60 protein-coding genes, 1 tRNA gene and 1 riboswitch (2 of these 62 only partly in view) are annotated in these 53,471 nt (G+C 68.5%); of the genes, 40 read left to right on the top strand and 21 right to left on the bottom strand.

The genetic code is table 11. The features are described 5' to 3' along the window. Window positions 1-243, bottom strand: the 5' end (the start) of a protein-coding gene (locus tag ABD693_RS08375) for an aspartyl protease family protein (protein ID WP_344696607.1). 747 nt of this gene lie to the left of the window's left edge; the window shows 243 of its 990 coding nt (coding positions 1-243); the start codon lies at window positions 241-243; the stop codon falls past the left edge of the window. Window positions 244-408: 165 nt separating this feature from the next. Between ABD693_RS08375 and ABD693_RS08370 the strand changes: the two genes are divergently transcribed. Beyond that, window positions 409-1,038 (top strand): PilZ domain-containing protein, encoded by a 630-nt coding sequence (locus tag ABD693_RS08370; RefSeq protein WP_344697601.1) that lies wholly within the window; start codon window positions 409-411, stop codon window positions 1,036-1,038. Window positions 1,039-1,077: 39 nt separating this feature from the next. Here ABD693_RS08370 and ABD693_RS08365 read toward each other — a convergent pair whose 3' ends face one another. Continuing rightward, complete coding sequence (locus ABD693_RS08365; protein WP_344696606.1) at window positions 1,078-1,527, bottom strand: PilZ domain-containing protein; 450 nt, start codon at window positions 1,525-1,527, stop codon at window positions 1,078-1,080. Between the two features lie 13 nt (window positions 1,528-1,540). On the opposite strand from ABD693_RS08365, the gene ABD693_RS08360 reads away from it, so the two are divergent. Then, window positions 1,541-2,143: a phosphatase PAP2 family protein gene (locus ABD693_RS08360; protein ID WP_344696605.1), complete on the top strand. Its 603-nt coding sequence runs from the start codon at window positions 1,541-1,543 to the stop codon at window positions 2,141-2,143. Here the strand turns inward: ABD693_RS08360 and ABD693_RS08355 are convergent. The 7 genes from ABD693_RS08355 to gcvT form a co-directional block, all read right to left on the bottom strand. Next, complete coding sequence (locus tag ABD693_RS08355; RefSeq protein ID WP_344696604.1) at window positions 2,115-2,711, bottom strand: DUF938 domain-containing protein; 597 nt, start codon at window positions 2,709-2,711, stop codon at window positions 2,115-2,117. The two genes, ABD693_RS08360 and ABD693_RS08355, sit on opposite strands and share 29 nt — an antisense overlap. Next, a complete protein-coding gene (locus ABD693_RS08350; RefSeq protein ID WP_344696603.1) occupies window positions 2,708-3,157 on the bottom strand; it encodes an ABA4-like family protein in 450 nt (149 codons plus the stop codon). The genes ABD693_RS08355 and ABD693_RS08350 overlap by 4 nt, the downstream gene beginning before the upstream one ends. A gap of 4 nt (window positions 3,158-3,161) precedes the next feature. Continuing rightward, window positions 3,162-4,778, bottom strand: a complete 1,617-nt coding sequence (gene gcvPB, locus ABD693_RS08345) for an aminomethyl-transferring glycine dehydrogenase subunit GcvPB (RefSeq protein ID WP_344696602.1) — start codon at window positions 4,776-4,778, stop codon at window positions 3,162-3,164. Then, on the bottom strand, window positions 4,775-6,133 hold the full coding sequence (gene gcvPA / locus ABD693_RS08340; protein ID WP_344696601.1) for an aminomethyl-transferring glycine dehydrogenase subunit GcvPA: 1,359 nt from the start codon (window positions 6,131-6,133) through the stop codon (window positions 4,775-4,777). Before gcvPA ends, gcvPB begins: the two co-directional genes overlap by 4 nt. Then, a complete protein-coding gene (locus tag ABD693_RS08335; RefSeq protein WP_344696600.1) occupies window positions 6,134-6,877 on the bottom strand; it encodes a class I SAM-dependent methyltransferase in 744 nt (247 codons plus the stop codon). It abuts the gene before it with no gap. 100 nt (window positions 6,878-6,977) lie between these two features. Continuing rightward, window positions 6,978-7,349, bottom strand: coding sequence for a glycine cleavage system protein GcvH (gcvH, locus tag ABD693_RS08330; RefSeq protein ID WP_344696599.1), 372 nt, complete (start codon window positions 7,347-7,349; stop codon window positions 6,978-6,980). Further along, window positions 7,346-8,458, bottom strand: coding sequence for a glycine cleavage system aminomethyltransferase GcvT (gene gcvT / locus ABD693_RS08325; RefSeq protein ID WP_344696598.1), 1,113 nt, complete (start codon window positions 8,456-8,458; stop codon window positions 7,346-7,348). The genes gcvH and gcvT overlap by 4 nt, the downstream gene beginning before the upstream one ends. A gap of 166 nt (window positions 8,459-8,624) precedes the next feature. Further along, window positions 8,625-8,716, bottom strand: a riboswitch (glycine riboswitch). Window positions 8,717-8,866: 150 nt separating this feature from the next. Between gcvT and ABD693_RS08320 the strand changes: the two genes are divergently transcribed. Beyond that, window positions 8,867-10,120, top strand: a complete 1,254-nt coding sequence (locus tag ABD693_RS08320) for a vanadium-dependent haloperoxidase (protein ID WP_344696597.1) — start codon at window positions 8,867-8,869, stop codon at window positions 10,118-10,120. Here ABD693_RS08320 and ABD693_RS08315 read toward each other — a convergent pair. Then, window positions 10,117-10,770: a hypothetical protein gene (locus tag ABD693_RS08315; RefSeq protein WP_344696596.1), complete on the bottom strand. Its 654-nt coding sequence runs from the start codon at window positions 10,768-10,770 to the stop codon at window positions 10,117-10,119. The two genes, ABD693_RS08320 and ABD693_RS08315, sit on opposite strands and share 4 nt — an antisense overlap. A 59-nt stretch (window positions 10,771-10,829) precedes the next feature. Here ABD693_RS08315 and ispH point away from each other — a divergent pair, with 59 nt between their 5' ends. Then, window positions 10,830-11,777: a 4-hydroxy-3-methylbut-2-enyl diphosphate reductase gene (gene ispH, locus ABD693_RS08310; RefSeq protein WP_344696595.1), complete on the top strand. Its 948-nt coding sequence runs from the start codon at window positions 10,830-10,832 to the stop codon at window positions 11,775-11,777. Between the two features lie 32 nt (window positions 11,778-11,809). Next, a complete protein-coding gene (gene rnhA / locus ABD693_RS08305) occupies window positions 11,810-12,232 on the top strand; it encodes a ribonuclease HI (protein ID WP_344697600.1) in 423 nt (140 codons plus the stop codon). Here rnhA and ABD693_RS08300 read toward each other — a convergent pair. Then, a complete protein-coding gene (locus ABD693_RS08300) occupies window positions 12,229-13,296 on the bottom strand; it encodes an NAD(P)/FAD-dependent oxidoreductase (RefSeq protein ID WP_344696594.1) in 1,068 nt (355 codons plus the stop codon). The two genes, rnhA and ABD693_RS08300, sit on opposite strands and share 4 nt — an antisense overlap. Before the next feature lie 171 nt (window positions 13,297-13,467). Between ABD693_RS08300 and cpaB the strand changes: the two genes are divergently transcribed. From cpaB to ABD693_RS08265, 7 genes are all read left to right on the top strand, one after another. Next, on the top strand, window positions 13,468-14,538 hold the full coding sequence (gene cpaB / locus ABD693_RS08295) for a Flp pilus assembly protein CpaB (RefSeq protein WP_344696593.1): 1,071 nt from the start codon (window positions 13,468-13,470) through the stop codon (window positions 14,536-14,538). Between the two features lies 1 nt (window position 14,539). Next, window positions 14,540-16,024: a type II and III secretion system protein family protein gene (locus ABD693_RS08290; RefSeq protein WP_344696592.1), complete on the top strand. Its 1,485-nt coding sequence runs from the start codon at window positions 14,540-14,542 to the stop codon at window positions 16,022-16,024. A 23-nt stretch (window positions 16,025-16,047) separates the two neighbouring features. Further along, window positions 16,048-16,689, top strand: a complete 642-nt coding sequence (locus ABD693_RS08285; protein ID WP_344696591.1) for a CpaD family pilus assembly protein — start codon at window positions 16,048-16,050, stop codon at window positions 16,687-16,689. Continuing rightward, a complete protein-coding gene (locus tag ABD693_RS08280) occupies window positions 16,689-17,969 on the top strand; it encodes a pilus assembly protein CpaE (protein ID WP_344696590.1) in 1,281 nt (426 codons plus the stop codon). Before ABD693_RS08285 ends, ABD693_RS08280 begins: the two co-directional genes overlap by 1 nt. Before the next feature lie 44 nt (window positions 17,970-18,013). After that, a complete protein-coding gene (locus ABD693_RS08275) occupies window positions 18,014-18,991 on the top strand; it encodes a type II secretion system F family protein (RefSeq protein ID WP_344696589.1) in 978 nt (325 codons plus the stop codon). 14 nt (window positions 18,992-19,005) lie between these two features. Further along, window positions 19,006-20,010 carry a type II secretion system F family protein gene (locus ABD693_RS08270; protein WP_344696587.1) on the top strand — a complete coding sequence of 335 codons (1,005 nt, stop codon included), beginning with the start codon at window positions 19,006-19,008 and terminating at the stop codon, window positions 20,008-20,010. A gap of 114 nt (window positions 20,011-20,124) precedes the next feature. Continuing rightward, complete coding sequence (locus ABD693_RS08265) at window positions 20,125-20,490, top strand: hypothetical protein (RefSeq protein ID WP_344696585.1); 366 nt, start codon at window positions 20,125-20,127, stop codon at window positions 20,488-20,490. A gap of 40 nt (window positions 20,491-20,530) precedes the next feature. Here ABD693_RS08265 and glyS read toward each other — a convergent pair whose 3' ends face one another. Beyond that, window positions 20,531-22,705 (bottom strand): glycine--tRNA ligase subunit beta, encoded by a 2,175-nt coding sequence (gene glyS, locus ABD693_RS08260; protein ID WP_344696583.1) that lies wholly within the window; start codon window positions 22,703-22,705, stop codon window positions 20,531-20,533. Further along, on the bottom strand, window positions 22,702-23,577 hold the full coding sequence (locus ABD693_RS08255; RefSeq protein WP_344696582.1) for a glycine--tRNA ligase subunit alpha: 876 nt from the start codon (window positions 23,575-23,577) through the stop codon (window positions 22,702-22,704). The genes glyS and ABD693_RS08255 overlap by 4 nt, the downstream gene beginning before the upstream one ends. Before the next feature lie 87 nt (window positions 23,578-23,664). Between ABD693_RS08255 and ABD693_RS08250 the strand changes: the two genes are divergently transcribed. From ABD693_RS08250 to rsmD, 6 genes are all read left to right on the top strand, one after another. Beyond that, window positions 23,665-24,552 carry a TraB/GumN family protein gene (locus ABD693_RS08250; protein WP_344696580.1) on the top strand — a complete coding sequence of 296 codons (888 nt, stop codon included), beginning with the start codon at window positions 23,665-23,667 and terminating at the stop codon, window positions 24,550-24,552. A 135-nt stretch (window positions 24,553-24,687) separates the two neighbouring features. Next, on the top strand, window positions 24,688-25,452 hold the full coding sequence (locus ABD693_RS08245) for a TraB/GumN family protein (RefSeq protein ID WP_344696578.1): 765 nt from the start codon (window positions 24,688-24,690) through the stop codon (window positions 25,450-25,452). Window positions 25,453-25,574: 122 nt separating this feature from the next. After that, entirely contained in the window at window positions 25,575-26,075 is a 501-nt protein-coding gene (locus tag ABD693_RS08240) for a hypothetical protein (protein WP_344696576.1), read from the top strand. After that, a complete protein-coding gene (locus tag ABD693_RS08235; RefSeq protein WP_344696574.1) occupies window positions 26,072-26,275 on the top strand; it encodes a helix-turn-helix transcriptional regulator in 204 nt (67 codons plus the stop codon). Before ABD693_RS08240 ends, ABD693_RS08235 begins: the two co-directional genes overlap by 4 nt. A 31-nt stretch (window positions 26,276-26,306) precedes the next feature. Beyond that, entirely contained in the window at window positions 26,307-27,221 is a 915-nt protein-coding gene (locus ABD693_RS08230; RefSeq protein ID WP_344696572.1) for a TraB/GumN family protein, read from the top strand. A gap of 37 nt (window positions 27,222-27,258) precedes the next feature. Beyond that, window positions 27,259-27,798, top strand: a complete 540-nt coding sequence (gene rsmD / locus ABD693_RS08225) for a 16S rRNA (guanine(966)-N(2))-methyltransferase RsmD (RefSeq protein ID WP_344696570.1) — start codon at window positions 27,259-27,261, stop codon at window positions 27,796-27,798. Here rsmD and ABD693_RS08220 read toward each other — a convergent pair. Together ABD693_RS08220 and ABD693_RS08215 are read right to left on the bottom strand one after the other, a co-directional pair. Further along, the gene (locus tag ABD693_RS08220; RefSeq protein ID WP_344696568.1) at window positions 27,788-28,156 is read right to left on the bottom strand and encodes a hypothetical protein; all 369 of its coding nucleotides are present in this window, start codon (window positions 28,154-28,156) and stop codon (window positions 27,788-27,790) included. The genes rsmD and ABD693_RS08220 overlap by 11 nt on opposite strands. A gap of 20 nt (window positions 28,157-28,176) precedes the next feature. Continuing rightward, window positions 28,177-28,767 (bottom strand): SOS response-associated peptidase, encoded by a 591-nt coding sequence (locus tag ABD693_RS08215; RefSeq protein ID WP_344696566.1) that lies wholly within the window; start codon window positions 28,765-28,767, stop codon window positions 28,177-28,179. Window positions 28,768-28,917: 150 nt separating this feature from the next. On the opposite strand from ABD693_RS08215, the gene ABD693_RS08210 reads away from it, so the two are divergent. Both ABD693_RS08210 and ABD693_RS08205 read left to right on the top strand, forming a co-directional pair. Continuing rightward, a complete protein-coding gene (locus tag ABD693_RS08210) occupies window positions 28,918-29,223 on the top strand; it encodes a glycine zipper 2TM domain-containing protein (RefSeq protein WP_344696564.1) in 306 nt (101 codons plus the stop codon). 84 nt (window positions 29,224-29,307) lie between these two features. Next, window positions 29,308-30,420: a hypothetical protein gene (locus ABD693_RS08205; RefSeq protein ID WP_344696562.1), complete on the top strand. Its 1,113-nt coding sequence runs from the start codon at window positions 29,308-29,310 to the stop codon at window positions 30,418-30,420. On the opposite strand, the gene ABD693_RS08200 is transcribed toward ABD693_RS08205, so the two are convergent. After that, window positions 30,401-30,745: a DUF2794 domain-containing protein gene (locus tag ABD693_RS08200; RefSeq protein WP_344696560.1), complete on the bottom strand. Its 345-nt coding sequence runs from the start codon at window positions 30,743-30,745 to the stop codon at window positions 30,401-30,403. The two genes, ABD693_RS08205 and ABD693_RS08200, sit on opposite strands and share 20 nt — an antisense overlap. Next, window positions 30,742-31,428 (bottom strand): serine O-acetyltransferase EpsC, encoded by a 687-nt coding sequence (gene epsC, locus ABD693_RS08195; protein WP_344696558.1) that lies wholly within the window; start codon window positions 31,426-31,428, stop codon window positions 30,742-30,744. Before epsC ends, ABD693_RS08200 begins: the two co-directional genes overlap by 4 nt. A 141-nt stretch (window positions 31,429-31,569) precedes the next feature. Between epsC and ABD693_RS08190 the strand changes: the two genes are divergently transcribed. From ABD693_RS08190 to ABD693_RS08180, 3 genes are read left to right on the top strand one after another with little or no spacing between them, the layout of a single operon-like run. Continuing rightward, window positions 31,570-32,334, top strand: coding sequence for a sulfite exporter TauE/SafE family protein (locus ABD693_RS08190; RefSeq protein WP_425567292.1), 765 nt, complete (start codon window positions 31,570-31,572; stop codon window positions 32,332-32,334). 45 nt (window positions 32,335-32,379) lie between these two features. Then, entirely contained in the window at window positions 32,380-33,429 is a 1,050-nt protein-coding gene (obgE, locus tag ABD693_RS08185; RefSeq protein ID WP_344696554.1) for a GTPase ObgE, read from the top strand. Beyond that, window positions 33,426-34,331 carry an NAD-dependent epimerase/dehydratase family protein gene (locus ABD693_RS08180; RefSeq protein ID WP_344696552.1) on the top strand — a complete coding sequence of 302 codons (906 nt, stop codon included), beginning with the start codon at window positions 33,426-33,428 and terminating at the stop codon, window positions 34,329-34,331. The genes obgE and ABD693_RS08180 overlap by 4 nt, the downstream gene beginning before the upstream one ends. 8 nt (window positions 34,332-34,339) lie before the next feature. Here ABD693_RS08180 and ABD693_RS08175 read toward each other — a convergent pair whose 3' ends face one another. Continuing rightward, window positions 34,340-34,489 carry a hypothetical protein gene (locus ABD693_RS08175; protein WP_344696550.1) on the bottom strand — a complete coding sequence of 50 codons (150 nt, stop codon included), beginning with the start codon at window positions 34,487-34,489 and terminating at the stop codon, window positions 34,340-34,342. A gap of 123 nt (window positions 34,490-34,612) precedes the next feature. Between ABD693_RS08175 and purS the strand changes: the two genes are divergently transcribed. The 3 genes from purS to ABD693_RS08160 all read left to right on the top strand — a co-directional run bounded on the left by purS (window position 34,613) and on the right by ABD693_RS08160 (window position 35,644). After that, window positions 34,613-34,846, top strand: coding sequence for a phosphoribosylformylglycinamidine synthase subunit PurS (purS, locus tag ABD693_RS08170; RefSeq protein WP_344696548.1), 234 nt, complete (start codon window positions 34,613-34,615; stop codon window positions 34,844-34,846). Beyond that, a complete protein-coding gene (purQ, locus tag ABD693_RS08165; protein WP_344696546.1) occupies window positions 34,846-35,517 on the top strand; it encodes a phosphoribosylformylglycinamidine synthase subunit PurQ in 672 nt (223 codons plus the stop codon). The genes purS and purQ overlap by 1 nt, the downstream gene beginning before the upstream one ends. 50 nt (window positions 35,518-35,567) lie before the next feature. Continuing rightward, window positions 35,568-35,644: transfer RNA gene (locus ABD693_RS08160), tRNA-Arg, on the top strand. Between the two features lie 10 nt (window positions 35,645-35,654). Here the strand turns inward: ABD693_RS08160 and ABD693_RS08155 are convergent. After that, complete coding sequence (locus ABD693_RS08155; protein ID WP_344696544.1) at window positions 35,655-37,715, bottom strand: S46 family peptidase; 2,061 nt, start codon at window positions 37,713-37,715, stop codon at window positions 35,655-35,657. Window positions 37,716-37,838: 123 nt separating this feature from the next. Here ABD693_RS08155 and bchI point away from each other — a divergent pair, with 123 nt between their 5' ends. The 4 genes from bchI to ABD693_RS08135 are packed head-to-tail and all read left to right on the top strand — an operon-like array spanning window position 37,839 to window position 41,376. Further along, window positions 37,839-38,834 carry a magnesium chelatase ATPase subunit I gene (bchI, locus tag ABD693_RS08150; RefSeq protein WP_344696543.1) on the top strand — a complete coding sequence of 332 codons (996 nt, stop codon included), beginning with the start codon at window positions 37,839-37,841 and terminating at the stop codon, window positions 38,832-38,834. After that, a complete protein-coding gene (locus ABD693_RS08145; RefSeq protein ID WP_344696541.1) occupies window positions 38,825-40,399 on the top strand; it encodes a VWA domain-containing protein in 1,575 nt (524 codons plus the stop codon). Before bchI ends, ABD693_RS08145 begins: the two co-directional genes overlap by 10 nt. A gap of 3 nt (window positions 40,400-40,402) precedes the next feature. Continuing rightward, window positions 40,403-41,257 (top strand): alpha/beta fold hydrolase BchO, encoded by an 855-nt coding sequence (gene bchO / locus ABD693_RS08140; protein WP_344696538.1) that lies wholly within the window; start codon window positions 40,403-40,405, stop codon window positions 41,255-41,257. Beyond that, window positions 41,254-41,376 carry a hypothetical protein gene (locus ABD693_RS08135; RefSeq protein WP_344696536.1) on the top strand — a complete coding sequence of 41 codons (123 nt, stop codon included), beginning with the start codon at window positions 41,254-41,256 and terminating at the stop codon, window positions 41,374-41,376. Before bchO ends, ABD693_RS08135 begins: the two co-directional genes overlap by 4 nt. On the opposite strand, the gene ABD693_RS08130 is transcribed toward ABD693_RS08135, so the two are convergent. Further along, window positions 41,373-42,293, bottom strand: a complete 921-nt coding sequence (locus ABD693_RS08130) for a hydratase (protein ID WP_344696534.1) — start codon at window positions 42,291-42,293, stop codon at window positions 41,373-41,375. The two genes, ABD693_RS08135 and ABD693_RS08130, sit on opposite strands and share 4 nt — an antisense overlap. Then, window positions 42,212-43,753, bottom strand: a complete 1,542-nt coding sequence (gene crtD, locus ABD693_RS08125; RefSeq protein WP_344696532.1) for a 1-hydroxycarotenoid 3,4-desaturase CrtD — start codon at window positions 43,751-43,753, stop codon at window positions 42,212-42,214. Before crtD ends, ABD693_RS08130 begins: the two co-directional genes overlap by 82 nt. A 140-nt stretch (window positions 43,754-43,893) precedes the next feature. Between crtD and ABD693_RS08120 the strand changes: the two genes are divergently transcribed. The 10 genes from ABD693_RS08120 to pufC form a co-directional block, all read left to right on the top strand. Further along, window positions 43,894-44,931, top strand: coding sequence for a methyltransferase (locus ABD693_RS08120; protein WP_344696530.1), 1,038 nt, complete (start codon window positions 43,894-43,896; stop codon window positions 44,929-44,931). A 109-nt stretch (window positions 44,932-45,040) separates the two neighbouring features. Then, the gene (bchC, locus tag ABD693_RS08115) at window positions 45,041-45,976 is read left to right on the top strand and encodes a chlorophyll synthesis pathway protein BchC (protein WP_344696528.1); all 936 of its coding nucleotides are present in this window, start codon (window positions 45,041-45,043) and stop codon (window positions 45,974-45,976) included. Beyond that, window positions 45,976-46,956: a chlorophyllide a reductase iron protein subunit X gene (locus ABD693_RS08110; protein ID WP_344696526.1), complete on the top strand. Its 981-nt coding sequence runs from the start codon at window positions 45,976-45,978 to the stop codon at window positions 46,954-46,956. Before bchC ends, ABD693_RS08110 begins: the two co-directional genes overlap by 1 nt. A gap of 12 nt (window positions 46,957-46,968) precedes the next feature. Continuing rightward, window positions 46,969-48,489: a chlorophyllide a reductase subunit Y gene (gene bchY / locus ABD693_RS08105; RefSeq protein ID WP_425567270.1), complete on the top strand. Its 1,521-nt coding sequence runs from the start codon at window positions 46,969-46,971 to the stop codon at window positions 48,487-48,489. Continuing rightward, the gene (bchZ, locus tag ABD693_RS08100; protein WP_344696524.1) at window positions 48,486-49,928 is read left to right on the top strand and encodes a chlorophyllide a reductase subunit Z; all 1,443 of its coding nucleotides are present in this window, start codon (window positions 48,486-48,488) and stop codon (window positions 49,926-49,928) included. Before bchY ends, bchZ begins: the two co-directional genes overlap by 4 nt. 127 nt (window positions 49,929-50,055) lie before the next feature. Then, window positions 50,056-50,301 (top strand): light-harvesting antenna LH1, beta subunit, encoded by a 246-nt coding sequence (gene pufB / locus ABD693_RS08095; RefSeq protein WP_344696522.1) that lies wholly within the window; start codon window positions 50,056-50,058, stop codon window positions 50,299-50,301. A gap of 12 nt (window positions 50,302-50,313) precedes the next feature. Then, a complete protein-coding gene (gene pufA, locus ABD693_RS08090; RefSeq protein WP_344696520.1) occupies window positions 50,314-50,529 on the top strand; it encodes a light-harvesting antenna LH1, alpha subunit in 216 nt (71 codons plus the stop codon). A gap of 121 nt (window positions 50,530-50,650) precedes the next feature. Further along, window positions 50,651-51,472 (top strand): photosynthetic reaction center subunit L, encoded by an 822-nt coding sequence (gene pufL / locus ABD693_RS08085; protein WP_344696519.1) that lies wholly within the window; start codon window positions 50,651-50,653, stop codon window positions 51,470-51,472. 15 nt (window positions 51,473-51,487) lie between these two features. Beyond that, window positions 51,488-52,582 carry a photosynthetic reaction center subunit M gene (gene pufM / locus ABD693_RS08080; RefSeq protein ID WP_344696518.1) on the top strand — a complete coding sequence of 365 codons (1,095 nt, stop codon included), beginning with the start codon at window positions 51,488-51,490 and terminating at the stop codon, window positions 52,580-52,582. 12 nt (window positions 52,583-52,594) lie between these two features. Continuing rightward, a protein-coding gene (gene pufC, locus ABD693_RS08075; protein ID WP_344696517.1) for a photosynthetic reaction center cytochrome PufC crosses the window boundary here: on the top strand, window positions 52,595-53,471 show its 5' portion. It continues 263 nt past the right edge of the window; only the first 877 of its 1,140 coding nucleotides appear in the window; it begins with the start codon at window positions 52,595-52,597; its stop codon lies beyond the right edge, outside the window.

Below are 53,471 nucleotides of genomic sequence, written 5' to 3'. Positions count from 1 at the left end.
GCGCGAGACCGCGCTACCGTCGGCGCCGGTGTCAACGAGGAAGCGGAAGGGCCCGGCGCTGCCGATGGTGACGGGGAGCGTCATTCGGTCGTCGGCGAGCGTGGTCAGCTTGAGCTGATCGGCGTTGCCGGGCGCGGCGGGCGCTTGGCCGGTGGCCGTCTCGAGCGTGGTGACCTTGGCGGCCGGCGGCGCTGGCGACGCGGCCTGGGTGGCGGTCAGAGCGGCGAACAACAGCAGGATCATCGCATCGACTCCCTCTTCATCGAGGAGAGCGTATCCTACGCTTATTCCCGAGATGGCGCCATCGGGTGCAACCCTTTGGTAAACCTTGCGCGGCTAGACAGGCGATGTGGGGAAATGACGGTCGGCTGCAGCTTGCTGCGGTCCGGGAGCTATATTGTGGATGAGATGCCCGTCGAGACGACCCTGTATTCGCTCAGCGATCAGGCCCCCCAGCCTGAGGATCGCCGCGATGGCGACCGCCACCTCACCCTGTTCCGCGTCGGCACCATGCTGCTCGAGGGCCGCCGCGAGCTCTGCCTGATCAAGAACATCTCGGCCGGCGGGGCGATGCTCCGGCTTTATACCGGCGGGCTCAAGATCGGGCAGGCGCTGACGGTCGAGCTCAAATGCGGACAGCCGTTCTCGGGCAAGGTCGCCTGGGTGCGCGAGCCCAATGTCGGGCTCGAGTTCGAGCGGCCGATCGACGTCATCGCCATGCTCAGCCAGAGCGAGGATGGCCCCCGCCCGCGCATGCCGCGGATCGAGACCAGCAGCGGTGTCACCATCCGCGAGGGCGCGAGCATTCATCGCGGGCGCGCCTGCGACATCAGCCAGGGCGGGCTCAAGGTCGCGACCACGGTCGCCTTCCCGCGCAATGCCGAGGTGGTGGTGACCCTGCCGGGCCTCGCGCCGCAGCCGGCGGTGGTGCGCTGGACCGATGGCGGGTTCGCGGGGATCACCTTCAATCGCCTGCTGCCGCTCCCGACGCTGATCGAATGGCTGCAGCACCGGCGCGGAGAAAGCCGCGCCGCCTGAGGGCGACGCGGTCCTTCACTACCGAAAATCGGAACTCGCTTATTCGCCCGGCGAGTCGGGGGCGATCGGGGTCACCCAGCGCGAGGCTGCGACGCGCTCGCTGAGCGTCAGAGGCTTGGACGCAAGGCCCGGGCGGCGGAAGTCGGCGGTGACGCGCGGGCGCGGGGTCGGCACGTGACGGAGCAGGAGCTCGGGCGTCAGCGGGGTATGGAAGTTGATCCCCGCACGGGTGCCGCGAACCCAGATCACCTTGCCGGCGACGATCAGGTCACCGCGGCGAAAGCGGATCTCGGCGCCCTCGACCGGAAGCGAATCGGCCTCGACGAGCGCGCCGTCGGCCGACAGATTGCGCAGCTTCACGGCGAGCGACTGCCCGGAGAGCTCCACAAAGGCGGTCAGAAGGACGTTGGAACGCCGCTCGCGCCTGTTCTGAACCTGGGTGCTTTCATCCATGCCGGACAGAAGTAAGGCGATGAGGTAAAACTTCATTTAACGGGGGGGCATGCGAACGATTCTCCCAGCGGCATTCGGCATCGTCCTGTTTGCCTTTCTCGCGCTTACCGGCGGCGCCCTGTCGCCGGTCGATCGCGACATCGTCCTGTGGTGGGCGGCGTGGCGCGCGGGCGCGCCGCACGGGACCGAGGCGCTGGTGGTCTTCACGCAATTGGGGAGCGCGCCGTTCCTGCTGACGGTCACGCTCCTCGGCGCGCTCTGGGTGGCGCGGCGCGACGGGTGGCGCGAGGGTCTGCTGCTCGCCGGCACCGTGGTGGCGGGGCGGCTGGTAGAGGAAGGGCTGAAGCTCATTTTCGCGCGGCCCCGCCCGGGGTTCGACGCGCATCCGGTGATGGTTCACTCGAACAGTTTCCCGAGCGCGCACGCGGCGAACAGCATGGTGACCTTGCTGGCGCTTGCGCTGTGGCTCGTGCCCGAGCGGTGGCGGCGCCAGTCCGTGGTGGCGGCGGTGACCCTGAGCGTGATGATCGGCTCGACCCGGCCGATGCTCGGAGTGCACTGGCCGAGCGACGTGCTCGCGGGCTGGCTGTTCGGGATCGGCTGGGTGGCGGCGGCCTGGGCGCTCAGGACGCGCGGACGAAGCGCAGCATGAGGTTGTTGGCGGGCATGGCGCGGCGCTCGGCGAGCGTGAAGCCATGGGTCCGGGCCTGCTCGGCGAAGGCGGCGAGGTCGCGCAGGCCGTAGCGGGAATCGCGCTCCTTCAGCGCGGCGTCGAAGGCGAGGTTCGAGGGAGCGAGCGGCTGGCCCGGGACGCGCCACGGGCCGTAGAGGATCAGCGGGGCGCCGGGCGACAGGAGCCGCGCGGCGCCGGCGAGAAGGCCGGTCGAGGCCTCGGGCGGCGAAATGTGGACGAGATTGACCGCGAGGATCGCGTCGGCGTGGGTCAGCGGCCAGTCGGCGGCGAGCACGTCGAGCGCGAGCGGCGCGCGGAAATTGGGGGATCCTTCCTCCTCGCGATAGGCCGCGATCGAGGCGCGCGCCTCGGGATCGGGATCGGTCGGCTGCCAGGCGAGGTCGGGCAGCGCCTCGGCGAAATGGAGGGCATGCTCGCCGGTGCCGGCGGCGATCTCGAGGATCGTGCCGGTGGCGGGAAGCCAGTCGCGCAGCACGGCGAGGATCGGCTCGCGGTTGCGCAGCGCGGCGGGCGAGGAACGCTTCACCTGACCTTCGCGGTCGCGCGGGCGCGGCGTTCGCGGACGATCAGCCAGAGGAAGAGGCCGAAGGGACCGGCGAAGAAGGTCAGGAGCAGGATCGGCGCCTGGACCAGACGGCCGAAGCCCTTGGCGTCCGCATCGCGCGAGATCCACAGGCCGACGAAGAGGTCGAAGGCGAGATAATGGGTCCAGCCGACGACCACGCCGCCGTCGGTCGCGAAGATGCTGCGGATGCCCTCGATGCTCTGGAACGAAGCACCCGCCCCTGCCCCGCCCGGATCGACCGCGCCGGCGAGGAGAAGGGCCAAGAGGACGCTGTAGGTCAGGCACAGGAGGCCGACCCCGGCGAACAGGATGATCGAATAAATGGCCGGCCGCCGGGGAGCGAGGATGAGCAGCGCCCAGGCGACCAGCGCGAGGAGGTTGGTGAAGCCGAAGAGGCTCGCCCACATGGGGTCAGCGGTCTCCGACTTCGCTCGGGGTCGGGGCCTCGGCGGCGGCGGGCACCGGCTCCTTCCACGCGACGACGGGCTTCCTTGCCGCGAGCGTCTCGTCGAGGCGGCGGCGCGGCGCATGGTGCGGTGCGGACTTGAGGCTCTCGTCGCCTTCCTTGCAGCGTTCGGCGACCGAGCGCAGCGCCATGATGAACTGGTCGAGCGCGGCCTTGCTCTCGGTCTCGGTGGGTTCGACCAGCATCGCCCCGTGGACGACCAGCGGGAAATACATGGTCATCGGGTGGAAGCCCTCGTCGATCAGCGCCTTGGCGAGGTCGAGGGTCGAGACGCCGTCGGCGAAGCCCTTATCGCTGAACAGGGCTTCGTGCATGCAGGGACCCGAATGGGCGAAGGGCGCGTCGAGCACGTCCTCGAGGCTGCGCAGGATGTAGTTGGCGTTGAGGACCGCGTCCTCGGCCACCTGCTTGAGGCCATCGGCACCGTGGCTGAGGATGTAGCTCAAGGCGCGGGTGAACATGCCCATCTGCCCGTGGAAGGCGGTCATTCGGCCGAAGCTCTGCAGCTTTCCGCCGAAATGCTCCTCGGCGAAGGCGTCGGCCTGTTCTTCCTCGATCAGGTGGACGACGCCGTCGGCGGTCCGCGCGGTGTAGGGCAGCGGGGCGAAGGGCGAGAGCGCTTCCGACAGGACCACCGGGCCCGAGCCCGGACCGCCGCCGCCGTGCGGGGTCGAGAAGGTCTTGTGAAGGTTGATGTGCATCGCGTCGACGCCGAGATCGCCCGGACGGACCTTGCCGACAATCGCGTTGAAGTTGGCGCCGTCGCAATAGACGAAGCCGCCCGCCGCATGGACCGCGTCGCTGATCGCCTTCATGTCGGGCTCGAACAGGCCGCAGGTGTTGGGGTTGGTGATCATCACCGCGGCGACGTCGGGGCCGAGGCGCGCCTTCAGCGCCTCGAGATCGACCCGGCCTTCCGGCGTGGCGGGGATGTTCTCGACCTTGTAGCCGGCGAAGGCCGCCGTCGCGGGATTGGTGCCGTGCGCGCTCTCGGGCACCAGCACCACCGAGCGCGCGTCCCCGCGTGCCTCGAGCGCGGCCCGGATGCACAGGATCCCGCACAGCTCTCCGTGGGCGCCCGCCTTGGGGCTCATCGCGACGCCGTGCATGCCGGTCAGGTCGATCAGCCAGAAGGCGAGTTCGTTGATGAGCTCGAGCGCGCCCTGCACCGTCTCGCGCGGGGCGAGCGGGTGGATGTCGGCGAAGCCCGGAAGCCGGGCCATCTTCTCGTTCAGGCGCGGATTGTGCTTCATCGTGCACGAACCGAGCGGAAACAGGCCGAGGTCGATCGCGTAATTCTGGCGCGACAGGCGGGTGTAGTGACGGACGGTCTCGGGCTCGCTGAGACCGGGAAGGCCGATCGGGTCCGACCGGAGCAGCGACGCGATTCCGCCCGTGGACTTGTCGGCGGGGGCGATGTCGACGCCGGTGGTCTGGGTGTCGCCGATCTCGAAGATCAGCGCTTCCTCGAGCATCAGCGCGCGGTTGCCGGTGACGGTGCCGGTATCGGTCGCGCCGGCGACAGGGGTGGTGGGCTTCCAGCCGCTCTGGTTGATGGTCACTTGACTGCCTCCGTCAGCGCCTTCGCCAGCGCATCGATATCCTCGTCGGTCGCGGTTTCGGTGACCGCCACGACCAGCCCGTTCGAAAGGGACGCCTCGTCCGGGTAGAGCCGGCCGAGCGACACCCCGCCGAGCACGCCGCGCTCGACCATCCGGTGAACCGCCGGGCGGGCCTCGACCGGAAGCTCGAGGGTGAATTCGTTGAAGAAGAGGTCGTTCACCAGCCTGACGCCGGGGATGGCGGCGAGCTTGTCGGCGGCGACCCGCGCCCTGGCGTGGTTGAGCTCGGCCAGTTGGCGCAGCCCCTTCTCGCCGAGCAGGGTCATGTGGATCGAGAAGGCCAGCGCGCACAGCCCCGAGTTGGTACAGATGTTGCTGGTCGCCTTCTCGCGCCGGATGTGCTGCTCGCGGGTCGAGAGGGTGAGGACGAAGCCGCGCTTGCCGTCGGCGTCGATGGTCTCGCCCGCGATCCGGCCGGGCATCTGGCGGATATGCTTTTCGCGGCAGGCGAACAGGCCGACATAGGGGCCGCCGAAATTGAGGCCGACGCCGATCGACTGGCCTTCGCCGACCACGATGTCGGCGCCCATCTCGCCCGGGCTCTTGAGGAGGCCGAGGGCGACAGGCTCGGTCACGACGACGATCAGCAGCGCGCCCTTGGCGTGCGCGGCGTCGGCGAGCGGCTGCAGGTCGGCGACGCGGCCGAGGATGTCGGGATACTGGACGACGACCGCGCTGGTCTCGCCGTCGATGCGCGCGGCGAGATCGTCGAGGTCGGTCGTGGGCGAGAGTTCGGGTGCTGCCGTCTCGAGCGTGTCGCCAGTGAACTTCGCCATGGTCTTGCAGACCGAGACGTAATGCGGGTGAAGGCCGCTCGAGATGAGGGTCTTGGCCTTGCGGCTGATGCGGCGGGCCATGCCGATCGCTTCCCAGCAGGCGGTCGAGCCGTCGTACATCGAGGCGTTGGCAACCTCGCAGCCCATCAGGCGCGCGACCTGGCTCTGGAATTCGAACAGGACCTGGAGCGTGCCTTGCGCGATCTCGGGCTGGTAGGGCGTGTAGGCGGTCAGGAATTCGCCGCGCTGGATCAGGTGATCGACACTGGCGGGGACATGGTGCTTGTAGGCGCCGCAGCCAAGGAAGAAGGGCACCTCGCCCGCGGGCACGTTCTTGCGTGCGAGCGCCGACAGGTGGCGCTCGACCTGGAGCTCGCTGGCATGCAGCGGAAGGTCGCGGATCGGGCCGTCGAGACGGGCCTCTTCCGGGACGTCGCGGAACAGCTCGTCGACGTGGGCGACGCCGATCGTGTCGAGCATCGCCGAACGATCGGCATCGGAGAGCGGCAAGTAGCGCATCTAGGGCTTTCTCATGGTGAAGCGGAGACGGACGTAATCGGCGGTGGGGTTGCCGTGGCGGCGGGCGACGGCGGCGGCGATGGCGGGGCGTTGATCCTGCGGAACCTCGGCACGGTCGAGCCACCCCTTGCGGAAGGCGAGAACCCAGCCCTCGACGCCATGCTCGAGTTCGGTCGGTCGGTCGATCAGCTCGGCATCGACGTCGCGGAAACCGACGCTTTCGTAGAGCTCGGTGAATTCCTCGGGCGTCGGATACCAGTTGGCGGCATAGGTCGGCGGGCCGAAGCCTCGGGCGACGAGCTCGTCATCGAGGTGCCGGCGAAGCGTGGCGAGATTGCCCGCGCCACCCATCTCGCCGACGAAACGGCCGCCGGGCTTGAGCGCGAACCAGATGGCGCGGGCGGCGCGCTGCTTGTCGAGCACCCAGTGGAGGGTGGCGTTCGAGAAAGCGGCGTCGAAGGCTTCGGAAAAGCGCAGATCGGCGACGTCCATCAGCCGGGCGTCGAGCCCCTTGGCCCGCGCCGAACCGATCATCGACAGATTGTTGTCGATCCCCACCACCTCGGCGCCGGCGTCCTTGATCTTGAGCGTCAGCGTGCCGTCGCCGCAGCCGACGTCGAGGATGCTCTCGCCCGGCTGCGGGGCGAGGAGCTCTAGCGCGGCCTGGCCGAGCGCGGGGACGAAGCCGCCGTAGCGGGCATAGTCGGCCGCGTTCCAGTCGGAGGTGGAGAGGATGGTGGTCATGCGAAGCACCCCAACCCATCGTTCGTGCTGAGCGAAGTCGAAGCACGCTTGCGCCAGCGCCCTTCGACTTCGCTCAGGGCGAACGAGGTTGGGGAAAGGCTCAAAGCGTCTCGACCCAGGCGCGGTAGGCGGCTTCGTCCATCAGGCCGTCGAGCTCGGACGGGTTTGACAGGCGGAGCTTGAAGAACCAGCCTTCGCCCTCGGGATCGGTATTGATGACCGAGGGGTCGTCGGCGATCGCCGGATTGGCTTCGACGACTTCACCGCTTGCGGGGGCGTAGACGTCGCTCGCCGCCTTGACCGATTCGACCACCGCGGCGTCGCCGCCCTTGGTCAGCTGCTTGCCGGCCTCGGGTGCCTCGGCGAAGACGATGTCGCCGAGCTGGCTCTGCGCATGGTCGGTGATCCCGACGGTGGCGGTGTCGCCCTCGACGCGGATCCACTCGTGTTCCTTGGTGAAGTGGAGGCTCATGCGGTTTTCCCCTTGCGATGGTAATTGTGCGGAACGAACGGAAGCCTGGCGACGGCGGCGCTGAAGAGCTTGCCGCGCTGCTCGAGAGTGAGGGCGGTGCCGGGCTCGGCGAGATGGGTCGCGACATAGCCCATGCCGATCGGCGCTTCGAGGCTCGGCGAGAAGCCACCGCTTGTGACCCGGCCGACCTCATTGCCCTCGACGTCGAGGATGCGGGCACCCTCACGGACCGGCTGGCGCCCCTCGACGGTGAAGCCGACGCGCCTGGTGATCGCGCCCTGCTCGAGCTCGGCGAGGATGCGGTCGGACCCGGCGAACCCGCCCTCGGCGCGGCGACGCTTGTTGATCGCGAACAGGAGGTCGGCGGCGACCGGCGTGGTCGTCTCGTCAAGGTCGTGGCCGTAGAGCGGAAGGCCGGCTTCGAGCCGGAGCGAGTCGCGCGCGCCAAGACCGATCGGGCGGACCCGCTCGTCGGCAAGGAGAAGGTCGGCGATCGCATCGGCGGCGGACGCCGGGATCGAGATCTCGACCCCGTCCTCGCCGGTGTAGCCCGAGCGGCTGATCCACGCCTGGACCCCGCCGAGGTCGAAGGCACCGGCCTGCATGAAGCCGAGTTCCGACACGCCCGGCGCGTGGGCCGCAATCACTGCCACCGCATCGGGGCCCTGCAGCGCGAGCAGCGCCTGGTCGGCGAGATAGGTGAAGGCGAGACCGGCGGCGCGGAGCACGTCCATGTCGCCATGCTTGGTCGCGCCGTTGACCACCAGATACCAGCCGTCGGGCCGCTTCGTGATCATCAGGTCGTCGACGATCCCGCCTGTCGGGTTGAGAAGCAGGCTGTATTTCGGCCGCGCCTCGCTCATCGCCTGCAGATCGCCGGGAAGCAACGTCTCGAGCGTCGCGGTCGCGTCGAGCGGCACGATAAGCTGGCCCATGTGGCTGACGTCGAACAGGCCGGCGTGGCTCCGCGTCCAGCGGTGCTCGGCGATGATGCCCTCATATTGGACGGGCATGTGATAGCCCGCGAAGGGCACCATCCGGCCGTTACGGGCGCGATGCCAGGCATCGAGGGGCAAGGTGGCAAGTTCGGTGTCGGGGACGTCGGCCAAGGCAAGCTCCGAAAGGTTCGGCCCTCCCCCTCGTCGCCATTGCGACTCGCGGAAAAAGCGCACGAACCCCCGTCTGTCGCTTTGGACCTGAGAGCTTTCCCCCGGTGACCCGGGGTTACCCCTTCGGCGGCCACGACCGGAGCCGCAGCACTTTCCAGACAGCCTCGACCAACGCGCGGTCCTTTTGCCTGAGAGATTCCGGGGGCGGTTGCTCCTTCGGCGCCCTGGTCGAGCCAGGGCCTCTCCCGCGCGAGTCGCCCGGCGTTGCCGCCGGACTGGCTGGCTCCGGCTCTAGAGGGGGCGTCCCCCAAGTCAACGCGCCTTGAGGCCAGGGGTGAAGATTACACTTCGGGCCGTGCTGTGATAGGCTCCGGCGCGCATTGTCAGGGGGATTGATCGATGCGTCACATGAAGCTGCTGCTTGCCACCACGCTCGCGCTCGGCGCGGCGATGCCGGTGCGCGCCGACACCATCTGCGAATGGATGGATTTCGCTCGCAAGGCGCTGCCCGACCGACCGCCTCAGGGCCAGTTGACCATGATCCGCGACGGCCAGGGCGACCATAGCGAGACCAAGGTCGCACTCGCCATGTTCGAGGCGCTGAACGCGATCGACCATCGCTACAAGAGCTATGTCGGAATGCCCGTCGGATCGGCTGCCGCAGACCAGCAAACCGCGGCAATGACCGCGGCGACCGAAGTCCTGCTCAGGCTCGCGCCCGGCAACAGGACCGCGGTGCAGGAAAGCTATGATCTCGCGTTGGCGGGAGTGGCGGAGGGGCAGGCCAAGGCCGACGCCATCGCGATCGGCAAGCAGGCGGCCGCCGCCGTGCTCGCGCTCCCCGATATCGATGCCAGGGTGAAGCAGGCCGACTATCGGCCGCTGACCACGCCCGGCCAATGGGTGCCGACCGCCCTGCCCGTGCTCGGTCCCTACACGGTCGCCTACCGGCCATGGATCCTGACGAGCGCGAGCGAAGTGAGGCCCCCTGCCCCGCCGGCGCTCACCAGTGCCCGCTACGCCACGGACCTCGAGGAAGTGCGCCGACTCGGCGCGATGAACAGCAAGGAGCGGACGTCGACCCAGACACTGATGGCGCGCTACCGCATCAACAGCGACGAAATGCCGGCGCTCAGGGAGATGATGGACCAGCAGGGGCGGCGGCTGGTCGACAATGCCCGCGCCTTCGCCCTCTACGACATGGTCGGGGACGACGCCGGGATGGCGATGGCGGACGGCAAGCTCCACTATAATTTCTGGCGGCCGATCACCGCGATCCGCAATGCCGACAAGGACGATAACCCCGCGACGAGCATGGATTCCGGGTGGGTGCCGCTCATCAATACGCCGATGCATCCCGAATATCCGTGCGGCCACTGCATCGGTGCCGGTGCGACCGCCGAGCTAATGACCGCGCTCGGCGGAAAGAAGCCGGCCTGGGGCGTCCGGATCGCAAGCGGCTCGCTCGGCACCTCGGCGGTGCAGGTGACCCCCGACTGGGACGAGTGGGCGCGGCAGGTCAGCTTCTCGCGGACGCTGGGCGGCGTCCACTACCGCTTCAGCAACGAGGCGGGCGAGGCGATGGGGCGCAAGGTTGCAAGGCTCGGGCTCGAGCGCGTGCTGCAACCGTTGCCGGCGGCCGAGGTCCGGCCCGCCTCCTAGCGGGTGGCGTTGTAGCGGAGCTGGTCGGGGGTCAGCTGGAAGCCGACGAGCTGCTCGAAGGTCGCATTGGCGACGGCCGAGCGGATCCGCGGATCGGTCAGCGGATCGACCGCGGCGTCGGCGTCCCCGGGCTTGCGCTCGCGGGTCAGCTCGCGCTGGATGTCGGCCGGGAGCGCCACTGCCGAGCGGAGCACGCGGACGGTCGCCTGGCTGTTGGTCTGCGCGCGCTGCGAACCGGCCGGGAAGTTGAGCGCCACCGCGCCGACCTTCTTGGCGACGAGGTTGGTCCCGCCCTGCACCGCGACGGCGAAGAAGGGCAGCACGACCTGGCGCGCGGGGCCGGCATCGCGGCGGGTCGCGACGACGTCGAAGGTCGCGGTGCTGACGACGTTCTGTGCGTCCTCGCCGCATTGCGAGCGCAGGTTGGTGATGGTGGCGACCACGTCGATCGCGCGGCTGTCGCGGCTGGTCGCGGGATCGAACAGGGTGACGTCACCGGTCGCGGCGGGAATCGCGACCTGCGGGCAGCCGGTGCGGGTCACGTAGACCCCGCCGTCGGCGATGCGCGGGCCGTTCGAGCAGCCGGCGAGCGCCAGAGCGATGAGGGCGGTGGCGGCGGGCGCCTTGAGGCGAGCAAGCGACTTCGTCATGGGACAAGGCTCATAGGAAGGCCCTTCTCTCCTAGCAAGCGATGGCTTACATGGCCGCCATGCTCGAAGGCCTTACGCCCGCCCACCTGATCATCGCTGCGCCGCGCGGTTTCTGCGCCGGCGTGGAGCGCGCCATCCGGATCGTCGAGCTCGCGCTCGAGCGCTACGGCGCGCCGGTCTATGTCCGCCACGAAATCGTCCACAACAAATATGTGGTCGACCGGCTGAAGGCGATGGGCGCGGTCTTCGTCAAAGAAGTGAGCGAGGTGCCCGACGGCGTGCCGGTGGTCTTCTCGGCGCATGGCGTGCCCAAGACGGTGCCGGCCGAGGCGCGCGACCGCGGGCTCGATTATCTCGACGCGACCTGTCCGCTGGTCAGCAAGGTGCACCGCCAGGCGCAGCGGCTGATCGAGGCCGGGCGGCATATCGTGTTCATCGGCCATGCCGGACATCCCGAGGTGATCGGCACCTTCGGGCAGGTGCCGGCGGGCGCGATGACCCTGGTCGAGACCGAGGAGGATGTGGCGACGCTCAGCGTCCCCGATCCCGAGAACCTCGCCTTCCTCACCCAGACGACGCTGTCGGTCGACGATACGGCTGCGATCGTCGCGGCGCTTCACGAGCGCTTCCCGGCGATCAAGGCGCCGCGCGGCGAGGACATCTGCTACGCGACCTCGAACCGGCAGGCGGCGGTCAAGGCGATCGTGCCCAAGGTCGAGAAGATGCTGGTGATCGGCGCGCCGAACAGTTCGAACTCGCTGCGGCTGGCCGAAGTCGCCGAGCGCGAAGGGGTGCCGGCGCGGCTCATCCAGCGCGCGGTCGAGATCGACTGGGAGTGGCTGGGCAAGCCCAAGGCGATCGGGCTGACCGCCGGGGCGAGCGCGCCCGAAGTGCTGGTCGACGAGGTGATCGAGGCGCTGAGCGAGCGGTTCCTCCTGACGACCGAGGAAGCCGAGCACGTTCCCGAGGGACTGACCTTCAAGCTGCCGCGCGAACTGGTCGCGTGAAGCCGGATCCCGTCGACCTCCCGAAGGTCGAGATGTTCACCGACGGCGCCTGCAAGGGCAATCCGGGCCCGGGCGGCTGGGGCGTCCTCATCCGAATGGGTGCGCGCGAGAAGGAATTGTCGGGGGCCGAGAATCCCTCGACCAACAACCGGATGGAACTCATGGCCGCGATCGAGGGGCTGAACGCGCTCACCCGGCCGTGTCACGTCACGCTCTCGACCGACAGCATGTATGTCCGCGACGGCATCACCAAGTGGGTCCACAACTGGCGCCGCAACGGCTGGCGGACGAGCGACAAGAAGCCGGTCAAGAATGCCGAGCTGTGGCAGGCCCTGTGCGAGGCGACCGAGCGGCACCGGATCGAGTGGAAGTGGGTCAAGGGCCACGCCGGCCATGCCGAGAACGAACGCGCCGACCAGCTTGCCTGCGCGGCGGCGGCGACGGTCCGGGCCTAGCGCAAGCGGGCCGGGTCGTAGGTGGCCGGATCGACCCCGGCCGGAATGTCGCCCGACCCGAGGATCAGCGCGGCGCCGAGCTGCGCGGCGGCGGGCGCGGTCTGGATCCCGAAACCCCCCTGCCCCACGCACCAGAAGAAACCGGGCTCGTCCGGGTCGAAGCCGATCGCGGGGACGCGGTCGGGGGTGAAGGTGCGAAGGCCCGCCCAGCGCCGCTCGACGGCCTCGATGCGCCAGTCGACGACTTCGCCGAAGCGGTGGATGGCGGTGGCGACGTCGATCTCCTCGGGCGCGGCATCGCACGGCTCGCCGTCGATCTCGTCATGCGGGCTGAGCCACAACGAGCGGTCGCCCGCGCCCTTGAAGTAGAAGCTCTCGTCGGCGCCAATGACGAGGGGCAGGTCGCGCAGGCCGTCGCGGTCGACCCGCAGCTGGACCATCGTCCGGCGCTTGGGGGACAGGCCGAGGGGAGCGACGCCGCAGGCGCGGGCGACCGCATCGCCCCAGGCGCCGGCGGCATCGACGATGAGGTCGGCGGTGATCCGGCTTCCGTCTTCGAGCGCGACTGCCCAGGCGCTGCCCTGCCGGATCGCGCCGACGAGACGGCTGCGGGGGCGAACCTCGGTCCCGGCGCGGCGGGCGGCGGCGAGCTGGTCGGCGTGGAGCCGCGCGACGTCGATGTCGGCGAGGCCCGGCTCATAGGCGCCGTGGGTCCAGGAGGGCCGGAGCCCATTTAAGCGCTCCTCCAGATCGGATCGATCAAGCGGGGTAGCGACGACGCCGTCGACCAGTTCGACGGCCATGTCGTCGCGCGCGAGGTGGATCGCGCCGCGCGGGGCAAGGTAGCCGCCTGCCTCGAGCATCGACCGGCTGGCGCGCGACAAGGGGGCGACCAGCGGCCCGCCATAGCCCTCGTGCCAGAAGGCCGCCGACCGGCCGGTCGAATGATAGCCCGGCTGATCCTCGGCCTCGATCAACAGGATAGTCCGCCCGTCACCCAGCGCGGCGGCGAGGCCGGCCCCGGCGATCCCGCCGCCGACGATCAGGATATCGACCTTTGTCATTCGTCGCGGCGGTTACGTCTTCGAAAGGCCTTTCGTCCAGTCTCTGCCTTATGTCGGTGAACGGACACACGAAGGCCAAGGTTCGCCGAACCATATCTTAACCATTTTGGCCGATCAGTGCGGCGTTCGAAGTTTTTCCTACGCCAAGTCGAGGAAGGGGCGGAAGTCGCCATGGATGTGAAGAAGATCGCGCTGCTGGTTGGAGCGCTGCTGATTGCGGCGGTGACGGCCGTGATGGCCAAGAATATGTTCACCGGTGCCTCGGCGCCCGAGGCCCAGGCGGCCGCGGTTCCGCAGGGTCCGAAGATTCTGGTGGCCAAGAAGCCCCTCCCCGTCGGCACGATCGTCGACGCGGAGAGCTTCACCTTCCAGCCCTGGCCGCAGGAGCTCATGCAGAGCGCCTATTACACGGACGGTGCGCCGGACGCGGACGCGAGCAAGCTGATCGGCATGGTGGTGCGCAACGCCATCACCGCCGGCCAGCCGCTGACCCGCGGCACGCTCGTCGGCCCGCAGGACCGCGGCTTCCTCGCCGCGGCGCTGAGCCCGGGCATGCGCGCCATCACCGTTCCGGTCACCGACTCGACCAGCGTGGCGGGCTTCATCTTCCCGGGCGACCGGGTCGACATGGTCCTGACCCAGTCGGTCACGGGCGGCGGCGACGGTCCCCCGCTCAAGGTCTCCGAGACGATCATCCGCAACCTGCGCGTGCTCGCCACCGACCAGCGCACCGACAGCAAGGGCGAGGACGGCAAGCCGGTCGTCAAGAGCTTCGCCAACGTGACCCTCGAGGTGACGCCGAAGATCGCCGAGAAGATCGCGGTGGCGCAGAGCCTCGGCCAGCTGAGCCTCGCGCTCCGCAGCCTGGCCGACAACAGCGCCGACCTCGAACGGATGGTCGCCAGCGGCCAGGTCAAGGTCCCGGCGGGCACCAATCCGGCGGACGAGCGCAAGATGCTGCTGCAGATCGCCAACCAGCCGATCGACTCGACCCCGACCTATGCCACCGGCGGCGACGTGTCGCGCTTCCAGCGCCGCACCGTGCCGGCCAAGGAAGGCGTCAGCCCGACGCTGGCCGCGGCCCAGCAGGGCGCCGAGGCACTGCGCGAAATGAGCCGCAACCTGTCTGGTGGCGGCCGTGGCTACCCGGGGGGGCAGTCGGCCAACGCCGCACCGAGCGGACCGGTGGTCCGTGTCGCCCGCGGCAACAACGTCAGCTTCGTTCCAGTGGGGGCTCGCTAACATGAGCAAGGTTATCAATCGCAAGGGCGGAGTGGCTTCGGCCTTCGCCGCCCTGGCCCTCGGCGTCTCGACGCTGAGCCTGGCCGCCACCCCCGCCGCCGCGCAGCCGATGGCCGCGCGTCCGTCGGAGACCCTCAACCTCTCGCAGAACACCGGCACCATGGTGCGGCTGTCGGCGCCGATGAGCGACCTGTTCGTCGCCAACGACGCGATCGCCGACGTCCAGGTCCGCTCGTCGAACCAGCTCTACATCTTCGGCAAGGCCCGGGGCGAGACGACGGTGTATGCGACCGACAAGTCGGGCCGGGTGGTCTATGCCGCCAACGTCCGGGTCGGGAACAACATCAGCTCGGTCGACGAGATGCTGCGGATGGCGATGCCCGAGGCCGCGGTCCAGGCGACCCCGATGAACAACCTCGTGCTGCTGACCGGCACCGTGGCGTCGCCCGACGACGCCGCCGAGGCCGCCCGCCTCGTCCAGGCCTATGTCGGCGAGGGAACGCAGGTGGTCAGTCGGCTGCGCACCGCGGTGCCGCTCCAGGTCACGCTCAAGGTCAAGATCGCCGAAGTGAACCGTTCGGTGCTCAAGCAGGTCGGGTTCAACCTGCTCGGCGGCAACAACAGCGGCTTCTCGATCGCGCAGGGCGACGGGATCTACATCCCGCCGGTCGGCAGCGGCGACACGACCAACGGCAACGACGCGGGCAAGATCATCCGCGGCGCGCTGGGCACCACGCTGGGCCTCAGGAAGAACATCTTGGGCCTCGACATCATCGGCCGCCTCCAGCTCGCCGAGACCGACGGTCTCGTCACCACGCTGGCCGAGCCGAACCTGACGGCCCTGTCGGGCGAAACCGCCAGCTTCCTCGCCGGCGGCGAGTTCCCGATCCCGGTCAGCCAGGGTGTCGGCGGTGCGATCACGATCGAGTACAAGCAATATGGCGTGGGCCTCGCCTTCACGCCGATCGTGCTGGCCGATGGCCGGATCTCGATGCGCGTCCGCCCCGAAGTGAGCGAGCTCAGCAACGAGGGCAGCCTCCGCCTCAACGGCTTCGAGGTTCCCGCGCTGACCACCCGCCGCGCCGAGACGACGGTCGAGCTCGGCTCGGGCCAGAGCTTCATGCTCGCCGGCCTGCTGCGCGCCTCGAACGCCAATTCGATCGAGAAGGCGCCGTTCCTCGGCGACCTGCCGATCCTCGGCACGCTGTTCCGCTCGAAGAACTTCCGCAAGTCGGAGACCGAGCTGGTGATCATCGTCACGCCGTACCTGGTGCGGCCGGTGAACGGGCAGCTCGCGACCCCGGTCGATGGCTATCGCACGCCGCGCGACGGCACGAGCACCTTCGAGGGCCAGACCTTCAACGGTGTGTCGGGTCCGCGCCCGGTCGCGATCGCCCCGCGCCCCGGCATGGCCGTCGGCGCCGGTGCCAGCACCGCCGTGACGGCCGCTCCGGCGCCCGTCGCCGCCCCCGGCTTCAAGCTGTGACCTCCGAGCCCAAGGACGTTCCCATGACGAACAAGCTTTCCTTCCTGCTCCTCGCCTCGGCCGCGCTGGCCGGGTGCCAGGTCCATCGCGGGGTCGACGAACCGGCCCGCGGGCTGGCGGCGGTCAACACCCCCGTGGTGAGCCGCGCCGACTACACCTTCGATGCGGCCGCGCCGGGCGGCAACCTCGATCCGACCGAGGCCGCGCGCCTCGACGGCTGGTTCCGCGGGCTCGTCCTCGGCTACGGAGACACGGTCACGGTGGACGGCCCCTACGCCGGTGCCGCCCGCGCCGACGTCGCCCGGGTCGCGGGCCGCTACGGCCTGCTGGTCTCCGACGGCGCGCCGGTCACCGCCGGGGCGATCCCGCCGGGTGCCGTGCGCGTGGTCGTCAGCCGTACCCGCGCCGACGTGCCGGGCTGCCCTAACTGGTCGCGGCCGAGCAATCCCAACTACAATAACGAGCTGATGAGCAACTTCGGCTGCGGCGTGAACGCGAACCTCGCGGCCATGGTCGCCAATCCGAACGACCTCGTCAGCGGCCGCGACGCCGGCGTCATCGACCCGCGCACCGGCACCCGCGCCATCGAGTCCTACCGTTCGCAGAAGCCGACCGGTGAAAAGGGTCTCATGGACATCAACACCAAGTCGTCGGGAGGCAATTGATGAACGCCCCTTTCCAGGCCCGCGCGGGCTTGCGTGATCCCTTCACCGCCTTCGTCTGCGACGATGCGACCGCCGACATGCTGCGTCCGGTCGCGGTCGAGCACGGCTGGAGCCCGGAGAAGGTCAACAAGGGCGGGCTGCGCAACGCGGTCCAGTCCCTGTCGGTCTCGGCGTCCCCGAACATCCTGTTCGTCGACCTCAGCGAGTCGGCCGATCCGCTGAACGACATCAACGCGCTGGCGGAAGTCTGCGAGCCGGGCACGATCGTGATCGCCGCCGGTGCCGTCAACGACGTGCGCCTCTATCGCGACCTCCTCGCGAGCGGTATCCACGACTATCTGCTCAAGCCGTTCAACGTCGACCAGCTGCGTGACACCTTCGCCAATGCCCAGATGATCCTGTCGGGTCCGCGGGGCGAGGCGCAGGCCGACAAGCCGCACGTCATGGCGGCGGTGGTCGGCGTGCGCGGCGGCGTCGGGGCCTCGACCGTGGCGACCAGCCTCGCCTGGATGCTCGGCTCGCGCGCGCAGCGTTCGACCGCGCTCCTCGACCTCGACATCCACTTCGGCACCGGTGCGCTGGCGCTCGACCTCGAACCCGGCCGCGGCCTCACCGACGCGATCGAGAACCCGAGCCGCATCGACGGCCTGTTCATCGAGCGCGCCATGGTCCGCTGCAACGAGCGGCTCTCGGTCCTGTCGGCCGAGGCGCCGATCAACACGCCGCTGATCACCGACGGCACCGCGTTCTTCCAGCTCCAGGAAGAGATGCGCAACGCGTTCGAATCGACGGTCTGCGACCTCCCGCGCCACATGCTGATCCAGTATCCGCACATGGTGCACGATGCCCATGTGGCGGTGGTGGTGAGCGAGCTGACGCTGGCGGCGACCCGCGACACGATCCGGATCCTCGCCTGGCTCAAGAGCAACGCGCCGCAGACCAAGGTCATCGTGGTCGCCAACCGGGTCCCCTCGGGCGGCGCGCTGGAGATCAGCCGCAAGGACTTCGAGCAGTCGATCGAACGCAAGGTCGACATCGTGATCGGCGAGGACGGCAAGACCGCCGCGCAGGCCGCCAAGCTCGGCAAGCCGGTCGCGGAAATCGCCAGCGGCAAGTCGGCGGCGCCCTACACCCAGCTGTGCAACATGGTGCTGAGCCATGCGACCGAGGACGGCGCGGCCGACCTCGGCAAGCCGGCGGCTTCGGGCGGCAGCAAGAACATCGTCGACAGCCTGAAGTCGATGCTGGCCAAGAACCCCAAGGCGGCGGCGGCCGCCTGAGGCGGTCGTCACCCGATTGATCGAACGAGTTTGAGGAACGGCGAATGTCGATGATGCTTCTGCTGCTTGGCCTGGGCCTCTTCGGAACGCTCGCGCTTGGCGTCTTCGCCTTCTCCGGCCCGAGCGCCGGCAAGGCGACCAAGCGCCGCCTCGAACTGATCAAGGAGCGGCATGCCGAGGGCAATCTGGCGGCCAACGCCAATGCCCAGATCCGCAAGCTCTTTGCCAAGAACCAGAGTGGCAGGGTCGAAGGCTTCTTCTCGACGCTGGTGCCCAAGCCCGCGATCATGCGGCAGCGTCTCGAGCGGACCGGCAAGAACATCACGCTCGGCCGCTATGCGATGGTCAGCGCGGGGATCGTGGTGCTGGTGGCGGGCGGCATGCTCTTCAAGGGCGCGCCGGTGATGCTGTCGCTGCTGTTCGGCCTGTTCCTCGGGATCGGCCTGCCGCACTTCGTCGTCAGCAAGATGATCACGCGCCGGTTGAAGAGCTTCAACGCCAACTTCCCCGACGCGATCGAGCTGATGGTCCGCGGCCTGCGCTCGGGCCTTCCGATCACCGAGACGCTGAGCGTCGTCGGTGGGGAACTCCCCGGCCCGGTCGGCTTCGAATTCCGCACCGTCGGCGACAAGATGAAGATCGGCCGGACGATGGAATCGGCGCTCCAAGACACCGCCGACCGCCTCGGCACGCCCGAATTCCAGTTCTTCGTCATCACGCTGGCGATCCAGCGCGAGACCGGCGGCAACCTGGCGGAAACGCTCAGCAACCTTGCCGACGTGCTCCGCAAGCGCGCGCAGATGAAGCTCAAGATCAAGGCGATGAGCTCGGAAGCCAAGGCCTCGGCGATGATCGTCGGCGCCCTGCCCTTCATCGTGTTCACGCTCGTCTACCTGCTCAACCCCAACTACATGGGCGGCTTCTTCGTCGAGCAGCGCCTCATCGTCGCCGGCATTGGCGCCCTCGTCTGGATGGGCATCGGCGTCGCCATCATGGCCAAGATGGTCAACTTCGAGATCTAGGGGCGTAAAGAACCATGGCACCCGTAGCCTCCGGGCCTACTCTCCTCGGCGTCGACGTCATCTGGGTCGCGACCCTGCTGACCGCGGTCGCCACCATGGCGGTCCTCGTCGCCATCTACGCCGCGACCACCGCGCGCGATCCGATGGCGCGGCGCGTCAAGGCGCTCAACGAGCGGCGCGAGCAGCTCAAGGCGGGTATCGTCGCCTCGACCAACAAGCGCAAGAAGCTCACCAACAAGAACGAGGCGGCCGACAAGGTCCGCGGCATCCTGTCGAGTTTCAAGCTCATTCAGGATTCGCAGCTCCAGTCGATCCAGGGCAAACTGCTCCAGGCCGGCATCCGGACCAAGGACCTCGCCTTCTTCATCATCTTCGGCCGGCTGGTCATGCCGGTGATGCTGGGCGGCTTCGCAATCGTCGCGGTCTACGTGATGGACGCCTTCCCCGACTGGGGCGCCTTCAAGCGCTATGCGCTCGTCGCCGTCACCCTGATCGGCAGCTACAAGGCGCCGGACCTGTGGCTCAAGAACCGGATCAACAAGCGCAGCGCCGCGATCCGCAAGGGCCTCCCCGACGCGCTCGACCTGCTGGTCATCTGCGCCGAGGCGGGTCTCACCGTCGACGCCGCCTTCGGCCGTGTCGCGCGCGAACTGGGCAAGGCCTATCCGGAGCTCGGCGACGAGTTCGGCCTGACCGCGATCGAGCTGGGCTTCCTCAACGAGCGGCGCATGGCGTTCGACAACCTCGCCCAGCGCGTCGACCTCGAAGCGGTGCGCGGGGTGGTCACGACCATGATCCAGACCGAGAAATACGGTACGCCGCTGGCATCGGCGCTGCGCGTCCTCTCGGCCGAATTCCGCAACGAGCGCATGATGCGCGCCGAGGAAAAGGCCGCGCGCCTGCCGGCGATCATGACCGTTCCGCTCATTCTCTTCATTCTGCCGGTGCTGTTCGTCGTGATCCTTGGCCCCGCGGCCTGCTCGATCAGCGACAGCGTGATCGGCGGCGGCGGCAAGTAAAACCGCCAAAAAGTTCCGGAGTGGGCCGGGCACGAGGGCGGTCGATGGGGAACCATCGGCCGCCCTTTTCGTCTGTCATCGTTACGCAGACGCGATAAAACGATGAGGGACGTGATGACCGAATTTACCACCGACCAGTGGGTGATCCTCGGCCTGGTGTTCGTGCTTGGCCTGTTGGTCGGCATGTGGGCGACCAGCGGCGGACGCCGCAAGTGGAAGACCCGCTACAACGAGGAGCTGACGCAGCGCAAAGCGCTCGACACCCGCCTCAAGGAGCGCGAGACCCACTGGACGACGCAGGAGCAGGAGTGGCGCGAGCGTGACGCCCGCCGCGAGGAAGAACTCCGCAATCGTCCGACCGTCGCTCCGGTCGCGGCGCGCGATCCCTATGTCGAGGACCGCGGCGTCCGCCGCGATCTCGACCGTGACGGCGTTCCGGACGATTACGACCGCCGCCCGCTCGATGGCGATCGCCGGTAAGTGAATTGACCCCCTTCCGCCTTGCGGGAGGGGGTTTTCTTTAGCCCTCGATCTTCGAGAAGTCCGCCACCCCGTGCACCGCATTCTTGAAGCGGGCGAGGAGGTTGAGGCGGCGGCGGCGGACCGCGGGGTCGGGATCGTTGACCGTGACCTCCTCGAAGAAGGCGTCGATCGGTCCGCGCAGCGAAGCGAGCGCGGCCATGGCGGCGCCGAAATCCTCGGCCTCCACAGCCTTGGCGGCGCGCGGCTCGGCCTCATCGAGCACCATCACCAGCGCGCGCTCGGCCGCCGGCGCATCGGGCGGCAGGTCGGAACCATGCGCCTGGCTTGCGATCGAGGCCGCGAGTCCCGGGGCTTGGTCGACCTCGGACAGCGGATCCTCCTCGCCGGTCTGCGGGATCGCCTGCTCGCCCGGTGAGGCGAGGACGCGCGGCAGGTCCCAATTCTCCTTCTTGAGGATGTTCGCGGCGCGCTTGTAGCCCGCGAGAAGATTGCCCCCCTCCCCGCCCTCGACGAAGCCCTGCAACGCGGTCACGCGGGCGAGCAGCCGGACGAGGTCGTCCTCGCCGCCCAGCGCGAAGATCGCGTCGATCAGGTCGTGGCGGACGCCCGCCTCGCGCTGCTGGACCTTGAGGCGGTCGGCGAAGAAGTCGAGCAAGTCTCCCGACGCGATCGGCAGCCGCAGGCCGTTGGCGGTGACGATCTGGATGGCGCCGAGCGCCGCACGGCGGAGCGCAAACGGATCCTTGCTCCCCGTCGGCGGCATTCCCGCATCGAAGAACTGGCGAAGCGTGTCGAGCTTGTCGGCGAGCGCCACGGCGACGGTGACGGGCGCGGTGGGGACGTCGTCGCCCTGGCCCACCGGCTTGTAATGGTCGCGGATCGCCTCGGCGACGGCCTTGGGCTCGCCCTGGGCTTCGGCCAGATAGCCGCCGATCAGGCCCTGCAATTCGGGGAACTCGCCGACCATGCCGGTGACGAGATCGGCCTTGCAGAGCTCGGCGGCGCGGCGGGCGTGGTCGGGGTCGCAGCCGGGCACGATCGCCTCGATGGCAAGCCATTCGGCGAGGTCGGCGACGCGCTGCACCTTGTCGGCGAGCGTGCCGAGCTTCTCGTGGAAGACGATTGACCCGAGCTTCGCCGCCTGCTCGTCGAGCGGGACCTTGACGTCCTGTTCGTAGAAGAAGCGGGCGTCGCTGAGGCGCGCGGCGAGGACGCGCTGGTTGCCCGCGACGATGGCGGCGCCGCCGTCGCTCGCCTCGATGTTGGCGGTGCAGATGAAGGCGGGGGCGAGCGCGCCGGTCTCGTCCTTCAGCACGAAATACTTCTGGTTGGTGCGCGCGGTGAGCTGGATGACTTCGGGCGGCACGTCGAGATAATCGGCGTCGAAGCGGCCGAGCAGCGGCACCGGCCATTCGGTGAGGCCGGCGTTTTCGGCGACGAGGCCCTCGTCCTCGACCAGAGTGAGGCCAGCCTCGGACGCGAGCGCCTGCGCGCGGTCACGAATGATCGCGGCGCGCTCGTCGGGATCGACGATGACGTGGCAGAGGCGCAGCTTCTCGGCATAGTCCGCCGCGCTGCCGATGGTGATCGGGCCTGGGTGATGGAAACGGTGGCCGGTGGTGGTGGCCGAAGCCTCGACGCCGTCGATATCCACGGGGACGAGCGCGTCACCGAGCAGCGCGACGATGCCCTGCAGCGGCCGGACCCAGCGGAGCGAGGCGGTGCTGGCCGAGGCCGCGCCCCAGCGCATCGACTTGGGCCAGGGGAAGGCACGGACGATCCGCTCGATCGCGAACGCCAGAACGTTCGAGGTAGGCCGCCCTGTGGCAATCCTCTCAGCGAAGTAGACCCCACTTCGATCGTAGAGTTGGTCCCGGGTGAGGCCATTTTTCTTAAGAAAGCCTTCAATCGCCTGCTCAGGCGCTCCGACTCGCGGCCCCTTGAATTCGATCGTCATCTCGGGGGTTTCGAGAGGTAAGGCCCGGGCAACTAGTCCGAAGCGACGAGGCGTGGCGAAAGTCTCGATGCTGCTCGCTTCGAGGTCGGCGTTCGCCAGTTCCTCGGCGAACAGGCGGGCAAGGTCGTTGCGCGCCTTGGCCTGCATCCGCGCGGGGATTTCCTCCGAGCGCAGTTCGAGGAGGAAGTCGGCCGTCGTCGGCGTGTGCGGCACGGGATCGAGCGGCGCGTGGTCGCGGTGGGGCAGGTCGCTCATGCCGCTTTCTCCTGGCGGGCATCGAGCCAGGCCGCGCAGGCCGCCTTGGCGAGGTCGCGGACGCGGCCGATATAGGCCTGGCGCTCCGCGACCGAGATGACGCCGCGGGCCTGCAGCGTGTTGAAGATGTGGCTGGCCTTGATCGCCTGTTCGTAGGCGGGGATGGCGAGCTTGCGGTCGAGGCAGTTCTGGCACTCGTCCGAGGCCTTGCGAAAGGCGTCGAACAGCCGCTCGGTCCCGGCGACCTCGAAATTATACTCGCTCATCTGCTGCTCGTTGGCGAGAAACACTTCGCCGTAGGTCACGCCCTCGTTGTTGAACTTGAGGTCGTAGACGTTGTCGACGCCCTGGATGTACATCGCCAGCCGCTCGAGCCCGTAGGTGAGTTCGCCCGCGACCGGGGTGCAGTCGAACCCGCCGACCTGCTGGAAATAGGTGAACTGCGTCACCTCCATCCCGTCGCACCAGACTTCCCAGCCGAGGCCCCAGGCACCCAGGGTCGGGCTTTCCCAGTCGTCCTCGACGAAGCGGATGTCGTGCTTCGTGAGGTCGATGCCGATCGCCACCAGGCTGTCGAGATAGAGCTGCTGGAGGTCGGGCGGGCTCGGCTTCAGCATCACCTGATACTGGTAATAAGCGCCGAGGCGATTGGGATTCTCGCCGTAGCGGCCGTCGGTCGGGCGGCGACAGGGCTGGACATAGGCGCACTTCCACGGGTCGGGGCCCAGCGCGCGCAGTACGGTCGCGGGGTGAAAGGTGCCCGCCCCCATCTCCATGTCGTAGGGCTGGAGGATCAGGCAGCCGCGCTCCGACCAGTAATGGTGAAGGGTCAGGATCAGGTCCTGGAAGCTCAGCGGCGATGCTTGCGTCATGGGGCGCGGCCATAGTCGGCATGCTGGCAGCGGAGCAAGCGGCACCCTACATGGCGTGGCGAGTGAATGATCCGCGGGAGTGAGTGAATGGCGTTCGGCTGGTTGGTGAAGGGGCTCGCCGCGCTCGGCTTGCTGAGTGCGGGTGCGGTCGAAGCCAGGGTCCCGGCGCCGCGACCGGCGCTGTGGAAGGTGTCGGACCGCGACACGACCATCTATCTGTTCGGGACGATCCACCTCCTGCCGCGCAATTATCCGTGGCGGAGCGCCGCGCTCGAGAAGGCGGCGGACCAGAGCCAGGGGCTGATCGTCGAGACCATCGTCGACGAGAAGAACCCGCAGAGCTTCGCCGCCGACTTCAACAAGCTCGCCATCTCGCCGGGGCTGCCAAGGCTGATCGACCGCGTGTCGGCGGACAAGCGACCGGCGATGGCCGCGATGCTGGCCAAGGCGGGCCCGATGGCGGCGGGGATGGACCGGCTGGAGACCTGGGCGGCGGCGATGATGCTGCTCGGTCCACAGTTCAATTCGGCCGGGCTCAACCAGGCCGACGGGGTCGAAACGGTCCTCAAGCAGAAGTTCGCCGCGGCCGGCAAGCCGATCGGGCAGCTCGAGACCAATGCCGAGCAATTGGGCTTCTTCGACGTCCTGCCCGAGGCGGCGCAGCGCAACCTCCTCGAAGGCGCGCTCGAACGGCCGGAAGAGGTGCGCAAGCAGTTCGACGGGATGCTGGCGGCCTGGTCGCGCGGCGACGTCAAGGCGATCGCGGCGACCTTCAACAGCGAGATGAGCGAAAGCCCGATGCTGACCGAGATGCTGCTCAAGCGCCGCAACGAGAACTGGTCGCGCTGGATCCAGCAGCGGATGGCACAGCCCGGCACGGTCATGATCGCGGTCGGCGCGGGCCATCTCGCAGGTCCCTATTCGGTCCAGACGATGCTCCAGAAGCGTGGCCTGAAAGTCACGCGCGTCCAGTGATTTTCTCACTGGCTTCAACGCGTTGACAGGGGGCTAGGCGCTAGCGACACTCCTCTCCGGCAAACGGCGGCTGGGGGGTCGCGAATGAGTGGAAGGTGGCGGGCCTACGCGGTCCGGCGGTGCTTCGGATTCACATTGGCCGCGCTGCTCGGCGCCGCGGGGCCGACCCCCGCGATCGGCCAGACGGCGCCCGCCGCGGCGCCATCGGCGATGCCGGCCCTGTGGGTCGTCAACGATGCCGACACGACCATCTTCCTGTTCGGGACGATCCACACGCACGACGGCAAGGCGGCCTGGTTCGACCGGACGGTGAAGCGCGCCTTCGACGCCTCGGACACGCTGGTGCTGGAGACGATCGTGCCGGCCGCCTTGCCGCGACCGGCGCAGGCCAGCAGCGGCGCGCTGGACGCGGCCAAGGTGACGGTGAGCGTCGCGCGCGACCTCGGCATGCGGGTCGAGCTCGGGGCCGACCAGGTGCTGAGCCGCGCCGCGGCCGCATCGGGCAAGCCGACGATCGGGCTCGAGGACTTCGGCCAGCAGCTCGAGATGTTTCGTGCCCTGCCCTCGCCCGCCCGGCCTGCGGCCAGCGCCGGCGCCGTGGTCGCCGCTCCGGCGCCCGACCCGCAGATCGCGCCCTTTCTCCAGCGGATGATGGACGGCTGGAATGCCGGCGACACGAGCCTCATCGCGGCGGTCGTCGGCGAGGTGCGGCGGCAGTCGCCCGACACCTACCGCACCCTGTTCGCCGAACGGAACGCGCATTGGGCCGAGTGGATCAAGGCGCGGCTCGCGACGCCCGGCATCGTCTTCGTGGCGGTGGGCACTGGTCACCTCGTCGGCGAGGACAGCGTGCAGGAAAAGCTCGCCGCGCAGGGGATCCGGAGCGCCCGCATCAACTGACCCGGTCGACGGGCAGTGTCAGCCATCCATGACCTTGTGTCAGGGTAACTTGACTAAGCCACGAATCGCACTTATGTAAGGCGAACATGACATAACGTCATTTACACCTGACAATAGCGAAGGTGCAGGCCGCCATGATCTTCTACGCCACCCTCGACAATCCCTCGGGCAAGCCGCGCTCGCTTCGGTCGATCCGGCAGCTGGTGATCGCCGCGCTTGCCCTTTACCCCGCAGGCTGCCTGCTGCGGCTCCTCGGCCCGGACACCTTCGTGGTGCAGCTGACCGGCCTGTTGATGGTGGTCGCGGCCATCGCCTGCGCCGCGTTGCTCGCCGGAAGCCAGCTCAACCGCGTCACCGCCGAGCCGACCGCGAAGCTCGACGAATATGACCGAAGCCTGCGCCAGCGCGCGATGGTTGGGGCCTATCCGGTGCTGGCGGTGCTGGTCGTCCTCGCCATCATGTACCTGGGGCTCGCGTCGCAGTTCGGCTGGTGGACGCCGCGCAGCTGGGATCATTGGAATGCCGTCTTCTGGGGCGCCTTCCTCACCACCAGCCTGCTCCCCACCGCCGCGCTCGCCTGGCAGGTCGACCCGGGCGAACTCGACGCCGGGGAGGTGGCGTGAACAATCGCCTGCGCGTGCTTCGGGCCGAACGCGGGTGGAGCCAGGCCGACCTCGGCGCCCAGCTCGGCGTGTCGCGACAGGCCGTCAACGCCATCGAAACCGGAAAGTACGATCCCAGCCTTCCGCTTGCCTTCAAGCTTTCGCGGCTCTTCGAAATGCCGATCGAGCGCATTTTCGACGACGGGCACGACAATGACTGACGACCCAAGATCTACTCAACAGGAGACCATCATGCGCAAGACACTCAAGACCGTCATTCTCGCTGCTTCCTTCCTGCTGGCACCGCCCGCGCTGGCCCAGGCGGCAGCGCCGGCCGCGGCGGCGGCGAAGCTTCCGGATACCGATCCGGCCCTGTGGGTCGTCAAGGACAAGGATACGACCATCTATCTGTTCGGCACCTTCCACGCGCTCGACGGGAAGACCGACTGGTTCAACGACGAGGTGAAGGCCGCGTTCGACCGCTCGAGCAAGGTCTATTTCGAGATCGTGAAGCCGGAAAATCCGATGGCGATGGCGCCGCTCGTCCAGAAATACTGGATGGCCACCGACGGCAAACCGCTCTCGTCGAAATTGAGCGAGAAGGGCCGCAAGGATCTCGAGGCGGCGCTCAAGAGTGTCGGGGGCACCACCGCGATGGTCGAACCGATGAAGCCGTTCGCCGCCTCGATGATGCTCGCCGCGCTCGGCATGCAGAAGGTCGGCAAGACCGGCGAGCAGGGCGCCGAAGCCGTCATCACCGAGGCCGCCAAGGCCGCGGGCAAGCCGGTCGATCAGCTAGAGACGGTCGAATATCAGATGCAGCTGTTCGATCAGCTGCCCGAGCCCGAGCAGGTCAAGATGCTCGAATATACCGCGGCAACCTTCGGCGACATGGAGAAGACCTTCGCGCGCATGACCAAGGCCTGGAACGACGGCGATTCGGACGGGCTGGCGGCGATGATGAACGAGACCGAGAACCAGAGCCCGGCCATGCACCGGCTCCTGCTGACCGGCCGCAACGAAAACTGGGCCAAGTGGATCGAGAACCGGCTGAAGGAGCCGGGCACGGTGTTCGTGGCGGTCGGCGCGGGCCACCTTGCGGGCAAGGGCAGCGTCCAGGACCAGCTGGCCAAGACCGGGGTCAAGACCGAGCGGGTGAAGTACTGAGCTTTCGCCCCGCGCGATTGCCGTCTAGGCGCGCGCCATGAGGATCATCGCCGGCAAATGGCGGGGGCGTCCGTTGGTGGCGCCCCCGTCCCTGCACACCCGCCCGACCGCCGACCGGACGCGCGAAACGCTGTTCTCGATGCTGCTGAGCCGGCTCGGGAGCTTTGAGGATCTGCGGGTGGCGGACCTGTTCGCGGGTAGCGGCGCGCTTGGACTGGAAGCACTGTCGCGAGGCGCCGGGCATGCGACGCTGGTCGAGACCGATGCCGCGGCGCGGGGCGCGATCAAGGCCAATGCCGACAAACTCGGGGCCGAGATCGAACTGATCGCGACCAGCGCGCTCAAGCTGCCCGCCCGCGCGCCCTATGACCTGATCCTCGCCGATCCGCCTTATGCGGCGGGCTCGGGAACGGCGGCCTGCGCGGCGGTCGAACAGGCCGGCTGGCTTGCGCCGGGCGGCTGGCTGGCGATCGAGACCGAGCGCGGCGAGCGGGTTGCGACCGAGGCGTTCGAGATTGACGCGGAGCGCGACACGGGACGGGCCCGCATCACGCTCCTGCGGCGGCCTACTTCTTAGCCGGAAGGTTCGCCTTGGCGTCCTTGGCGGCGCCGGTGACCGCGTTGAATTCGCTCAGCAGGCGCGCACCGATCGCGGCAGCGGCGGCCTTGCCCGCCTTCTTGGCGCTGTCGGCGGACTTGATCGCGCCGGGACTCTTCGACCCCGCCTCGGCCACCGCGGCGACGGCGGCGAGCGCGCCGGCGGCAAGCAGTTCACTCACCAGCGGATGGTCGGCGAGCTTCGACAGCGCCTCCATCGGATGGACCTTCGAGGCCGCGACCTTGATCTTCGCGACCTTGCCCTTCTTGGCCTTGGCCTTCTTGACCTTGGTCTCGCCGGGCTGGTCGCCCTTCTTCGCTTTCTTGTCCTTGGCCATGGCTGATCCCCTGATGTTCGTTACGGCAGACGACGCATATCGGCATCGGCATAGGGGACCGCAAGCTCGCACGCGGTCGCAGCCTCGGAATCGAGCCAGCGGGAAATATCGGCGGGGCGCAGCATCACCGGCATCGCCTTGGGATGGACCGCGCCGACGGTCGCGTTGGGATCGCAGGTGAGGAAGGCCATGTAGCCGACCCCGCCCTCCCCCGGGCGCCACAGGCCGGCAAAGGCGAACAGCGGGTCATGCGCCTCGTGGAGGCCGAACCAGACCTTGCGCTTCGAGCCCTTCTCCCCCTCCCATTCGCAAAAGCGAGTCACCGGCACGATGCAGCGGCGGTCGGTGCGGTTGAGCGCGCTGCGCCAGAAGGGGCTGGCGAGATTGCGGATATTGGTCACCGGTCGGCCCTTCGCAGCGGCGGGACCGGGAAAGCCCCATTCCATGACCTCGAGCTTGAGGCCGCCATGCTCGGCCCGGCGAAGCACCGGCGCGGGCTTGCTCGGATAGATTTCGGCGAACGGCGGCAGGTTGCTGGTCTCGCCCTCGAAGCTGCCGAACAGCCGCTTCATTTCGTCGACGCTCGCGGTCATGGAATAGAGATTGCACATGCGTGAGATAACACTCCGTCGGACCTTCAGGCTCACATCGTCGTTAACGTCTTATTCCTCGCTTAATTCGTGGCGTCATTGCTTGGCCGTTCAGGTTGGGAAGACCAGACACGAATGCAGCGAAACCGCAACGAGACAGGAGAAGACGAGATGCGGAAGATGATCATGGCGCTTGCCGCCACCAGCCTTACGGTTCCCGTGATGATGGCCCCGCACGCGGAAGCCCGCCAGCGTTATTACAACGGCAGCACCTGGTATGACGGCCAGGGCCGCCTGCGCTGCCGCCGGAACAACGGCACCACCGGCCTCATCGTCGGCGCCGCCGGCGGTGCGCTGCTCGGCCGCGCGATCGACACCCGCGGGTCGCGCGTGACCGGCACGATCGTCGGCGCGGCTGCCGGCGCGCTCCTCGGCCGCGAGGTCGAGCGCAGCCGCAAGCGCTACGTCTGCCGCTAAGCCGGCGGCTGGCCGAGCCAGCTTAGTGTATTGACACAATGAGACACCTCCCTGTAGCCTTCGTGGCAACAGGGAGGTGTTTTCATGTACACGCAGAACGACCTCGACGAGGCGGTCGCCGCCGGGGCGATCACGCCCGAATCGGCGACTGCCCTTCGGGCCTATGTCGATAACCAGCGCAGCGCGCCGGGGGCCGACGAAGAGCATTTCCGGCTGATCACCGGCTTCAACGACATCTTCGTGTCGGTCGCCGCAGCGATCCTGTTGTTTGCGGTCGGCTTCCTCGGCCAGAGCATCGGGCAGAGCCTTGGCTTCCATGTCGATACCGATGGTCCCTCCCCGCTCGCCCCGGCCGCGATCGCCGCGACCGCCTGGGGGCTGGCGATGTTCTTCACGGCCAGGCGGCGCATGGCGCTGCCCTCGATCCTCCTCCTGCTCGCGTTCGTCGGCGGCGTGGTCGCCGCGGTCGGCTTCACCGGCGTGATCGCGGTCGGCGAGCAGCGCTTCGACGGGCCCAACGACGGCGGTGAAGTCGTCGCGGGCATGATCGCCGCCACGGCCGCGGCGGTCGGGGCGCTCGCCGCCTTTGTCCACTGGAAGCGGTTCCGCGTGCCGATCACGGTCGCCGCCGGCGCCGCCTCGGTCGCGGGGATCGTGGTCGCCCTGCTCGCCTCGGCGATCGGCAACGTGCCAGCGCTCAAGGATTTCCTCCTCGGCGCGGTGCTTCTGCTCGGCGTCGGCGTGTTCCTCTACGCGATGCGCTGGGACAGTTCGGATCCGGCCCGCGTCACCCGGCGCTCGGACGTCGCCTTCTGGCTTCACTTGCTTGCGGCGCCGATGATCGTGCACCCGGTCTTCACCCTGCTCGGGCTGAACGACGGCAATGCGACCGTCGGCGAAGGCCTGACGGTGGTCGCTATCTACGTGCTGCTGGGTGTCGCCGCCTTGGCGATCGATCGCCGCGCCCTCTTGGTCTCGGCGCTGGCCTATGTGCTGTTCGCGCTGAACGAGCTGTTCCGCCAGTTCGGGGCGGTCAGCCTCAACATCGCGCTCACCGCGCTGGTGATCGGCTCGGCGCTGCTGCTCCTGTCGGCCTTCTGGCACCAGGCCCGCGCGGCGGTGGTCGAGATGCTTCCGGGGGGCCTGCGGTCTTACCTGCCGGCGACCGGCAGCCGGGCTATTCCGCGACCAGCTTGATCAGCCGGCGCTCGAGCGGGGCGAGCACGGGACCAAGCTCGTGCCCCCGCTTGAGCACGGCACCATGCTCCGACACCAACGCCCACGCCCCTTGCTTCGAACGAAGCGAGGGGCGTTTTTCGATCCGGACCTCGGGCCGCTCGGTCGCGCGGCGGAAGGCGGCGAAGCTGGCGAGGTCGGGGGCGAATTGCATCGCATAGTCGCGCCAGTGCCCGGCCGCGACCATCCGGCCGTAGAGGTCGAGGATCCTGGTCAGTTCGAGCCGGTCGAAGGCAGTCACGGCATTGCGATCGACGCGCCCCGGAAAGGGGGTGACGCTGCTCACGAAACCTTGCTCTCCGGCCGCGGCCGCTGCCGCGTCTTGAGGCTGGCGAGCTCGGCTCGGAGCTCGGCGAGCTCTTCTTCCATGGTCGCGAGGCGGGCGCGGACGGGATCGACGTCCTCACCGCATGGCGTCCCGTAGGGGATGAAGCCGGGGCTGTAATGGACCAGGTCGACCGGCACCGGACGCGCCGGGATGCCGACCACCGTGGTGTTCGGAAGGACGTCCTTGGTCACGACCGAATTGGCGCCGACCCGGCCGCCGGCGCCGACGGTGATGGGACCGAGCACCTGCGCGCCCGAGCCGATCACGACATTGTCCTCGAGCGTCGGGTGGCGCTTGCCGCCGACACCGGTCGAGGGGTTGGTCCCGCCCAGCGTGACGCACTGATAGATGGTGACGTTGTCGCCGATGGTCGCGGTCTCGCCGATCACGGTGAAGCCATGGTCGATGAAGAAGAACTTGCCGATGGTCGCCCCGGGATGGATGTCGATCCCGGTCATGAAGCGGCTGAAGTGATTGACGAAGCGGGCGAGCCAGGTGAGCTTGCCGACCCACAGCCAGTGGGCGATGCGATGGTAGAGGAGCGCCCAGGCGCCCGGGTACAGGATGACGTCCCAGCGGCTGCGCGCGGCGGGGTCCCGTTCCTTCACGCTGTCAAGATATTCGAGCAGGGCCAGAGCCAACGTGGCGCGTCCTTGGTGATTGACTGTTCGGCGTGAATGTATGTCTTCCCGGCGCGGTTGCAAAGAATTCGCCCGGGCTCGCTCTTTTCCCTGCCAGCAGCCTCAGGCATGCGGGTCGCTCCACAACCGGAGGCCGACGTCATCCTCGCCGAGCTTGTCGCCGATCCGTCCGTTCTCCTCCCCTTCGTCCTGATCGGCTTTGCCGCGCAGCTGATCGATGGGGCGCTCGGCATGGCCTATGGCACGATCAGCTCGACCCTTCTGGTCGGCATGGGCGTCCCGCCCGCGGTCGCCAGCGCCGGGGTCCACACCGCCGAGACCTTCACCACCGGGATCAGCGCGGTCAGCCATGTCGCGCACCGTAACGTCGACTGGAAGCTGTTCGGGCGGATCGTCGTCCCGGGCGTCATTGGCGGGGTGATCGGCGCCTATGTGCTGAGCAACATCCACGCCGACGCGGCGCGGCCGTTCGTCCTTTCCTATCTGCTGCTGCTCGGCCTCTATCTCTTCTGGCGCGGCTGGACCCACCGGCACGTGCTGCGCGAGCCGCGGGTCGTGGCGCCGCTCGGGCTCGTCGGCGGGTTCCTCGATGCGGCGGGCGGCGGCGGCTGGGGACCGGTGGTAACGAGCAACCTCATGGTCCAGGGCGCCGAGCCGCGCTTCACCATCGGCACGGTCAACACCGCCGAATTCTTCCTGACGCTCACGATCAGCGCGACCTTCCTGGTGACGCTCGGCTGGGAAGCGTTCACCACGACGATCGTCGGATTGTTGATTGGCGGGGTGCTCGCCGCGCCGCTCGGGGCGGTGATGGCGAAGCGGATCGAGGCCGACAAACTGCTGGTGCTGGTGGGCGTGGTGCTGACCGCGACCAGCGGCTGGGGGCTGTGGCGGCTGATCAGCTGAGCGGGAGCATGGTCTTTCGGGGCAAGTGAGACTACATGCCCGCCCATGCATTTTCTCGACCAGGCAAAGATCTTCGTCCGATCGGGCGCGGGCGGGCCGGGCGCGGTCAGTTTCCGGCGCGAAAAATATATCGAATATGGCGGCCCCGACGGCGGTAACGGCGGCAAGGGCGGCGACGTCATCTTCGAAGCCGTTCACGGCCTCAATACGCTGATCGACTTCCGCTACACCCAGCACTTCCGGGCCCCGCGCGGCAAGGGCGGCGCCGGCTCGAACCGCACCGGCGCGGGCGGCGATGACCTCGTCATCAAGGTGCCGGTCGGGACGCAGATCCTCGCCGACGACGAGGAGCGCAGCCTGCTCGCCGACCTCACCAAGGAGGGCGAGAAGATCGTCTTCCTGCGAGGCGGTGACGGCGGGCGCGGCAATGCCAGCTACAAGACCTCGACCAACCGCACGCCGCGCCAGCACCAGAAGGGCTGGCCGGGCGAGGAGATGTATGTCTGGCTGCGGCTGAAGCTGCTCGCCGACGTCGGGCTCGTCGGGCTTCCCAATGCCGGCAAGTCAACCTTCATCAACGCGGTCTCGAACGCGGACGCCAAGGTCGGCGCCTATGCCTTCACCACCCTCCGGCCGCAGCTTGGCGTTGTCAGTCATCGCCAGCGCGAGTTCGTGGTGGCCGACATTCCGGGCCTCATCGAGGGCGCGGCCGACGGCGCCGGGATCGGCGACCGCTTCCTCGGCCATATCGAGCGAACCAAGGTCCTGCTGCACCTCGTCGACTGCCAGGACGAGGATGTCGCGACCAGCTACCGGATCGTGCGCGACGAGCTCGAGGCCTATGGTGCCGACCTCACCGACAAGCCGGTGGTGGTCGCGCTCAACAAGGTCGACACGATCGACGCCGAACTCGTCGCGGCCTTGTCCGCCGAGCTCGAAGCCGAGAGCGGCCGTCCGGTCTTTGCGCTATCCTCGCCGTCTCGGCAGGGTCTCGATGCGGTGCTCGACGCCCTGCTCGAGCGGGTCGACGACTCGAGCGACCCGCAAGCCGACGACGATGAGGACGCTCCTGCCAAGGCCTGGTCGCCGCTGTGAAGCTGGCGATCACGGGCGCGACGGGGTTCGTCGGCGGCCGCCTCCTCCGGCTTGCCGTCAGGCAGGGTCATGAGGTCACCGCCCTCACCCGCCGTTCGCAGGAAGAACGTGCGGGCGTGACGTGGGTGCAGGGCGCGCTCGACAACCGGCAGGCGCTGCAGCGGCTGGTCGAGCAGGCCGATGCGATCATCCACGTCGCGGGCGTCATCAACGCGCCCGATGCGGCGGGCTTCGAGGCGGGCAATGTCACGGGCACGCTGGCGGTATTGGCGGCGGCGACCGCGACCGGCGTCCACCGCTTCGTCCATGTGTCCAGCCTGGCAGCGCGCGAACCGAGCCTGTCGCTCTACGGCGCGTCGAAGCGCAAGGCGGAAGAACTGGTCGAGCGCAGCGGGCTCGACTGGGCGATCGTCCGGCCGCCGGCGGTCTATGGCCCGGGCGATCGCGAGACGCTCGAACTGTTCAAGGCCGCCCGGCTCGGCTTCGTCCCGCTTCCGCCCAAGGGCCGGCTGAGCCTGATCCACGCCGACGACCTCTCGCGGCTGTTGCTGGCGCTCGCCGATCCGGCCGCGCCCTCGCAATTGCTGGTCGAGGCTGACGACGGGCGCGAAGGCGGCTGGAGTCACCGCGAGTTCGCGCAGGCCTTGGCGACCGCGCAGTCGCGGCGCGCGATGGCGCTTTCGGTGCCGGCGGGGATCATCCGGATGGGCGCGAAGCTCGACGGGCTGCTCCGGCGCGACAAGGCCAAGCTGACCTCCGACCGCGCGGCCTATTTCTGCCATCCGGACTGGACGATCGACCCGGCACGGCGCCCGTCGGCCGACCTGTGGCGCCCCGAGGTCGAGACCGCGACCGGCCTCAAGGACACCGCCGACTGGTATTGCCGCAACGGCTGGCTCTAGCCGGACGGTCAGCCCTTCGCCTTGTAGCCCGCGACCGCGCCGAGGAGGAAGGCGGTCATCAGCGCGACCGACACCTTGCCGCCGGGATCGGGCCAGCCGAAGTAGGTCGGCCCGACCATGAACAGGCCGAGGAACAATGCCGTTGCGAAATAGGCCATGGAAATCCCCTCACCCCGAGCATCGTTCTTCGCCCGCGACCGATCTTGTCGCTCCGGAATGCTTGCTCAACCCTTACCCATTGTCCATAGGCGCGGGCATCGGCTTTCGGGAGTGATGCGGCAATGAAGGCGCGGGTGCTGGTGACCCTCAAGAACGGTGTGCTCGATCCTCAGGGCAAGGCGATCCACCATGCGCTGGAAGGCCTCGGCTTCGCCGGGGTCAATGACGTGCGCGCGGGCAAGCTGATCGAGCTCGACGTCGACGAAAGCGTCGACGACGGCGCGATCGAGGACATGTGCCGCAAGCTCCTCGCCAACACCGTGATCGAGAACTTCCGGATCGAGCGAGTCGCCTGATGAAGAGCGCGGTGCTGGTCTTCCCCGGCTCCAATTGCGACCGGGACTTGCAGGTGGCGCTCGAGCGGATCACGGGCGTCGCGCCGACCATGGTCTGGCACCGCGAGACGGGCCTTCCCGAAGGCCTCGACCTGATCGCCGTCCCGGGCGGCTTTTCCTATGGCGACTATCTGCGCTCGGGCGCGATGGCCGCGCGTTCGCCGGTGATGCAGTCGGTGGTCGAGGCCGCGGCCAAGGGCACGCCGGTGCTCGGCATCTGCAACGGCTTCCAGGTCTTGACCGAGGCGGGGCTCCTGCCGGGCGCGCTGATGCGCAACGCGGGCCTGAGCTTCGTCTGCCGCTCGGTTCCGCTGACGGTCGCCAACAACCAGACGATCTTCACCCGCGGCTATGAGGCGGGCGAGGCGATCACCATTCCGGTCGCGCATCACGACGGCAATTTCCAGGCCGATGCCGAGACGCTCGCGCGGATCGAGGGCGAGGGCCGGGTCGCCTTCCGTTACGCCGACCGCGTGAACGGATCGGCCAATGACATCGCCGGGATCGTCAACGACGCGGGGAATGTCCTTGGCATGATGCCGCACCCCGAGCGGGCGGCGGAGCCTGCGCATGGCAACGAGGACGGACGGCGCCTGTTCGAGAGCCTGCTGGGCGCACTTCAGACCGCCTGATCACGCTCGGCGCTTGAGCCCGGGCCCGCTCCCGCCTAGCGGGGAATCGGGCGCCCGTAGCTCAGCTGGATAGAGCACGTGCCTTCTAAGCTCGTGGTCGCAGGTTCGAGTCCTGCCGGGCGCGCCACCCTTTCCGCCTAGCGAACGCCCAGTTCGGCGAGCAAATGGCTCTGGCCATAAGCGTGGCGCAGCGCCGCGGTGATGGCGGTCGTGGTGACCAGCACGCTGCGGTTGAGCTCGGGGTCGTAGCCATAGGCGTTGCGCTGCGTGAGCACGGTCGAATCGAAGTTCGCGCCGATGATCTCGCCCTTGGCGTTGATCGCGGGCGAGCCCGACGAGCCGCCGATCGTGTCGGTGGAGGCGGCGACATCGAGGATTGTCGAAGCCGGGATCCTGTCCTTGGCAGCCAGCAGGCGGGGGGCGACGTCGAACGGCTCGGCGCCGGTCGCGCGCTGCCACAACCCGCCGAAGGTCGTCGCATAGGGGATGACGCGGCCCTGATAGGTCCAGCCACGCAAGCGCCCGTAGGTCAGGCGAAGCGTGCCCGTCGCGTCGGGATAGAGGCTGGTGCCGAATACCGCGAAGCGCGCCTTGGCCAGCGCCTCGCTTGCGCGGTCGGTGGGGGCCTGCACCTTGGCTTCATATTCGGTGCGGGTCGCGCGGGTGACGTCCTGGATCCGCAGGAGGAACTGGATCAGCGGGTCGGTCGAGGCCTTGATGGCGGGCAGCCCGCCGTCCCACAACGCCTTGCGGACCGCCGGGTCGCCGAGCTTCGTCCCGCGCGCGAGCCGGGCGGCGAGGCCTTCGGGCGATTCCTTGCCGAGCACTTGCGCGATGCGGGGATCGTCAACGGTCAGGATCTCGCGGGTCTTCGACAGCCACCAGGCGAGCTGGACCTCGTCGAGCGCGGGGTAGGTCGGGCGGGTCGCGAGCAACCCGTTCTCGACCGCGGCGAGGCGCGCGTCGCCATATTCGGGCAGGCGCTCGCCGCTCGGCTTGGTCTTTTCGATCGCGCCGCGAACGAGGTCCTCGGCCCAGTTGTAGAGCTGCGAGCCACCGCCGGCGCGGCCTTCGAGCATGTAATAGCCCGGATACAGGCGCGCGACCTCGGGCTGGAGGTTGGCAAGCTCGGTCCACGGATCGCCGATCAACTGGCGCAGTGCCGCGTCGGCCGCGACGCGGGCGCGGAACTCCGCTTCGGCCTTGGCACGACCGGCCATGAAGCGCTGGTCGATCAGCGACTGCTGGCGCCCGAAGCCGCGCTTGTAGGTGTTCTCGATGCCCGAAATGGCCTGACCCGCAACGAAGGCATTCTGCTCGTTCTGCGCGGCGAACTGCAGCAGGCGCCCGCGAAGCTCGCTGTTGATGAGCTGTTCGAGCGGGAGGGTCACGTCCTGCACGGTGCGCAGCTGCGCCTGCGTCAGCAGCCGCTGCGTCGCGCCGGGGCTGCCCGACACGAACACCGGCTGGTTCTCCTGCGGCGGGGCGGCATTCCAGCGGAGGTAGCCCGGCGTCTTCACCGGCTGGCCGTTCTCGTAAAGGCGAAGGAAGGCGGCATCGACCGCGAAACGCGGAAAGGCGAAATTGTCGAGGTCGCCGCCGAAGGCCGCGGCACGATGCTCGGGCGCGAAGGCAAGACGGACGTCGGTGTAGCGGCGATAGGTGTAAAGCTTGAACTGGCCGCCGCGATAGAGCGTCACGACCTGGCAGCGGCGGCTCTTGTCGGCGCCGCAGGCCTCGGCCTCGATCTTGCCCGCCTCCGCCGAGCGGGCGCGGGTGAAGGCCTCGCCGGACAGGCCCGCGCCCGCGGCCTGCATCCGCGCGGTCACATCGGTGATGGCGGTCAGCACCTCGGCCACGGTGCCCGGGCACTTGCGCTCCTCGGCGCGCGACTGCGGGGTGAAGCCCGTCTGGACGTAATTGCGCTCAGGCGTCGAGAGATCCTCGACACAGCCCGAGGCGACATGTTCGTTGGTGAGGACGAGGCCATCGGGCGAGACCAGCCCGCCCGACGCACCGCCGATCCGGACCGAGGCGAGCCGGACCTTGTCGAGCCACTTCTGGTCGATTGACGTGCCGAGATCGCGATTAGCCGCAGCGATCGGAAAATTGTCGAAGGTCCACATGCCTTCTTCGGCCGCGGCCGCCGCCGGGATCATGGTCAGGGCGGTGGCGATCAGCAGACGGGAATGACGCACGGGCAAACTCCTCCAGGGTTGAGGCTCCGTATCACAGAGGGCGGGGTCGGCAAGTGAGGCGGCACTGGACCGGCGGATGCATTGACGATAGCGTGTGTGAAGCAGCGTTGACACTGGAGCATCATGGGCGCCTTCCCCTTCTCCGCCATCGTCGGCCAAGACGAGATGAAGCGGGCGCTGCTGATCGCCGCGGTCGAGCCGCGCATCGGCGGGGTGATGGTGTTCGGCGACCGGGGGACGGGCAAATCCACCGCCGCCCGCGCGCTCGCCAATCTCCTTCCGCCAATGGACGTGGTCGCGGGCTGCCGCTTCAATTGCGACCCCAAGGGCGCGAAATGCAGTCATGGCGGCAACGGCAAGATCGACCGCATGGCGGTTCCCTTCGTCGACTTGCCACTGGGGGCGACGGAGGACCGGGTGACGGGCGCGCTCGACATCGAGCGGGCGCTGGTCGCGGGCGAGAAAGCGTTCGAGCCCGGGCTGCTCGCCAAGGCCAATCGCGGCTTCCTCTACATCGACGAGATCAACCTGCTCGAGGATCATCTCGTCGATCTGCTGCTCGACGCGGCGGCAAGCGGGGAGAATGTGGTCGAGCGCGAGAGCATGAGCGTCCGGCACGACGCGCGCTTCGTGCTGATCGGCAGCGGCAATCCTGAGGAGGGTGAGCTTCGGCCGCAGCTCCTCGACCGCTTCGGCCTGTCGGTCGATGTGAAGACGCCGCAGAAGCTCGAGGACCGGATCGAGATCATGCGGCGGTGCGATGCGCACGAGCGCGATCCGATGAGCTTCCGGAGCAAGTGGCAGCGCAAGGAGCGCAAGGTCCTGCAGCAGATCGCCGCCGGGCATGCGCTGCTCGGACAAATCGCCGTGCCCGACGCGACGCTGGCCGACGCTGCGCAATTGTGCATGGCAGTCGGCGCCGACGGTCTCCGCGGCGAGCTGACCTTGATCCGCGCGGCAAGGGCACTGGCGGCGCTCGAGGGCGAGACCGCGGTCGGGCGAAGCCACCTGCGCGCGGTCGCGCCGCTCGCGCTTCGTCATCGCCTCCGCCGCAATGTCCTCGACGAAACCGGCCCGGCCACGCGCATCGAGCGGGCGATGGCCGAGCTGTGGGACTGAGCCGCGATCTGGAGATGGCGGCGCGGCTGGTCGCGGCGCGGCCGGAGCGGTTCGGCGGGATCTGGCTGAAGGGCGTCGAAGACGAGGATGGCGTGTGGGACCTCCTCCCCCACGACAAGCGGCGCAAGCTGCCGTGCCGGATCGACGAGGAGCGGCTGGTCGGCGGGCTTGACGTCGGCGCCACGCTGGCGGCGGGAAGGCCGGTGCATCGGCCGGGGTTGCTGAGCGAGACGATCGGGTCGTGCCTGATGGTGAGCGGCGCCGAACGCCTTGAGACCGGCACCGCGGGACGGATCGCGGCCGCGCTTGATTCGGGCGGGCCGGCGCTGATCCTGCTCGACCGGGGCCAAGGCGACGAACCCGGCGCGCCGACGACGTTGACCGAGCGCGTAGCCTTTCATTTCCTTGGCGGAAGCGGCGACGAGCGCCCGGAGCATGATGGCGACGTCATGAACGACGACGAGGCGATCGAAGCCATCGCGACGAGCAGCGTCATGCTGGGCATCGCCTCGGCGCGCGCCGACCTGTTCGCCTTCCGCGCGGCACGGGCGCATGCGGAGGCACGGGGGCTGGATGGCATCGACCCCGCGGCCCTGACGTTTGCGGCGCGCACGGTGCTTGCGCCGCGCGCGACGCGCTTGCCCGAAGAGAGCGCCCCTCCCCCGCCCGAACCCGACGCGGCGGAGCAGCCGCAGCAGGATCGGGGCAAGCTCGAGGATGTCGTTCTCGAGGCTGTGCGTACGGCGCTTCCAGCCGACTTGCTCGCCGCGCTCATCGGCGCATCCACGTCAGGCCGGCGGCAATCGCCGCAGGGCGCGGGCGCGCGTAATCACTCGCCGCTGCGAGGACGGACGATCGGCGCACGGCGCGGTCGGCCGGGCGGCGGCGCACGGCTCGCGATCCTCGACACGCTGCGCGCGGCGGCACCCTGGCAGCGGCTTCGCGGACGTACCGACCGGATCCGGCTCGGCCCCGACGACCTCCGCGTCCGCCGCCACGAAAGCCGCTCCGCCTCGCTGACGATCATTGCGGTCGACGCCTCGGGATCGGCGGCGGCGCAGCGGCTGGCGGAGGCGAAGGGCGCGGCCGAGACATTGCTCCAGCAAAGCTATGTCCGGCGCGCCGAAGTGGCGGTGATCGCGGTCAGGGGCGCAAGCGCCACGCTCCTTCTTCCTCCCACTCGTTCGCTGACACGCGCCAAGCGCCTGCTGAGCGAATTGCCGGGCGGCGGCGGGACGCCGCTGGCCGCCGGCATCGAGTCGGCGCGGGAATTGGCCGAAGCGGCCGCCTCCCGGGGACGAACGCCATCGGTCGTGCTGCTGACCGACGGCCGCGCCAATATCGCGCTCGACGGGTCGCCCGGTCGCGAGACCGCGATGGCCGACGCGACCCGGGCCGCGCGGCGGCTTGCAGCGACGGGGACGGCCTCGCTGGTGATCGACATCGGCGCGCGCGCACGTCCGGAAGCCGCCGACCTCGCACGCGGCATGAACGGCCGCTACCTCCACATGCCGCTCGCGGACGGGGCCAGCGTCGGGCGGGCCGCCGGCGTGCTGGTTGCCTGAGCCTTGCTCGACTTCGCCACCGACGGGCGCGACTGGCCGGGCCGCGAGCATAGCCGCTTCGTCGAGGCCGGCGGGCTGCACTGGCATGTGCAGGTGTCGGGCGAAGGCCCGCCCCTACTCCTCCTCCACGGGACCGGGGCGAGCAGTCACAGCTGGCGCGACGTCGCGCCGCTGCTGGCGCAACGCTTCCAGGTCATCGTTCCCGACCTACCCGGCCATGGCTTTACGCGGGGGCGGCCCCGGCTTGGGCTCACGCTCGCCGGAATGGCCGAAGCGCTGGCGGCGCTGCTCAAGGCGTTGAACGGCGAGAGGTCGCGGGTGGTCGGGCACAGCGCCGGCGCGGCGATCGCCTGCCGGATGGCGATCGAGGGAACGGTGACGGGGCCGATCACCGCTTTCTGCCCCGCGCTCCTGCCGATGGGCGGGGCCGCCGCGCCCCTGTTCGGAAGCCTCGCCAAGATGCTTTTCCTCAATCCGCTGGCGACCCATGTCTTCACCGGCATCGCCCGCCAGCCGGGCCCGGTCGGCCGCTTCCTCGCACGCTCGACCGGATCGACGCTCGATGCCGAAGGGGTGGAACTCTACCGGCGCCTCTTCACCGACGCGGATCATGTCCGCGGCACGATCGAGATGATGTCGGGCTGGCGGCTCGAGGCGCTCGAACGGGCGCTGCCGCACCTGCCTGTCCCCATGACCATCGTGCACGGTGCCGAGGATCGCGCGATACCCGTCGGCGATGCACAGCGCGCGGCGCGACTGGCGAAGGCGCGGTTCGACTTGCTGCCGGGCCTCGGGCACCTCTCGCACGAGGAAGAGCCGGCGCGCGCGGCGCGGCTGATCGAAGAGGCTGGGATATGAACAATTACGGCTGGATCGAAGTGATGGTGGTCGGCGGGATCGCGCTCGGGCTCGGCTTCTGGCAATTGTGGTCGGTCAACCGCGAGATCCGCCGCGACCGCGACGGGCGCAAGGACTAGGGCCGCCGCGGCATCTTGTAGGGCAGCATCCACTGCACGATCGGCGAGCGGAAGCGGTCGAGCGACAGGCTTTCGTGGACCGCAACGACGTCGTGCCCGAACAGGCGGCTGGCGACCGCCGAGCGGGCGTAGAAAGGCGAATCCTCCCACGTCCGTACCACCCGCGCATGACCGCGCTCGGCGCGCGTGCGGCGCCCCATCAACCAGCGGGTCGGCGGGAGTGGCGCGCCGAGTGGAAGCTCTTCTTCCCGCGCCTGGCCTGCGGCATCGAAGCGCAGGGCGGCGGCGAAGCGCGAGCCGTCGCGGCGGACGCCTTCGTAGAGAACAGCGGCTTCCTTGCCCAAATGGGCGCGCGACCACTGCCAGTCGGCGAACCCGTCCTCGAGCGCCTCGCTACCCCAATTGCCATCGAGATAGCCGCTCCCCGACCATGCTATCTCCGGCCGACCCATTTTCACGCTGACCCGGGCGCGCGGCGCCATGCTGCGCCAGTGGTGGCGGCGGGCGGGGTCGAGCGCGAAGCTCTGCCCGCTCCACATCTCGGGCTCGACGATCACCTGCCCGCGAACCGGCGGATGCACCGGGCAGCCGAGCCAGATCGCCTGCTCCTCGATGTCGATGACGAGCTTGTCACGCTCCCAGCGCATCGCCGAGGGGCCGATGGCGAGTTCGTCCCGGCTGCGCTCGACCTGTCCCCGGCCGCGCTCGGTCATCGTCCAGCGCGCGCCGCGCGGACCGTAGAGGGCGACGTTGAGGCAGGCATGGTCGAGCGGGTCGCCGCGACCGCTCTTCTTGTAAAATGGGGAAAAGACCGAGCCGACGAAGCCGATGATCGTCAGCCCGAAGGCACCGCAGTCGGAGATCGCATCGACATACCACCAGGCATAGCCACGCGGGACGACCGGGCGGTCGAACAACGGTCCTGCAGCAGCGTCGTGACCGCCAACCGCCCGGACAAGGCCGCCATCGGCACGCCCGCGCCCGGATGGGTGCTCCCGCCCGCGCAATAAAGCCCAGGGATCCGCGTTCGGGCGCTCTGCCGGAGGAAGGAGGCCGCCCATCCGTGCGAGGCCCGTCCATAAAGGGCTCCACCCGTCGACGGCAGCAGCCGTGCGAAATCCGCTGGCGTGGTGACCACCGGCTCCGCGCATTGCCGAAGCTTCAGCCCGCACGAGGCCAGCCTCGCTTCCATGGCTTTCCCACATCGTGCGATCTCCTCGGGTCCATAAGGGTGCGTGTCGCCGTTGGCCGGCGCATTGACGATAATCTGCAATCGGTCGCGAGCGGGGTCGCCGGGCCGGTCGAGCGCGCAGACATAAGCGGTCGGGTTCTCGGGCACGCGGCCCGCCTTGAGCGCGTCGAATTCGGCGCGATAATCCGGGGAAAAGAAGACGTTGTGCCGGTCGAGCGGGAAGCCCTCGCTGTCGGCCTCCATGCACCAGACCATCGCGGACAGCGAGCGGCGGCGGACGGGATAGGCGTGAACGGCGCGGCGCGCGGCCTGGCCGAACACCCCCGCGGCGATCGCGGCCGGATCGGCGTTCGCGACGATGGCCGAGCAGGGGATGACTTCGCCTCCCGCGAGCCGAACGGCCGAGGCGCGGCCATGCTCGACAAGGATCTCGTCCACGCGGGCGCCGTAGCGAAAGGTGGCGCCGAGCTCGCGGGCAAGTCGCTCCATCGCACAAGCCAAGGCCGCCATCCCGCCCTCGATCAGCCACACGCCCATCGCCTCGACATGCGCGATCAGCATGAGGGTCGCGGGCGCGGCGAAAGGCGAGGAGCCGCAATAGGTGCTGTAGCGGGCGAAGAGCTGCCGCAGGCGAGGATCGCGGAAGTGATCCCCGAGCGCGCCCCACAGGCTCTCGTAGGGCCGGATCGCGCGAAGCGCCCCCAACCGCCACAGTCCGATCCGCCACATCAACCCCGGCGGATAGACGCGGCTGTTCGTGAGAAAGGGTGTTTCGAGGATGTCGTAGATGCGCTTCGCCTCGGCGCGAAAGTCGCGCAAGCCGCGCGCGGCGGCCGCTCCGGCGAAGTCGCCGACCGCTTCCTCGCTGCGGGCGGGATCGGCAAACAGGTCGAGCCGTTCGTGTTCGCTCCAGGCGTGGCGGGCGAGGAGGTCGGCCTTTCTGACCTGGCATCGCTCGGCGAGACTGGCACCGCCTTCGGCAAAGATCTCCTCGAACACGTGGCGGAGGGTGAAGACGGTCGGGCCGGCGTCGACGTGGGCATCGCCGACCGCGAGCTGGCGGACCTTGCCGCCCGGAAGCGCTTCTTTTTCCAGCACGGTCACGGGAATGCCGCGCGCGGCGAGAAGGACGGCGCTGGTGAGGCCGCCGATCCCGGCACCGATCACCGCCACCCGTTCCTGCATGCATCCACCTCCAGCCCGCGAAGTTGACCTAAAGGGCCGCCTGTGTCCATTGTATTTGACAGATGCAGGAGACTTCCTTGCTTTACACCCGGCTAGATGATGGTTCGACACGGCCGGGGTGGAAGCTGCGGTTGCTGCTCTTGCGCAATCGCCTGGTCGGAAACTCGGCCTTCCAGCGCTGGGCCCTGTCCAACCCGCTGACCCGCATCAAGGCGCGGCGCCATGCGCGCGCGCTGTTCGATCTCACCGCGGGCTTTGTCTACAGCCAGGTGACGAGCGCGCTCGTTGAAAGCGATCTCCTCGACGCGCTCGCGACGCGGCCTCGTTCGGAACAGGAAGCGGCGGAGCTGAGCGGCCTTGGGATCGAGTCGGCACGGACCCTCCTTCGGGCTGCGGCTTCGCTCGGGCTGACCGCGGAAGCCGAAAGCCGGTGGACGCTCGGCGAGCGCGGGGGAGCGCTGGCCGGAATGCCGGGCCTCTCCGACATGATCCGGCACCATCGCCTGCTCTACGCCGACCTCGCCGATCCGCTCGCCATGCTCCGCCGGGAGGGGCCCGGTGCGCTGGCGTCACTGTGGACTTACGACGATCCCGGCGGGGGCGAGGAAGCGCGCATCTATTCGCGGCTGATGACCGCGACGCAGCCGATGGTCGCGGCGCAGGCGCTCGCTGCCTACTCCTTCACCCGCCACGTCCGCCTGCTCGACATCGGGGGCGGCCAAGGCGCGTTCCTGCGCGAGATCGGCCATGAATATCCCGCGCTCGGGCTCGGGCTGTTCGATCGGCCGGCGGTGATCGAGACGATCGGCGACAGGGACGGGATCCGGCTGCATGCCGGCTCCTTCCTGACCGACCCCCTCCCCGGCGGCTACGACCTCCACAGTCTCGTCCGCGTGCTCCACGACCATGACGACGCGGCGGCCATGGCAATCCTTCAGGCGAGTCGCCGGGCACTTCCGCCAGGCGGACGCCTGCTCATCGTGGAGCCGATGGCGGAGGTCGGACGGGCGCCCGAGGGCCACGCCTATTTCGGCTTCTATCTCGCGGCGATGCGCTCCGGTCGCCCGCGGACCGCAGCGGAAATTCGGGCAATGCTGCGAGGAGCGGGCTTCGCGAGGGTATCCGCCTGCCGCACGCCGCTGCCACTGGTCGCGCACTGCCTTGTCGCTTCCACTTGACGTCCACATTGCTTGACAATCTCATGTGTCAAGCGCATTGAACAGTCGGGGGACAGTCGCTGCAGACGTATCGTCGTTTGTCACGTCACCGTCCTTCGCAAGGAAGCCGATGGACGCACTCGCCGTCATTGTCGAAGCACCCCAGCAACTCACCCTGAGGAAGCTGGCGCTGACCCCGATGGGGGCCGGTGACGTGCTGGTCGACGTGGCGTGGAGCGGCGTCAGCAGCGGCACCGAGAAACTCCTCTGGTCGGGTGCGATGCCGCCCTTCCCCGGCATGGGCTATCCGCTGGTCCCCGGCTACGAGTCGGTCGGCCGGATCGTCGACGCCGGGCCCGACGCCAGGGCGCGGATCGGCGAATGGGTCTTCGTCCCCGGCGCCCGCTGCTACCAGGACGCCCACGGCCTGTTCGGCGGCACCGCCCGCCGCCTGATCGTACCCGCCGCCCGCGCGCTGCCCGTGCCCGAGTCGCTTGGCGAGCTCGGCATCCTGTTCGCCCTGACCGCGACCGCGATCCATCTTATCGAAGGCGGAAACCCGCCCGAGCTGATTGTCGGCCATGGTGTCCTCGGCCGGCTCATCGCGCGCCTCACGGTCGCCTGCGGCGGCGCCGCACCAACCGTCTGGGAAAATGATCCGATCCGGGCCGACGGGGGCGAAGGGTATCGCGTCACCACCGCCGACGCCGACGAGCGGCGCGACTACCGGACCATTGTCGACGTCAGCGGCGACGCATCGCTCCTCGACAGCCTGATCATGCGCCTTGCGCCCCAGGGGGAACTGGTGCTCGGCGGCTTCTACGCCCAGCCGATCCGCTTCGCCTTTCCGCCGGCCTTCATGCGCGAAGCGCGACTTCGCGTCGCGGCCGAGTGGAAGCCCGAGGACATCGACGCCGCCCGCACCCTCGTCGCGCGCGGCCTCCTCAGCCTTGACGGGCTGATCACCGACCTGCGGCCGGCCGAGGAAGCAGCGGAAGCCTATCCGCACGCCTTCACCGACCGCCGCTGCCTGAAGATGGTTCTCGACTGGAGGGGCTGGGCCTGATGCTCGATCATCACGAAGCACTGCGCCACGAAGCGTCGATCGAGCCCGATCCGGTCCCGACCGGTGAGCCGACGAGCAAGACCCAGATCATCGCCATCTATGGCAAGGGTGGCTCGGGAAAGAGCTTCGCGCTCGCCAACCTCAGCTACATGATGGCCCAGCAGGGCAAGCGCGTGCTGCTGATCGGCTGCGACCCCAAGAGCGACACGACCAGTCTGCTGTTCGGCGGCAAGTCGACCCCCACGATCATCGAAACCTCGTCCGCCAAGAAGCTGGCCGGCGAGGAGGTCAGGATCGAGGACGTCTGCTTCCAGCGCGACGGCGTGTTCGCGATGGAACTCGGCGGACCCGAGGTCGGCCGCGGCTGCGGCGGGCGCGGCATCATCCACGGCTTCGAGACGCTCGAGAAGCTCGGCTTTCACGAGTGGGGCTTCGACTACGTGCTGCTCGATTTCCTCGGCGACGTGGTGTGCGGCGGCTTCGGCCTGCCGATCGCCCGCGACATGTGCCAGAAGGTGATCGTCGTCGCCTCGAACGACCTCCAGTCGCTCTATGTCGCGAACAACGTCTGCAAGGCGGTGGAATATTTCCGCAAGCTCGGCGGCAACGTCGGCGTCGCGGGCATGATCCTCAACAAGGATGACGGGACGGGCGAGGCCAATGCCTTTGCCGAAGCGGTCGGGATCCCGGTGCTGACCGCCATCCCCGCCAACGAGGACATCCGCAAGAAGAGCGCCAACTACCAGATCATCGGCATGCCCGGCGGTCAGTGGGGCAGCCTGTTCGAGGAGCTCGCCGAAAATGTCGCGACGGCCCCGCCGCTGCGCCCGACGCCGCTCGACCAGGACGGTCTGCTCGGCCTGTTCAGCGCCGACATCACGGGCGCCGACTATTCGCTGAAGCCTGCAACCCAGGCCGACATGCGCGGCGGCGAGTTCGTCGCCAGGCCAAGCCTCGAAGTGATCTACGATGCGGTCTGAGGCGCGGCGCTGATGGACTATGCCGCGCCTTCCTCGCGCGAGCTCGACCGGATCGAGGTCGAGAACGGATCCGGCTGCCATGCCGGGGCCGAGCGGATGAGCGCGGAAGCGACGGCCAATGGCAAGTCGGAGCTTCTCGAAGGTCTCGCAAAGGACTATCCCAAGGGTCCGCACGACCAGCCGCAGAGCATGTGTCCGGCCTTCGGCTCGCTCCGCGTGGGCCTGCGGATGCGGCGGACCGCGACCATCCTCTCGGGCTCGGCTTGCTGCGTCTACGGGTTGACCTTCACCTCGCATTTCTACGGGGCGAAGCGGAGTGTCGGCTACGTGCCCTTCAGCTCCGAGACGCTCGTCACCGGCAAGTTGTTCGAGGACATCCGCGACGCGGTCCACGAGATCGCCGACCCGAAGAACTACGACGCCATCATCGTCACCAATCTTTGTGTGCCGACGGCGAGCGGAGTGCCGCTCCAGCTGCTGCCCAAGGAGATCAACGGGGTCCGGATCGTCGGAATCGACGTGCCGGGCTTCGGGGTTCCGACCCACGCCGAGGCCAAGGACGTGCTCGCCGGCGCGATGCTGTCCTATGCCCGTCGCGAGATCGAGGCGGGTCCCGTCGCCGCGCCGCGCGCGCGGTCCGATCGCCCGGCGATTGCCCTGCTTGGCGAGATGTTCCCGGTCGATCCGGTGATGATCGGGCAGATGCTCGAGCCCTTGGGCCTCGTTGCCGGTCCGGTTGTCCCGACGCGGGAATGGCGCGAACTCTATGCCGCGCTCGACTGCGCCGCAGTCGCCGCCATCCACCCCTTCTACACCGCCAGCATCCGCGAATTTCAGGGCGCCGGCCGCCCGGTCGTCGGGTCTGCCCCGGTCGGGGTCGATGGAACGGCGGCCTGGCTTCAGGCGATCGGCGAGACCTGCGGCATTGCCGCCGACCGGATCGCCGAAGCGCAGAACCGCTTCCTCCCCGCGATCCGCGGGGCCTTGGCCGGGTCGCCGATCACGGGCCGGGTGACCGTCTCGGGCTATGAAGGCTCCGAACTGCTCGTCGCCCGGCTGCTGATCGAAAGCGGCGCCGACGTGCCCTATGTCGGCACCGCCGCTCCGCGCACCGCCTGGTCCGATCCCGACCGCGAATGGCTCGAGGCGCGCGGCGTCCGGATCCAGTATCGCGCCAGCCTCGAGCAGGATCTCGCCGCGGTCGAGGAATATCGCCCCGACCTCGCGATCGGCACCACCCCGGTGGTCCAGCATGCCAAGGCCAAGGGCACGCCGGCACTCTACTTCACCAACCTCATCTCCGCCCGTCCGCTGATGGGCCCGGCAGGTGCAGGCAGCCTCGCCACCGTCGTCAATGCCGCCATCGCCGGCAAGGACCGGATGGCGTCGATGAAGCGCTTCTTCGAGGGCGTCGGCGAAGGCCATGCCGCCGGGCAGTGGAATGACGTCCCGGTCGACCGCCCCGACTTCAAGGCGCGTTATGCGGCCAAGCGTCTCGCCGCGGCCAAGGCCGAGCAGGCGGTCGGCTCATGACGCTCATCCTCGATCATGACCGCGCTGGCGGCTATTGGGGCGCGGTCTACGCCTTCACCGCGGTCAAGGGACTGCAGGTGATTGTCGACGGACCGGTTGGCTGCGAGAATTTGCCCGTCACGAGCGTGCTCCATTACACCGACGCGCTGCCCCCGCACGAGCTGCCGATCGTGGTCACCGGCCTTTCCGAGCAGGAACTCGGCCGCGACGGCACCGAAGGGGCGATGAAGCGCGCCTGGGCCGCGCTCGATCCCGATCTTCCGGCGGTGGTCGTCACCGGGTCGATCGCCGAAATGATCGGCGGCGGCGTGACGCCCGAGGGCACCAATATCGTCCGCTTCCTGCCGCGCACCATCGACGAGGACCAGTGGCAGTCGGCCGACCGCGCGCTCGCCTGGCTGTGGACGCAATTCGGGCCGAAGAAGGTCGCGCCGCCGAAGAAGCTGAAGGAGGGCGAGAAGCCCAAGGTCAACATCATCGGCCCGCAATATGGCACCTTCAACATGCCGTCCGACCTCGCCGAGATCCGGAGGCTGGTCGAGGGCATCGGCGCCGAGGTCAACCTGACCTTCCCGCTCGGCACGCACCTCGCCGACATTCGCAAGCTCGGCGACGCGAGCGTCAACATCTGCATGTACCGCGAGTTCGGACGCAAGCTGTGTGAGGAGCTCGACCGCCCCTATCTCCAGGCGCCGATCGGGCTGACCTCGACGACGCTGTTCCTCGAGCAATTGGGCGAGTTGCTCGGGCTCGACCCCCAGCCGTTCATCGAACGCGAGAAGCACACGACGATCAAGCCGCTGTGGGACCTGTGGCGCTCGGTCACGCAGGACTTCTTCGGCACCGCGAGCTTCGGCATCCACGCGAACGAGACCTACGCCCGGGGCGTGCGCGCCTTCCTCGAGGGCGACATGGGCCTCCCCTGCAGCTTCGCCTTCGCCCGCCGCGCCGGGGTCAAGCCCGACAACCAGGCGGTGATCGAGGCTTGTCGGACGGCGCCGCCGCTGGTGGTGTTCGGCAGCTTCAACGAGCGCATGTATCTCGCCGAGGCGGGCGCGCGCACGACCTATATTCCGGCGAGTTTCCCCGGCGCGATCATCCGCCGCCACACCGGCACGCCCTTCATGGGCTATGCCGGCGCGACCTACCTGCTCCAGGAAGTGTGCAACGCGCTGTTCGACGCGCTCTTCCACATCATCCCGGCCGCCAGCGAACTCGACCGGATCGAGGCGACGCCCTCGCGCGGCCTTGCCGAACTGCAGTGGGACCCGACCGCCAAGGCCAAGCTCGACGCGATCGTCGAGGCGCAGCCCGTCCTCGTCCGGATCTCGGCCGCCAAGCGCCTGCGCGATGCGGCCGAGCGCGCGGCCCATGCCGCGGGCGAGCGGACGGTCACCGCCGACCGGCTCGCCGACATTCTGATGGAACAGCCCGCATGAGGCTGTTCCCCACCCTTCGCCTGGGGCTCCCAGGCTCAACCCCTTCGCGGCGGGAATGCTCGCGGAGAAAGCCGCCCGGTGGCGTTCGCGCCTGTATTCTCATGCCGGGCAATTTGGAGAGCGACGCATGAGCGACACCAGAGAGCGAGACGATCGCTTCGGGCCGGGAACCTACCTGACCCCTGAAGAAGCGAAAGAATTCCACAAGATCTTCGTGACGAGTTTTCTCATCTTCACGGCGATCGCGATCGTGGCCCACTTCCTCGCGTGGCAATGGCGGCCCTGGCTTCCCGGAGCCAATGGCTATGCCGACCATGCGATGATCCAGGGTGCGCAACACCTGGCGAGCATCGCCACCTCGATGTTTGCCTGAGGAGATCAAGCCATGTGGAGAATTTGGCTCATTTTCGATCCGCGCCGCACCTTGGTCGCGCTGTTCACCTTCCTGTTCGTTCTGGCGCTGCTGATTCACTTCATCCTGCTCAGCACGGACCGGTTCAACTGGCTCGACGGCCCGCGCGCCGCCGATCCGACCGCAGCCGCGATGAGCGCGCCAGCGGCAGCCCCGGCGGCCGCACCGGTCGCCGCGCCGGCTCAGTAAAGGCGTCACCCCGACCGGGGTCGCTGGGCGGCGTTTCGACCGTCCGCCGAGCGACCCCGGCAAGGGCAATTTCAAGCCGACTTCGTTTGCCCCCGCGCACGCGGGCCAGGAGAGTTTCGCCATGATCCTCAGCTATGAGCGTAAGTACCGCGTGAGAGGCGGCACGCTGCTTGGCGGCGACCTGTTCGACTTCTGGGTCGGGCCATTCTACGTCGGCTTCTTCGGCGTGCTGACGGCGTTCTTCGCCTCGCTCGGCACCGGGCTGATCCTCTACGGCGCCGCGATCGGCCCGACCTGGAACCCGTGGCTGATCTCGATCGCGCCGCCGGACATCAGCTACGGCCTGGCACTCGCCCCGTTGCGCGAAGGCGGCCTGTGGCAGATCATCACCTTCTGCGCGATCGGTTCCTTCGTCAGCTGGGCGCTGCGCGAGGTCGAGATCTGCCGCAAGCTCGGCATCGGCTACCATGTGCCGTTCGCCTTCAGCTTCGCGATCCTCGCCTACGTCACGCTGGTCGTGTTCCGCCCGCTGCTGCTGGGCGCCTGGGGCTTCGGCTTTCCCTACGGCATCTTCAGCCACCTCGATTGGGTGAGCAACACCGGCTATCAATATCTCCACTTCCATTACAATCCCGCGCACATGCTGGCCGTGAGCTTCTTCTTCACGACGACGCTGGCGCTGGCGATGCATGGCGGTGCGGTGCTGTCGGCGGTGAACGTCCCCAAGGGCGAGCCGGTCAAGACGCCCGAATATGAGGACAGCTTCTTCCGCGACCTGATCGGCTATTCGATCGGGACTCTGGGCATCCACCGCCTCGGCCTCCTGCTGGCCTTGAACGCCGGCTTCTGGAGCGCCGTGTGCATCATCATCTCAGGCCCCTTCTGGACCCGTGGCTGGCCCGAATGGTGGTCCTGGTGGCTCAATCTTCCGATCTGGTCCTAAGGGGGAGGTAATCCGATGGGTGCCTATCAGAATATCTTCACCCAGACCCAGCTGAGGGCCGCGCCCGAATTCGGCGCGCCGCTTCCGGCCGGCAACGATCCCCGGATCGGCAAGGGTTTCTACAGTTATTGGGCGGGCAAGCTGGGCGCGGCCCAGATCGGCCCCTTCTATCTCGGCAAGCTCGGCCTCGCTTCCTTCATCTGCGGCTTCCTCGCGTTCGAGATCATCGGTCTCAACATGTGGGCGAGCGTGAACTGGGATCCGGTCCAGTTCGTCCGGCAGCTGCCATGGCTCGCGCTCGAGCCGCCGGGGCCCGAATGGGGCTTCACCCCCTTCGTTCCGCTGGCGCAGGGCGGCTGGTGGATCATCACCGGCTTCTTCCTGACCTGTTCGGTATTGCTGTGGTGGGCGCGCACCTATCGCCGCGCCCGCGCGCTCGGCATGGGCACCCACGTCGCCTGGGCCTTCGCCAGCGCGATCTGGCTGTTCCTCGTGCTTGGCTTCATCCGCCCGGCGCTGATGGGGAGCTGGTCCGAAGCGGTGCCGTTCGGCATCTTCCCGCACCTCGACTGGACCGCGGCTTTCTCGATCCGCTACGGCAACCTCTTCTACAATCCCTTCCACGCGCTTTCGATCGCATTCCTCTACGGTTCGACCCTGCTGTTCGCGATGCACGGCGCGACGATCCTGGCGGTCAGCCGCTACGGCGGCGAGCGCGAGATCGAGCAGATCACCGACCGCGGCACCGCGCTCGAGCGGGCGGCCCTGTTCTGGCGCTGGACCATGGGCTTCAACGCGACGATGGAATCGGTCCACCGCTGGGCCTGGTGGTTCGCGGTGCTGACGACGCTGACGGGCGGGATCGGGATCCTGCTCACCGGCACCGTGGTCGACAACTGGTATCTTTGGGCAGTCGAGCATCATTATGCCGAGAGCTATCCTTCGACCAATGTCGCCGATCCCTCGCTGCAGCCGCTCCCGGCGCCCTATCAGGTGACCCTGCCAAGCGCGGTCGAGGCCCCGGTCGCCGGTGGTGCGCTTCCCGTCGGCAATGCGGTGGGTGAAGCGGCACCCGCCCCCGTGCCACCTGCCGCCGTTCCGGCCCGATAGAGGAGCCACGTGATGACCAGAGGCCAGAGCCTTCTATTCGCCACCCTCCCCCTCGTCGCGCTGAGCGGCTGCGAGCTCGGCGCCAAGGCCGCGCAGCAGACCGGCTACCGGGGCACGGGCATGGACCAGATCACCGACGTGAGCTCGGTCCAGAAGGCGGCCTACATCCCGCCCGCACCCTATCCGCTGTCGCCCGAGGCGGCGAACGGGCCCAAGGTGCAAGGGCAGAACATTCAGGTCCTCGGCAACCTGTCCGAGGAGCAGTTCGGTCACCTGATGAGCTCGATCAGCCAGTGGGTCGCGGGCGACGCGGCCAATTGCCAATATTGCCACAATCCGGCGAACATGGCCGACGACAGCATCTACACCAAGCGGGTCGCCCGCCAGATGCTCAAGATGACGCTGTCATTGAACTCGCAATGGTCGAATCACACGGGGCAGACCGGGGTCACCTGCTACACCTGCCACCGCGGGCAGCCAGTGCCCAAATATGTCTGGACGCCCGAGAAGCCGACCGACCGCTACACCATCCGCGGGCAGAAGCGCGGGCAGAACACGCCCGACGCAAACGTCGGCTACGCCTCGCTTCCGAACAACGTCTTCGAGCAATATCTCGGCGGCAATGCGGAGAGCGTCCGGGTGCAGGCGAGTTCGGCTTATCCCGGCATGGAAAAGTCGGGCACGCGCAATGCCGAAGACAGCTATGCGATCATGATGCACGTCTCGAAGGCGCTGGGGGTGAATTGCACCTTCTGCCACAACAGCCAGAGCTTCCGATCCTGGTCGCTGAGCCGCGCCCAGCGCGCAACCGCCTGGTACGGCATCCGCATGGTGCGCGACGTCAACGGCAACAACATCCTGCCGCTCGCCAGGGCGGGCGTGTTCCCGC

The sequence above is a fragment of the Sphingomonas rosea genome (assembly GCF_039538065.1).
In the GTDB taxonomy this organism is placed as follows: domain Bacteria; phylum Pseudomonadota; class Alphaproteobacteria; order Sphingomonadales; family Sphingomonadaceae; genus Sphingomicrobium; species Sphingomicrobium rosea.
This window is presented reverse-complemented; position numbering and strand designations above follow the sequence as displayed.

Bases quoted from the DNA above. Each gene is read 5' to 3' on its own strand.
- purS (WP_344696548.1), top strand. From the start codon at position 34,613: ATGAAGGCGCGGGTGCTGGTGACCCTCAAGAACGGTGTGCTCGATCCT.
- crtD (WP_344696532.1), bottom strand. From the start codon at position 43,753: ATGCAGGAACGGGTGGCGGTGATCGGTGCCGGGATCGGCGGCCTCACC.
- gcvH (WP_344696599.1), bottom strand. From the start codon at position 7,349: ATGAGCCTCCACTTCACCAAGGAACACGAGTGGATCCGCGTCGAGGGC.
- ABD693_RS08280 (WP_344696590.1), top strand. From the start codon at position 16,689: ATGAACGCCCCTTTCCAGGCCCGCGCGGGCTTGCGTGATCCCTTCACC.
- bchI (WP_344696543.1), top strand. From the start codon at position 37,839: ATGGGCGCCTTCCCCTTCTCCGCCATCGTCGGCCAAGACGAGATGAAG.
- pufL (WP_344696519.1), top strand. From the start codon at position 50,651: ATGATCCTCAGCTATGAGCGTAAGTACCGCGTGAGAGGCGGCACGCTG.
- obgE (WP_344696554.1), top strand. From the start codon at position 32,380: ATGCATTTTCTCGACCAGGCAAAGATCTTCGTCCGATCGGGCGCGGGC.
- ABD693_RS08335 (WP_344696600.1), bottom strand. From the start codon at position 6,877: ATGACCACCATCCTCTCCACCTCCGACTGGAACGCGGCCGACTATGCC.
- ABD693_RS08250 (WP_344696580.1), top strand. From the start codon at position 23,665: ATGGCGTTCGGCTGGTTGGTGAAGGGGCTCGCCGCGCTCGGCTTGCTG.
- ABD693_RS08285 (WP_344696591.1), top strand. From the start codon at position 16,048: ATGACGAACAAGCTTTCCTTCCTGCTCCTCGCCTCGGCCGCGCTGGCC.
- glyS (WP_344696583.1), bottom strand. From the start codon at position 22,705: ATGAGCGACCTGCCCCACCGCGACCACGCGCCGCTCGATCCCGTGCCG.
- rsmD (WP_344696570.1), top strand. From the start codon at position 27,259: ATGAGGATCATCGCCGGCAAATGGCGGGGGCGTCCGTTGGTGGCGCCC.
- pufM (WP_344696518.1), top strand. From the start codon at position 51,488: ATGGGTGCCTATCAGAATATCTTCACCCAGACCCAGCTGAGGGCCGCG.
- ABD693_RS08365 (WP_344696606.1), bottom strand. From the start codon at position 1,527: ATGAAGTTTTACCTCATCGCCTTACTTCTGTCCGGCATGGATGAAAGC.
- ABD693_RS08320 (WP_344696597.1), top strand. From the start codon at position 8,867: ATGAAGCTGCTGCTTGCCACCACGCTCGCGCTCGGCGCGGCGATGCCG.
- ABD693_RS08255 (WP_344696582.1), bottom strand. From the start codon at position 23,577: ATGACGCAAGCATCGCCGCTGAGCTTCCAGGACCTGATCCTGACCCTT.
- bchC (WP_344696528.1), top strand. From the start codon at position 45,041: ATGGACGCACTCGCCGTCATTGTCGAAGCACCCCAGCAACTCACCCTG.
- pufA (WP_344696520.1), top strand. From the start codon at position 50,314: ATGTGGAGAATTTGGCTCATTTTCGATCCGCGCCGCACCTTGGTCGCG.
- ABD693_RS08290 (WP_344696592.1), top strand. From the start codon at position 14,540: ATGAGCAAGGTTATCAATCGCAAGGGCGGAGTGGCTTCGGCCTTCGCC.
- ABD693_RS08360 (WP_344696605.1), top strand. From the start codon at position 1,541: ATGCGAACGATTCTCCCAGCGGCATTCGGCATCGTCCTGTTTGCCTTT.
- ABD693_RS08315 (WP_344696596.1), bottom strand. From the start codon at position 10,770: ATGACGAAGTCGCTTGCTCGCCTCAAGGCGCCCGCCGCCACCGCCCTC.
- rnhA (WP_344697600.1), top strand. From the start codon at position 11,810: ATGTTCACCGACGGCGCCTGCAAGGGCAATCCGGGCCCGGGCGGCTGG.
- ABD693_RS08110 (WP_344696526.1), top strand. From the start codon at position 45,976: ATGCTCGATCATCACGAAGCACTGCGCCACGAAGCGTCGATCGAGCCC.
- ABD693_RS08215 (WP_344696566.1), bottom strand. From the start codon at position 28,767: ATGTGCAATCTCTATTCCATGACCGCGAGCGTCGACGAAATGAAGCGG.
- ABD693_RS08350 (WP_344696603.1), bottom strand. From the start codon at position 3,157: ATGTGGGCGAGCCTCTTCGGCTTCACCAACCTCCTCGCGCTGGTCGCC.
- ABD693_RS08205 (WP_344696562.1), top strand. From the start codon at position 29,308: ATGTACACGCAGAACGACCTCGACGAGGCGGTCGCCGCCGGGGCGATC.
- ABD693_RS08230 (WP_344696572.1), top strand. From the start codon at position 26,307: ATGCGCAAGACACTCAAGACCGTCATTCTCGCTGCTTCCTTCCTGCTG.
- cpaB (WP_344696593.1), top strand. From the start codon at position 13,468: ATGGATGTGAAGAAGATCGCGCTGCTGGTTGGAGCGCTGCTGATTGCG.
- ABD693_RS08175 (WP_344696550.1), bottom strand. From the start codon at position 34,489: ATGGCCTATTTCGCAACGGCATTGTTCCTCGGCCTGTTCATGGTCGGG.
- ispH (WP_344696595.1), top strand. From the start codon at position 10,830: ATGCTCGAAGGCCTTACGCCCGCCCACCTGATCATCGCTGCGCCGCGC.
- pufB (WP_344696522.1), top strand. From the start codon at position 50,056: ATGAGCGACACCAGAGAGCGAGACGATCGCTTCGGGCCGGGAACCTAC.
- ABD693_RS08220 (WP_344696568.1), bottom strand. From the start codon at position 28,156: ATGGCCAAGGACAAGAAAGCGAAGAAGGGCGACCAGCCCGGCGAGACC.
- purQ (WP_344696546.1), top strand. From the start codon at position 34,846: ATGAAGAGCGCGGTGCTGGTCTTCCCCGGCTCCAATTGCGACCGGGAC.
- bchY (WP_425567270.1), top strand. From the start codon at position 46,969: ATGGACTATGCCGCGCCTTCCTCGCGCGAGCTCGACCGGATCGAGGTC.
- gcvPA (WP_344696601.1), bottom strand. From the start codon at position 6,133: ATGCGCTACTTGCCGCTCTCCGATGCCGATCGTTCGGCGATGCTCGAC.
- ABD693_RS08370 (WP_344697601.1), top strand. From the start codon at position 409: ATGCCCGTCGAGACGACCCTGTATTCGCTCAGCGATCAGGCCCCCCAG.
- ABD693_RS08135 (WP_344696536.1), top strand. From the start codon at position 41,254: ATGAACAATTACGGCTGGATCGAAGTGATGGTGGTCGGCGGGATCGCG.
- ABD693_RS08300 (WP_344696594.1), bottom strand. From the start codon at position 13,296: ATGACAAAGGTCGATATCCTGATCGTCGGCGGCGGGATCGCCGGGGCC.
- ABD693_RS08275 (WP_344696589.1), top strand. From the start codon at position 18,014: ATGTCGATGATGCTTCTGCTGCTTGGCCTGGGCCTCTTCGGAACGCTC.
- ABD693_RS08210 (WP_344696564.1), top strand. From the start codon at position 28,918: ATGCGGAAGATGATCATGGCGCTTGCCGCCACCAGCCTTACGGTTCCC.
- ABD693_RS08265 (WP_344696585.1), top strand. From the start codon at position 20,125: ATGACCGAATTTACCACCGACCAGTGGGTGATCCTCGGCCTGGTGTTC.
- bchZ (WP_344696524.1), top strand. From the start codon at position 48,486: ATGACGCTCATCCTCGATCATGACCGCGCTGGCGGCTATTGGGGCGCG.
- ABD693_RS08270 (WP_344696587.1), top strand. From the start codon at position 19,006: ATGGCACCCGTAGCCTCCGGGCCTACTCTCCTCGGCGTCGACGTCATC.